This is a genomic window from Xenorhabdus indica, from assembly GCF_014467235.1.
Classification (GTDB): Bacteria; Pseudomonadota; Gammaproteobacteria; order Enterobacterales; family Enterobacteriaceae; genus Xenorhabdus; species Xenorhabdus indica.
Genome location: NZ_NKHP01000016.1, coordinates 57672 through 104884, shown reverse-complemented (window position 1 = coordinate 104884; position 47213 = coordinate 57672). Strand labels below are relative to the sequence as shown.

The window sequence follows — 47213 nt, the reverse complement described above, 5'->3', positions numbered from 1 at the left end:
TTTGCTGACAAAATCGACATTTTACTTCAACAGTCGCCATGTGACTTCTCCGAAAAAATGACGATTATACACAACCATCAACAGGTTGAATACGTGACCGACTCTTGTCTTTTTATTACCTTCGCTTTGTTCCAGATATCGTGGTTACAAACATAGCACTAACAGGTTTCTGAAGAGCCATTCACTTGCCGTCTAAATACAATTCGAAGCCTGTCGGGTATACCCCAAAATCGCAAGAATGCGGTTTTCTCACGTCTTACCGAAAAATGGCGAGCAACATAGTTAGCGGCTAATTCCAGTGACAAACACATCACAAAATAAACTAACGCAACAAATAAAAAGACTTCCATCGGATAAACCATACTACGATTATTAACCTGTGTCGCCAAAAATGACAGTTCTGCTACGCCGACAATATAGGCCAATGAAGTGTCTTTGATTAACGCAATCCATTGGTTTATGAACGAAGGCACCATCATACGCAATGCCTGTGGCAGAACGATATGCCACAATACTTCCCAACGATTGAAACCCAGAGACAGTCCTGCACGCCATTGACCTTCACCAATCGCCAGAATGCCCGCTTTGACACCATGGGCCAGATAAGCAGACGTGATCAATGCCAGTGCACAAACTACAGTGGTGATTTCAGGTATTTCCATACCCAAAACCACTGGCAACAAGAAATAAGTCCAGAAAATCAGCATAATAACCGGAATAGCACGAAAGAATCCCAGTACCGCTGCCAGCAAATTTACCCAAAAACCCCGCAACATCGCCAATGCGATTCCTGCCACTGTCCCTAAGGCAATCGAGATCACTCCGGCCATAATACTTATCATCAGAGTCAAAGCTGCGCCTTCCAACGGCCCGTCGGGAAAGGTTCCCAACAGCAAATAGCGCCAGTTTTCTGCTATAACAGTAAAGTCCATATCAGTACCCTCTTGCCAGTATTCTCTGCTGACGCCATTGCCCCCACCCTTCCATCACAGCAATAATGGCGATGTAGAGCACTGTCGCCACGCCAAACGCTTCAAATGTTTGCAGAGACTGTGTTTCTACCTGACGGGAAGCATAGGAAAGTTCGGCGACACCAATCGCCATTGTTAATGATGAATTCTTGACGATAGTCATGTACTGCCCCAAAAGTGGTGGCATAGCAATCTTCAATGCCTGTGGCAGTACGACATGGCGCATGGCCTGCCAACCAGTTAAACCCAATGCATGAGCAGCATATTTTTGCCCATGTCCAACACCCTGCATTCCAGCTCTTAACTCTTCTGCCACAAAAGGGGCGGAATAGAGTGTCAGGCCAATAAATCCAGCCAGAAACTCAAATGAAGGCCATTCCAGAGTAAAACCTGCAATCGCAGTCTCATGGGGAGTGTTCAGCCAGATCATGGCATCTTGAGGCAAAATCTGGCCGGAAGCGAAATACCAGAAAAACAGTTGTACCAGCAACGGGGTATTGCGGAATACCGAGGTGTACAGCGTAATCAACCAACGCAATGGCTTGATCTGGCTGTCCCGCGCTGCCGCAATGACAAAACCCAGTAAGGTGGAAGAAACAATGGTACAGGCAGAGATCCATAATGTAATCAAGAACCCTTGCCAGAGCCATTGCAGATATTCAGGAGCCAATAAGTGCTCGTCAATAAATTGCTCAAACATATTATTCACCACATCAACAAATGGCAAAGCCCCGCACAAAGACGGGGCTGGTTTCCGATATCATTTTCCCAGACGTATGTTAGTTCGCTGCCTGACTATTTAATGGAGCAAACTTAAAATTACCACGTGGCTGAGCAGATTTTGTATCAGGACCAAACCAGCGGTTATAAATTTTCTCTGCTTCACCTTCTTTCTCCAGTTTCAACAATGTCTGGTTCACCGCTTCAACCAACCGGGCTTCTCCTTTGGAAGCCGCTACAGCCTGATATTCCCGGGTAATACTGAAAGGTGATATTTCGAAATCTGCTTTTTGCGCTTCAGGAACATTCGCCAATAAGCCGACCAGCTTTGCATCATCCTGAGTGATCGCCTGAACATTACCATTTCTCAACGCCGCAAATGCCAGCGGAGTATCGTCATAAGAGATAACTTTCGCAGTTGGGTAACGCTCACGCAGTGTAATTTCTTGTACCGTTCCCTTATCCGCACCGATACGCAATTTAGCGATATCATCCGGATTAGTCAGGACACCTTTACGGGCAATGAATTTTTGCCCCGTAGCAAAATAAGGAATGGAAAAATCGACCTGTTTTGCCCGTTCATCGGTGATCGTGAAGTTAGCAGCAATTAAATCAATTTTCTTGGAAGAGAGTAGTGGAATACGATTTGCAGGATTGGTTGGGCGCAATTGCAGTTTCACGCCCAGATCACTGGCGATTGCATTGGCGATGTCCACATCATAACCAGCAAGTTTTTTCGTTTTAGGATCGATAAAACCAAAAGGGGGATTACTGTCGAATACCGCAATACGAACCGTACCCGCTTTTTTTATATCATCAAGTTTGTCTGCTTTTGCTACGCCAGAAACTAATACCAGACTGGTTAGTAACACAGTCACTGCTATCCGAGATTGATTGCGGAATTTCATTGGACACCCCTGTTGTTAATTTGTTAATAATTATTTATTGTCCAATAAAAACTATCAATTTCATCATAGTACTTGAAATAATATAAAATACTATATTTATACCCTTTTGGAATAAATCTTTAAAGTGAACCCCTAACCGCACTTAAGAGAATACCCATGTTTCATCGTCATAAAAATTATTCATCTTTAGTAAGCAATTCTTCCAGTTTATCGCCCCCAACATGGCGAAAATCCTGTCCTTTGACGTAATAGAAGATAAATTCACAAATGTTCTGACAACGATCGCCGATACGTTCGATAGAGCGGGCACATAAAAGTGCGGTCATGATGCTTGGAATAGTACGTGGATCTTCCATCATGTAAGTCATTAACTGGCGCACAATGCCTTCATATTCCTGATCTACTTTTTTATCTTCACGATAGATACGAATGGCTTCTTGCAAATCCATACGGGCAAAAGCATCCAATACATCATGCAGCATCCGGATGGTATGCCAGCCCAAAGATTCCAGACTGACCAATAGTGGTTGCTGTTGATGAGAAAATTTCTCCAGCGCCGTCTGACAAATTTTATTCGCAACATCACCAATACGCTCCAGCTCGGCAATGGTCTTTGAGATAACCATTATCAGGCGCAGATCACTTGCGGCGGGCTGACGTTTGGCAATGATACGAACACAGGCTTCATCTATCGCCACTTCCATCATGTTGACCTTCTGGTCGTCTTCAATGACTTGTTGGGCTAACTGTTTATCCTGATTGTGCATTGCCAGAATCGCCTTACTGAGCTGCTCTTCTACCAATCCACCCATCGCCATTAATTCAGTACGGATATGTTCCAGCTCAGCATTGAACTGACCAGAAATGTGCTTACCGAAATTCAGATTGTCCATCTTTACGCTACCTCTTATCTGCCCATATCAACCATACCGACCAGTAATATAATCTTCGGTCTGCTTCATTTTCGGTGTGGTGAACAAAATGTCAGTGTCACTGAATTCAATCAACTCACCGAGGTACATAAAAGCCGTATAATCAGAACAACGTGCCGCCTGCTGCATATTGTGTGTAACGATCACTACGGTATATTCCGATTTCAGTTCACTGATCAGTTCCTCAATACGCCCTGTAGAAATCGGGTCGAGAGCAGAGCAAGGTTCATCCAGCAACAAAACTTCCGGTCGGATAGCGATAGCACGGGCAATACACAAACGCTGTTGCTGACCTCCAGACAGGCTGTAACCACTCTGGTGTAACTTGTCTTTGGTTTCGTTCCACAATGCGGCTTTTGTCAGCGCCCAATGGACTCGCTCATCCATCTCAGCCCTTGAAAGTTTTTCAAACAAACGCACGCCAAAAGCGATATTGTCGTAAATCGACATCGGAAAGGGCGTCGGCTTTTGAAAAACCATGCCTACTTTGGCTCGTAACAAGGCAATATCCTGTTTATCGGTCAGAATATTTGTTTCATCCAGCAAGATCTCGCCTTCTGCTTTCTGTTCTCCATACAGTTCATACATTTTGTTAAAAGTACGCAGTAATGTTGATTTGCCACATCCCGATGGGCCAATGAAAGCAGTCACTTTATTCTGTGCAATATCCAACGTGATATTTTTCAGTGCATGAAATTTGCCGTAATAGAAATTCAGATTTCGTACCTGAATCTTATTTCCTGCAACATCATTGGCTTTACTCATCAACGCTTCTCTCTTCAATATCAGTTCCTCTAATATCAGAATTTTTTCTTGGCAAATAACAACCGCGCCAAGATATTAATCAACAGTACACACAAGGTAATCAGTAAAACCCCGGCCCATGCCAGTTGTTGCCAGTCAGAGAATGGACTCATAGCAAACTTGAATATGGTGACAGGCAAATTGGCAATTGGCTGACTGAGGTTAGTGCTCCAGAACTGGTTGGAAAGCGAAGTGAATAACAATGGGGCGGTTTCCCCTGCAATACGGGCAATCGCCAGTAACACACCCGTGATAATACCTGATATTGAGGCTTTCAACGTAATAGCAGAGATCATTTTCCATTTCGGTGTTCCCAGTGCATAAGCTGCTTCACGCAGGTTATCCGGCACCAGTTTCAACATGTTTTCCGTTGTGCGGATAACAATCGGGATTTGTAACAGAGCCAGTGCAATTACCCCTGCCCAACCAGAGAAATGCTGCATTTTCGTCACAACTATCGTGTAAACAAACAGCCCTACAACAATGGAAGGGGCAGAAAGCAGGATATCATTGATAAAGCGGATCACCTCAGCCAGCGGAGAACGACGTCCATACTCAGCAAGATAAATACCCGCCATAATTCCCAATGGCGTACCGCATACCGTTGCCCAGAAGATCAGGAGTCCACTGCCAACAATGGCGTTTGCCAGCCCGCCTCCTGCTGTGTTGGGTGGTGGTGTCATTTCGGTAAATAACGCCAGAGACATCCCATCAATGCCTTTAGTGATTGTGGAGATTAAAATCCAAATCAGCCAGAACAAACCGAACGCCATTGTTGCCATAGATAGAAACAGGGCGAGATGATTTTTCCGACGCCGCCAGGCTTGTAACTTATGGCGTTTATCAATTCTTACCATTTCAACGTCCCTCGTTCCTGGACAGACGCATGATCATCAATTTTGATAACGCGAGAACAATAAAAGTGATCACAAATAAAATCAGCCCCAGTTCCATCAATGCAGAGGTATGCAGACCAGATGCCGCTTCGGCAAATTCATTTGCCAATGCCGAAGTAATGCTGTTTCCGGGCATATAGAGGGAGAAACTGTCCAGTTGATAGGTATTGCCGATAATAAAAGTCACTGCCATGGTTTCTCCCAGTGCACGCCCCAGGCCCAACATCACACCGCCGATTACCCCATTTTTGGTGTAAGGCAGGACGATATGCCAAATCACTTCCCATGTTGTACAGCCAATTCCATAAGCCGATTCTTTCATCATAACGGGAGTTTGTTCAAAAACATCGCGCATCACAGAAGCAATATAGGGAATAATCATAATGGCAAGAATAATACCCGCGGCCAGAATACCGATGCCGAAAGCCGGGCCGGAAAACAGTTCTCCTACGACAGGAATACTCGACAACACATTTCCGACAGGTTGCTGGAAATAGGTGGCAAAAAGCGGGGCAAAGACAAACAGCCCCCACATGCCATAAACGATACTGGGGATTGCCGCCAATAATTCGATTGCTACACCAAGCGGCCGTTTCAGCCAGTTTGGTGCCAGCTCTGTCAAAAACAGAGCGATGCCAAAACTGACCGGAACGGCAATAATCAGAGCAATCAATGAAGTCACTAATGTGCCATAAATCGGAACTAGTGCGCCGAAAATCCCCGCAGGTGCATCCCAATCTTTATTCCATAGAAAAGCAAAACCAAACGCCTGCATACTCGGCCAGGCAGCAATCAGCAGCGAGATGATAATGCCTCCCAGTAGAAATAACGTCATCAGAGCCGCCAGCCTGACTAGCGTACTGAAAATAATATCACCGTGCTTACCAGGTGCTTTCTGTACTGTTTTATGCATGGTTTTTCTATGTATAGTCTTATGTTTGGCCATGCGCTCAATTCCCATTTGGGTTATTTCCCTTCAATAACATCGGCTAATACAACGAATGGTTAATACAAGGCATTGCCGTGCTTATCTTTTATGTCATTTTTCCAGGCTGCACGTACCTGTTCAATGACGGCTTTTGGCAACACAGCATAATCCAGCGCTTTCGCTTGCTCGCCGCCTTTTTCATAGGCCCAGTCAAAGAATTTCAGGATTTCTGTTCCATGTATGACATTTTTCTGCTGTTTATGGATTAGGATGAATGTCGTTGACGTGATGGGCCAGGCATTTTCGCCGGGCTGATTAGTCAAATCCTGTGCAAAACTTTTGTTCCAGTCCGCCCCTTTTGCTGCCGCACTGAAATTAGTTTCGGTAGGAGCGATAACGTTTCCATCAGCGGCTACCAACTTGGTATAAGCGAGGTTATTTTGCTTCGCATAAGCATATTCAACATAACCAATGGAGCCGGGCAAACGCTGGACGAACGCAGCAATGCCATCATTTCCTTTGCCACCCAGTCCGATTGGCCATTTCACTGTAGAACCTGCCCCGACTTTTGCTTTCCAGTCACTGTTTACTTTGGACAGGTAGCTAGTGAAAACAAAAGAAGTACCAGAACCATCCGCACGGCGTACCACCGCAATATTTTGATCAGGGAGTTGGAGATTCGGATTCAATTTCGCAATGATAGGATCATTCCATTTTTTGATGGTTCCCAAATAGATGTCACCGAGAGTTTTACCATCTAACACCAATTGGCCGGATTTGATACCTGGAAGGTTCACCGCCAGTACAATGCCACCAATCACGGTCGGAAACTGGAACAAACCTTCAGAAGCCAGTTTGTCATCAGTAAGTGGGGCATCTGATGCACCAAAATCAACTGTATTGGCAATAATCTGTTTTACACCACCAGAAGAACCAATCCCCTGATAATTGATTTTATTACCCGTTTCTTTTTGATAAGAATCAGCCCACTTGGTATATACCGGTGCCGGGAATGTCGCACCAGCTCCTGTCAAGCTGGTAGTTGCAACAAATGTAGTTGCAGCAAATGAAGACAAAGACGTCATAACAAATACTGTTGCCATGATACCTGCCACAGTGATACGTATTGATTTCATACACCCTCCTGCTGAGATACACATCATTCATTAAAAACAATTTTCAACAACATCAACAGTCTAGTTTTAGGTAAAAATTGGTTCAGGAGGGAAAAATAAGTCAACTTAATGACAGTAAAATGTATAAATTATGACATTTTTATGACAGTCATTCATAAATTCCCGCTATTATCGTACTCACACACATATCTCATAGCCTGAATTTCATCAATTCAATGTCATGACTCGTCATCTACGGGTCTGTTCATAATATATGTAAGATGCTGGCATGGCGTGTTTTCAAACGCTGACGGGAACTGGCTCCGTGTTTAATCCTGTTTTGAATATTTTTTTCAATTAAAAATATAGTGTTCAGGAGTTATATCAAAGTAAGCGGGTTCTGTTAATGAACATTCTTCCGCTGATATGATCGATGACATAATGAAAGTGACGGTTATGTATTAAGTAGTTAGAACTCTTATTAAAAATAGTTTTCACGCTCAGTGAAAGTACCAATCACTTTATCGTGTATTTCCTCCGATTTAGAATACCCTATCGTATTCGTTTCAAACGGGGTTCCCAAGCATACCAAAGCCAGCGTTGATTTTTCCTGTTCCACACAAACGGCCATGGCGCATCTATACCTGCATGACTTTTCTCTATTGCCATATTTATAGAAATTTTTACAAGAAAACGCCATTAATTAGTAATGTAAATTATATTGATAATCATTTCTATTTAAAATATTGTAATGGCGTTTTCCTTCTCAGGATCTCATACCTCTCCCTGATGAACATTTTGTCAACAAATTGGATTTTCGGCGCCGCCTGTAAGCAGCATAAATTAATTGTTATTAAATATTTTTATAAGGCAAATCAGACGGTGTTTGATTATGTTTAAAATAAGAAGAAAAAAACTTGTGGTGAAAATCATCACCAGACGCACAGGGTTTGGGTTTCAGGCGGCACTGTTTTCAACACCTAGGTTATCTGACGGGGCATATGCAGCTAGCGATGGGGAAGAGAACATGAGGGATGCAGCCGTGGAGCTGAAAAGCGTAACGCTACCAATGAAAGGGATTGTAGCGAAAGGTCACGTATCAGTCACCAAAACGGCGATTCTACTTGTCAAAATACAGCAGATAATCTCCATGGTTACTCGTGACCAGATGGATCACCAAAGAACGACTTTCGTATCCAACGCACTAAATTACACCAAAAGTGCCTTCACCCATTATCCAGGTTCATCTAACCGCAACGATGAAGTCGTAATCCGCCGCTTTTGCTACATAACACGCAATGATCTAAGAGAAAATACTTCCAACCTGAAAGGCGCATCCGTGCAGTTTAACGTCAACAACCTCACTATGTCGCCTCCTGCTGCGGAAAAGAAGCGTGTTTCTACAGCTAGGGCCACAGTATGTTCTCCACGGTCAGTTATAACTGATAACACCTGGTATCCGGCACCACTGGCGGCTCACTCTCACGTTACCGTCGGTATTTTCCCCTCCGGAAGGGGGGAAAAGCTAGCCCCTACACCAACAAGAGGAACCTGATTTTGTCTGGTATCGCCAACAATCTTCTTTCACTAACATTGCAAGAGGATGATTTTATCTTTCTGTCGCCCCACAAAAGCCTGCTCGCCCGGGGATGCCTCGCCACCTTGACACATCCCGCCGCATCCGGACATCACGTCGAGGGCGAGTTCCAGCAGAAGGTACAACAGTTGCTTCGTCAAACTCAACAGACCGGAGTAGAAAATCCCATTGTCGTGGGGGCTATTCCGTTTGATAAGCGCCAACCCTGTTCACTGTTTATTCCACAGACCTGCTACTGGTTCGATCGTTACGCCTTTAACCTCTCCGACTCTCCGGTGCAGGTGGAGGGCCAAGCTCACTACATTCCAAATCATGATGCATTTTGCGCCATGGTGGAGAACGCCCTGAATCCGCTACGTATCGGTGCACTGAATAAAGTGGTGCTGTCGCGTCTGCTACAGATTGAAAGCATCCCCCCGCTTAGCGCTCTAAGCCTATGGCTGCAACTCAACAAACAGAATCCGGAGAGCTACAACTTTCACTTACCGCTGGCGGATGGCATTCTGATTGGCGCCAGCCCTGAACTACTGCTACGTAAGGAGGGCAAGATCCTGCGCTCCTGTCCTCTTGCCGGCTCAGCACGGCGAGGCGACGATGACGCCAGTGACAGAAATGCCAAGGAAAAGCTGTTGTCCTCCGGAAAGGATCTCCACGAGCATCTGGTGGTCACGGAGGCTATCCGTCGCCAGTTGACAGATCTCTGTTGGTCTCTGACGATCCCAGAACCCTCGCTGCTCAGCACGCCTACGCTCTGGCATCTCGCTACTGAGATTCAGGGTATAGTGAACAATGATCGCGATAACGCGCTGTCTCTTGCCTGCCTACTTCATCCCACGCCCGCATTATGCGGCGCTCCTTATACCTTATCCCGCAGCCTGATCGGCGAGCTGGAGCCATTCGACCGCGGCTGGTTTGGCGGTATTGTCGGCTGGTGTGACGCCCGCGGAGACGGGGAATGGGTTGTGGCGATCCGCTGCGGCAAAGTTCAGCCTCATCAGATTGAGCTATTCGCCGGCGCCGGCATCGTTCCGGACTCTGTTCCGGAAAACGAATGGCTGGAAACCTGCACCAAATTTAACACCATGCTGAGTGCACTTGGTTTTGCAACGCAACAGGAGCAGACATTATGATTGAATTCAACCGCTGGCCTCAGGATCTGGCTGAACGTTATCGCCTGAAAGGGTACTGGATTGATCGCCCGTTGAGCGATATTCTCGATATTCACCGCGAGAACGATGCCGTGGCACTATTCTGCGGGGAGCGGTGCTGGAGCTATCGAGAGCTTAATGAAGCAGTAAACCGGCTCGCCGCCGCCTTGCATCGACGTGGCGTGCGTCAGAGACAAACCGCGCTGGTGCAGCTTGGCAACGAAGCTGAGTTTTATATCGTCTTTTTTGCCTTACTGCGCCTGGGGGTCACGCCGGTTAACGCGCTTTATAGCCACCAGAGCAGCGAATTAACTGCGTATGCGCTCCAGATTACGCCAGAGATACTCATTGCCGATCGCCAGCATCGCCAGTTTCATGATGATGCTCTTATTGATCTTCTGGTCGCCAAGTGCCCGAAACTGAATATAGTGGTGCTTCACCATGAGGATTCAGATTCGAACCGTTCGCTTTCACGCCTGATATCGGAAGAGCCGGGAGACTTCACGCCCACACCAACGCCTGCGGATGAGGTCGCATTTTTCCAGCTTTCCGGCGGCAGCACTGGCACCCCCAAGCTGATTCCTCGCACCCACAACGACTACTATTACAGTATCCGCGCCAGCAATCCGATCTGCGACATCAGCAGTAAAACCCGGTATCTCTGCGCACTGCCAGCCGCACACAACTATCCTATGAGTTCACCGGGCGCGCTGGGCGTATTTTATGCAGGTGGTCAGGTCATTCTCGTCCCCGATCCAAGCCCGGACGGATGTTTTCCGGTCATAGCCCGTCATCAGATCAATATTACCGCTCTGGTGCCACCTGCGGTCAGCATCTGGCTGGAATATGCCAATATCAGAGGTCACGTTAACGAACTCTCCAGTCTGAAAGTGATGCAGGTCGGTGGTGCTCCTTTGGGAGAAACGCTGGCCAGACGCATTCCAGAGGAGCTGGGCTGCCAGCTCCAACAGGTATTTGGTATGGCAGAAGGTCTGGTGAACTACACCCGACTAGACGATGACGACGCGCATACCTTCACAACTCAGGGCTGCCCCATCAGTGAGGATGATGAGGTATGGGTCGCAAACCGAGAAGGTCTCCCGGTGCCACACGGAGAGCCTGGATTGCTGATGACCCGAGGCCCATACACCTTTCGAGGCTATTACCGAAGCCCAGAACATAACCAGATGGTGTTCGACAGTAACGGGTTTTATTGTTCTGGCGACGTAGTCATTCAGCTTCCCGACGGATATCTGAAAGTAGTTGGACGTGAGAAGGATCAAATAAATCGTGGTGGCGAAAAAATTGCCGCTGAAGAGGTTGAGCACCTGTTGCTGCGCCACCCAACGGTGGTGCACGCCGCATTGGTCGCTATTCCTGACTGTCTAATGGGCGAGAAAACCTGCGCCTATGTGGTAACGCGCGAACGCGAATCCGTGAAACCAGCCGTGCTACGCCGCTGGCTACGCGAGCAGGGTATAGCCGACTATAAGATCCCTGATCGTTTTGAAAGTCTACCTGAGCTGCCGCTCACTCCAGTAGGAAAAATCAACAAACAGGCGTTACGTGCACTTGCCAGCGCCACCTTAGAAAATTGAGGAAAAACGCCATGAGCATTCCTAAACTTCAGGACTATACCCTGCCCGATGAAACTGCCTTACCTGCCAATAAAGTCAAGTGGAGGTTGGAGCCGCAACGCGCCGCTCTGCTGATTCACGATATGCAGGAATATTTCCTCAACTTCTGGGGAGAGGAGAGCAAGATGATTCAGCAGGTTATCGACAACATAGTTACTCTGCGCGCACGTTGCCATGAGCTCGGCATCCCCGTGTTTTACACAGCCCAGTCGAACCAACAAAACGACGTCGATCGAGCACTACTGAATGATATGTGGGGACCTGGCCTAAGCCGCTATCCAGAACAACAAAAAATCGCGGCAGCACTGTCCCCCGAACTGGAGGACACTGTATTGGTGAAGTGGCGCTACAGCGCGTTTCAGCGTTCTGACTTGGAAAATCATCTGCAAGAACGCCAGCGTGACCAGCTTATGATCTGCGGCGTGTACGCCCATATCGGCTGCCTAACCACTGCCACTGATGCCTTTATGCGCGATATACAGGCTTTTATGATTAGCGATGCGCTGGCAGACTTCAGCCGGGAGGAGCATATGATGGCGCTCCGCTATACTGCGGGTCGCTCCGGACGGGTATTGAGTACCTCTATGGCGCTGTCGGCACTCGCCCCGCCCGCAACAGAAAATAGATGGGATCGCGAACGTCTGCTTGCCATACTGCAACCCGCACTGGACGAAGATGCACACGACATTGATGATGACGAAAACCTGCTTGATTACGGCTTAGACTCGCTACGTACAATGTCTTTCGTCTCAAAGTGCCGCCATGAAGGGTACGAAATTGATTTTATCACGCTGATGAAACAACCAACGTTACGAAACTGGCTCGCACTGCTGAACAACGATCTGGAAGAGAAATGAACGAATTCAAGGGAAAAACCGTCTGGGTGACGGGAGCAGGGAGCGGTATCGGCTCCCGAACAGCCGTCCGTTTTCACGAGGCAGGAGCCAGGGTTTTTGGATTCGATCTAAAGTTTCCTGATTCAATGCCGTTCGAGACGCTCATTCTGGATGTCAGCGATGCTCATGCGGTGCAAAAAACCTGCCCTCCATTGCTGAAAGCAAATGGGCTGGATGTGCTGGTTAACGGTGCGGGAATTCTGCGCCTCGGCTCCGCAGAAACGTTAAGCCGTGAAGACTGGGAAAGCTCAATCAACGTTAATGCAGGCTCAGCATTCAATCTGTTTAAAATCCTCATTCCACACTTCCAGCATCAGCGCAGCGGCAATATCGTCTCGATAGCCTCCAATGCAGCCCACGTGCCACGCGTTAATATGGCAGTTTACTGCGCTTCTAAGGCTGCGATGCGTAGCTTGTGCCTGAGTGTGGGGCTGGAACTGGCACCTTTTGGGGTACGATGTAACATTGTTTCACCCGGTTCCACATTGACTCCAATGCTGGAGGGAATGCTTAACGATGATATGGCACATCAACGTCTGATTAATGGTCTTACCGAACAATTTAAGCTCGGCATTCCACTCGGAAAAATTGCCCAGCCCGACGAAATAGCCAACGTCATTTTGTTTTTGGCCTCCGACAAAGCAAGCCACATAACATTACAGGATATTGTCATTGATGGAGGCGCTACGCTCGGTGCCTGATAAACCGAATGTTTAAATCTGTTTACCTGTATGCCACTATAAAAAACGGAAAGACTATAATTCCATGGAATGGGTAACTATTAAAAATTTAAACTAAACACTAGTTAAAGGAAAGGAATATAACATGAGCCATATTGCAGCATTGAGAAAAGTCAACAATTTAAAACAAGAATTTGATTTAATAGAAGAAATCTGGTCACCAAAGGTGATAGCTCAAACAAACGAATATAAGATAATCATATTGCTCGCTAAGGGTGACTTTATATGGCACACACATGAAGATGAAGACAAGGTGTTTATGGTTATTGAAGGTGAACTCCGTATAGATTTTAAAAATGATCACGTAATAATAAAGCAAGGTGAGTTTTTTGTGGTGCCTAAAGGGCAAGAAAGTAAGCCTTCGTCTAAAGAATTAACCAAGCTGCTATTAATAGAACCCTATGTAGTCACAAATTCAGGCCAATAAATTTTTAATAAAAATTGTCAGGTTGTGAATTCAGATAATAAATACCACATGTGATTTGAGATAATGCAGGGGGAGCTGAATAGCTCCCCCTGTTTCTACCACCGACGAACCGGCGTAGCCGATGCTAATTTTTTAGAAGCGTACTTTCATACCGATACCCACTTCACGCGGCTCCAGCATGTATCCTGAAATTCCACCTGCACGAGTATTTTGTTTGTATGTTGGCACCCGTTTGTCAAAGATGTTATTGCCGTAAACAAAGAGTTCCAGATAGTTGGTCGGATTATAGGATAAACGGAGATTGGACACTAAATAGGCACTGACTCGCAACTTGGGATCGTTCTGATCATTGGAGAAGTAATGATCCATGTAACGAAAATCGTTACTCAAACGAACTTTTTCGGTGATATTCCAGTCAACACCAACGTTAAACATATAGCCAGGCGCTTTAGCGAATTGTTTTCCTTCAAACGAGTTGCCGCGATAATCAGCGAATTTTTTGATTTCGGTATGAAGTAATCCAAGCCCACCACGTAAGCGAAGGTTGTCCAGCGCCTGATAATCGGCTCCCAGCTCAAGTCCATAGGTTACCGCTTTGTCGGCGTTGACAAGGATAGAACCGTTCGGTCTGTCTTTCGTATAATCCGTTACAGCACTCTGGAACCCCTTATAATCTGTATAAAAGATATTACCGGTTACCAGTAATCGGTTATTGAACGCGCTACCACGCGCAAACAACTCGTAATTCCAAGCCTTCTCCGGAGCGAAGGTGTAATAGGAATGCCCAGAGAAATTCACACCTGTACCGCCCGGCCCATAGCCTTTGCTTACCAGTGTACCGACGGTTATATCGTTAGTAATATCATAGGCGAGAGAAACTTTTGGCAGAACAGCATGGAACCCTTTACTATATGCATGATAGACGCCAGGCACATAGCTGGTGACCCCTTCATGCTTGACTTGGTCATACTGATAACGCAAACCGCCAGTCAGAGACCATTTTTCCGCAAAACGCCTCGTCGCTTCTGAGAAAAGACCAACACTAGTATTAGTCAGATCGGCGTCAGCCTTGCCCAGCGAATTATCAAGCACATTCGTGGCCTTATCACGCGAGTAATAGAGACCTGTCACTCCACTCCAGGTTGAATATTCATCACCGAAGTTCAAACGCATTTCATTGGAAACATTATTCGAATCGCGATTGGCAATACCTGGAAACTGATTTGTGAAAGTGTAGCGGTACTTCGATACAGAATATTGGAGCTGGTTGGAGAGCACCATATCGTTTTCGAACGTATATTGAAGATCTAAGATACCGACATCACTGTTAGTTTTGGCTCTGTCAAGGTTTAGCGTCTCGTTTTTCAAATCACGGTAGGGCAATGACGCCAACTCACTGTCAGGATTTTTTGCTGCCATATGGGAGTAAGTCAGTTTGGCCAACCACGGGCTATCCAGCGGTTGCCAAAGTGCCTTCACACGGACATCCAGATTTTCGAAATCTTTGTTCTTATCAGAATCGAAGAAACCGGGATTGGTATATTTAATGAACGTATTTCTGCCGCTGTAATCCATGGCGAGACGTACTGCGAGATCGTCTGTCAATGGGCTATTGACAGTAAAGGAAGCACGTTTGTTTTGGCGGCTTCCGTACAAAATCTGCCCATCGAATTCGGGGGTAAAGGTGGGATCGTTAGTTTTGACAATCACCGCACCGGCGATGCTATTTGCCCCCTGTGTCGTCGTTTGTGGGCCACGGAATACTTCTACTGAATTGACGTCCCAAACAGGCCCTCTCCCCAAACTAAACTCTGCGGAGCTGATATAGCGCCCATCAACACTGATAGTCGCTCGCGGTATAGGTTTGGAAAGAAAAGTATTCCCTCCTACGAGAGGCCCGTTTGTCTCAATACCGCGAATACTCGGCGCACTTGTATTGCTGGTATAAAGCACATTGGGTTTACCCTGCAAAATATCAACGAGGGTTGTCGCCTCAGGCTTACTCTGTATCTCCTGCCCGGAGATAACCGTGACTGAGCTTGACGTTCTCTGCAGAGATCTTTCTGTTTTTTCACCCGTTACCGTGATGACATCGGCCTCATCGCTCCCCGTTTTGTTTTTCTCTGCTTGAGTCAAAGCGGTAGCTTGGCCCCCTAAGGATGATAAGGAAAACAAAATCGCACTGCTAAGTAACACTTTTCTGCGTGAAAAAAGCAGATTCCCCATCTTTATACCAATAGGCGTGACTGTCTTTATGGACATGATTATCATTATCATTATCACTATCATTAATATTCACAGGATGCCAAATATTATGTTAATCTCCCTATTTGTCAATTGCATATTTGTCAGTTCGCTCCAAATACAGCAGCCACTGCAACGCACGTCCTGCGGGCAGCATTAGTCCCCCTATGTGGCATTTAATGGATATTGGCTCGTATTAATGCATTGTAAAAAAAGACTGTTCAGTTTGATAAAACGAGAAAATCCATGTTGAATATTGATTCAGGAAAATCATCGCACATATCCGTATCCCGTTATGAAGAACATATCTGGCTGCTACAGCAACAGAATCCTGGCCGAATTCTCAAGCAGCTCTCAGCCTGGCGGCTTCATGACAATGTTAATATTTCAATGATGGTACATGCTATTCAGACTGTTATTGAGGCAATACCGGATCTGAACGTACGCTATGAGTTAAATGATGACGGTGAGTTGCATAAAACCCGAATCGTGGGCTGGCAAGCCTGCCTTGAGTTTTTCCATGCTAGCTCACATACAGACATGATCAATCAGATGCTAGCTGTGCAAGCAGATGCTTGGGTTCCTGAACAACATCCACCCTTTAAGATTTTAATAATACAAAAAAATAATGAAGTTGTTTTATCTCTTATTTTGCACGAGATATTGGCACAAACTTGTCATGAAAACGAGATACTCGAAATACTGATCCGCGCCTATGCCGGTCACTGGGTAGAACCCCCATCCCTAAAACGTGTCTCCTTACTACCTTTCGACGGAAAGCCGACTTCTCTCATCTCCTGGCTGCGCTGTTGCAACAGTGAGAACAGCATCATTCATTCCTCTTTTGGTGTAACAGCCGGCTTGAGTAAAGATCGGCTTGCACTGCGTTGGAAAACAGGACTTAAAATTAGTGAACTGAAAACATCTCTTTCTCGCGACAAACTGATTCACTGTGTGTCGGCTGTGATTTCAGCCAGATTCGCCCAATTCATTGGCCTGCTCGGCGGTCAAGAAAAGATTGCACTTTGTCTGTTACAGTCGGACGGTTTCCGCCGCATGATTATCGAGTGTGGCATGGCGGAAGCACAGATCATCAAATCCGTCATGGATAAGCTTCAGGCGCAACCAGACGAAGACAATCTTCTCTCCGGTGCGCCCGTAACAGGGAGTGATGAGTCCTGGGTATATGTTCGGTTGCTATCTCGTCCGAATGGCCTGGTTGGACAACAGAGCTTACTGAGTCAGCCTATCCTGTTGCCAACCTATGAAATGCGGCCCGATTTTGAACTAGCAACAGAGTGTGAAGGTACAGAGGACATTAGCCTTATATTAACAACCGGCCAGGCGATTTCTGGTCATACCGGCGAGTTTCTGCTAAGTCGTTTTGTGTCATGTCTTAAAGGTGATGAAGATGCCATTGCGGGTTTAGTCGCGAACTCTGTGTCTGGCACTGCTGTGTATTCCCCTCACAACGCCCCCGGAAAGGAGATCTCCGCTGGCACAGATGAAATAGCAGCAATCATATTGTCAGAGTTCCGTGAAACTTTAGCCGTTACAGATATGACGATAGATGATGATTTTTTTGACTGTGGCGGCCATTCTCTGCTGGCAACGCGCATTATCGGTAAACTGCTTGGCACGCACGGGCTGGAAGTGCACTTCGGTGATTTCTTCAGCCATCCTTCTGCCGCCGCCTTGGCATCACGCGCAGTGATAACAAATCAGAACAAGGACGTGGAGCCTCTGGCGCAGACACAAAACGATCGTTTGATGGCTCCCTTGGCACTCGCACAAGCCTCTCTTTGGAATGCCTATAACGCTTATGAATTCGGCACCATCTTCAACCTGCCATTCGCGCTGGATTTTCTTGATGAGGTTGACGAAACGCTCCTTGAGCAGGCTTTTTCTGATCTTATCGAGCGTCATCCTAGCTTGCGCACCCGATTCCATGTTCAAAATGGTGAGGCTTGTCAGCAGATTGTCGCCATGTCGGACGTGACCAATGATAAGTGGTTCTGGCGCAGTCACGAAAGCAACGGTGTACATCTTGATGACGAAGCTGCTTATAAGTTCGATCTTTCCCGCGAATTGCCGATCAGAATACGGCTGATCCGCAATCCAGAAACCGGACGTCAAATATTGTCATTCCTCGTTCATCATATGGTTATTGATGAATGGTCATTGAATGTCCTGATGGAGGAACTTGCCCAGGCTTATTTAGCGCGCTCTGTAAGTATGGCTCCTGTGTGGAAAAAAACCGCATTGTCATTTCATGAGTTTGCTCAGCAACAGCGGGCAGACGGCTTTAATCAAAAGCATCTCGATTACTGGACTAACATGTTACGTGATGCAACGCGCGGGTTAGAACTCGCCTTATCTGACAACCGGAAGACTATCGCTGCGCATGAAAGTTCGTCAGAAGCCGGCTGGATTGAGTACAAACCTAAACCTGAAATCACGCATCGTCTTTATTCCTTTGCCCGGCAAAATAATGCATCCCTATTCAGTGTCGTCTACGCTGCCATTGCGCTTTCGCTGCACAAACTTGGCAATCTGAAGGATATCGTGATAGGTACCTCTGCGTCGGGTCGTACCGATCCCAATACCTATGAAACAGTAGGCTATTTTACCACTATGGTTGCTCATCGGTTGCAGTTCTATCCAGAAAAACCCGTCGTCACACTGATCGAAGACACCAGAGATACTATCAATAATTCAATGCCGTATGCAGATGTACCGCTCGATCTTATTCAACAATCGCTGGGAATGACACCTGAGGATGGTCTAATCTTCGACGTTTATATTCAAATTCATGCCAATAATGCGCTGAATGGCGCTCTTAAAACCCCGTCTGGCAACGATATACGCTATCGGCAAATCGATCCCGATAAAAAAGAATCCATGTTCGGTCTTCAATTCGAGATCATGGAAGATGTCATTGATGGAGAAAGAATAATGCGACTGGTGATAACTTACCGTGCGGATCGTTATCCTGAAGAACATGTCCAACGCATCCGTGAAACAATAGATAAAGTTTTCGCATTCTTCACAACACCTGAGGTCTCAAGCCTTCCCCTTGCTCAAGTTCCTGTGTGATGCCTATAGGGGTGATGAACCAACCGTGATGGGTTCGGTCAGGGGCGGTTTGTGCCTGACCGAACCATATAATCCTACTCCGATTTAAAAGAGAAAACGTTATGCGATCTGCTATTACTGTCATATTACTGTGCTTGATAGGGGCATCGGCCTTTGCCGCAACGCGGCAGGTCACGGATACCATGGGACGAGAAGTCGTTATTCCTGAGGAGCCACAACGTATTGTGGTGATGAGCGAGCCAGCTATCGGTCTGCCCCTAATGGAGCTGGGCGTTCAACCAGTCGGCAGTTATGGTCGTTCGGAAGATGGCACCTATCAGTTTGGTACAGATTTTGTCGATACTGTGCTCGGTGAAGGGTACACAAAACCACAAGGTATCAGTGCTGGCCAGGAAATCGACCTGGAAAAACTTTACGCGCTTAAACCCGACCTCATTATTGGAACAGAATTCGATATCGGCAAGGTAAAACAGCTTTCAACGGTCGCTCCTGTCTATCTGCAAAATTTCCTTTCTGGAAAATTCCATAATTTCAATATTGAAGAAAATCTGGCCAAACTGACCGGACGTGAACAGAATTTTCAAAAACGACGGGATATGTATTTACAACACATAGCGGCAACACGTGCCCTTTTGCCGGAAAATCCGGCGAATAAGACCTATCTACCGATCCTTGTAACCGATCAAATCAATGTCGTCGGCGAAGCAACTGGTTTCACTCAAGCGTTGGAAGATCTTGGTTTCACTCGCCTGAATCTCTCGGCACAAGGCGGTCTTTCTGTCACCTCATCTCAACTGCTTTTACAGTTGAGTGCCGACAAATTAGGCGAACTCAATCCGGACGTTCTGGTCGTACTCAACAGTTGGGGCAGCAAGGAGCACGATGAAAACGCTATTCGCTCCGCACTTGATCGTATCGTGCCTGGGTGGGCTCACTATATGAAACCCGCTCGTGAAAAACGGATTATTTTTCTTAACGCAGGCAAAGTTTTTACCCCCACGTTTGCCAGCGCGGAACATACTCTCAAAGCCGTGGGAGAATGGGCTAAGACAAAGCAATAAAATGATCTCGTCCTCCAGAAGCTGTGTGAATTCAACATATTTTTATACTAGCTCCATTAATCAAGATTTTTCAACCACGTGAATAAACTATGAGAGAATTAACGTCAATGCAGGCGGCCTGCTGGGTCGGACGTAACGTTCAGACCGATTTGGGAGGCGTTGCCGCGCATCTTTATGCTGAATTCGACGGCTATGACATTGAGATAGAAAAATTTAAACAGGCTTTGGAACGCGTTTGTTCTCTGCACCCCATGCTAAGACTCTGTGTCAACGCTGAAGGGCTTCAGTCTGTTATTCCATCCGATGAGTCGTTGTTGCTGGAGATTGAGGATTTTAGGGGATTACCAGAACAGGAGGAGGCAAGGTTATTTCTTGTTAAACGCATGGAGTGGACTCACCAGAAGCTTGATCTTTCTTCTGGTCAGGCGTCCCGTTTTTCGCTCAGTCTGCGAGATGGCGGGAAATTTCGCCTGCATGTCGATACAGATATGATAGCTATCGATCCTTCGAGTTTCAGGGTATTAATGGAGGATCTGGCGATATTTTATGATAACCCGGATCAGCCGGCTCCGGTCATCGCGTCCTATTTCGACTGGTGCGACCAAGTGCGCACCGATCCCTATTTAAAAGCTGCCCGTGAAAGGGACAGAATCTGGTGGCGCTCACGTATTCCACACATTCCGCCTGCCCCCGTGTTGCCTATTAACAAAACTTTGACCAATCAAGCTCGCAGCCATCGTCTGGCAGCCTGGCTCCAGCCAGACGAGCGTCAGGCGTTGAAAAGGCTTGCCCGAACACACAGTATAACCATGTCGAGCTTGATGCTGGGACTTTTCTCTATTGTTCTTGGAAGGCATACCGGAGATAAATGCTTTCGGCTCAATGTGCCGATGTTCTGGCGTTCCCCCCTTGTGGATAACGTGGAGAGGATTGTCGGCGATTTCTCTAATGTGCTCATTCTCGGCGTGGGTATCAATGAAACAGAAAGCCCTGCTGATCTTTGTAAACGGCTTGGCGGGCAACTGACAGATTTGCTCGCCCATTCGACTTATCCGGGTGTGAATCTGATGCGCGATCTTTCCCGACATCATGGTGCGACGCAATTGACTCCTGTCGTCTTCACCGCAGCACTGGATATACCAAGGGGCGAGCTCCTCTCAGATCGCGTCAGGCACGCATTTGGTCCCATGAACTGGGTTATCTCACAAGGTCCTCAAGTTGCGCTCGATGCACAAGTTGCTTCCGCCGACGGTGGTATTCTCATCAACTGGGACATTCGTCTGGATATGCTGCCAGAAGAATGGATAACCCCAATGTTCGACAGTTTTGTCAATTTCGTCCGTGAAATCGCCACATATCCGCAACGCTTCGATGAGGCAATACATTCACCCGATGAAATATATTCACCCGATGAAGTAGCAGCCCCATCACCGACAGCCAGAATCAGCGCCACTGGCTCTACTGTAAAAATCGACCAGAAGAACAGCATGGAAAAACCATTAACCTCCCTGCAACTGGCATATCTGCTTGGGCGGCGAGCAGAATTACCGCTTAGTGGCGTTGCGATGCAAGAATTTCGCGAATATCGCGGACGCATGGAATTGGCACGTCTGCGAAATCACCTAACGGATATGGTTCAGCGACATGAAAGTTTGCGCACCCGTATAGATGCAAAACGACTCGTCCAATATGTTAGCGCAGAAGCGGATATCCATTTACAGCAAATCGACCTGAGCACCATGTTAAGGGAAGAGGCACTCCGTCATGTGGAAAACTACCGTGAAGAATTTGCGCATGCGCTTTTCGATTTGGATCGCTCTCCGTGGGGCATCACGCTGTTCCGTTTGCCGGAAAATAAACCGGAAGAGGATAATCTGATCGCGTTTGTTCGTTTCGACGCACTGATCCTTGATGGACGGTCTATAGCTGCCCTGATGGTAGAGCTTTTCGAGGGTAAGGTATCAATCGTGGCGGATACTGATGCCCCCTTGGATGGTGAAGATATCTCTGAAAGACGCAAGATGGATGAAGCATATTGGAAAACAAAGCTTGAGGCAGTCAGCAGTCCACTACGGTTTCCGTGGATAAAACCACTGGCACAAATAGGCACTTCCCTCTATGCACGGCAAAGCCTGATTGTAGCACGGGAAGATTATATCGCAGTGTCGAAAGCCGGCGCCAAGCAAATGCTTTTCAAGAATTCTGCCATCATGACACTGGTACTTGAGGTTATGTCCCATTGGATCGAAGAGAAGAGTTTGTTCATCGGTGTTCCCGTCGCGCCGCAGGTATCCGGTGTTTTGTGTAATCGTTCAAGTTTTATTGTGGTCAACTGGAATGCTGAACAGGGCAACCTTTCTGAGCGAGCCAACACCTTACAGAACGATGTGCTGGAAGGGCTCGAACATCTTGCATTTTCAGGTATAGATATTACCCGGCTTCTGGTTGAAAAGCATGGTGCTGGCCCTGTTTTACCGGTAGTGATTACCAACGGACTTTCGTGGCCGGTATCAGGTCAGGACAGTTGTATGCGGTTGCACAGTGGGCTGACGCAGACACCACAAGTTGCGATGGATATTCGTTTTTCGATCAATGCAGACAAAGCGCTTGTCTTTGACATTGATTATGCTACTGCGGCGATTGAATCGGCTCTCGTTCGAGATATTTTAAGCGCTATAGACAAGGCAATACAGGCCATCGCAGCTTCAGGCGTATTCGCAATTTCGGCGCAGGATATTATCGATACAAACCACTATCGATTGAATGGCATTGAAGCTGATTTTCACTGCGGGCGATTTCTCAGCCGGATAGCCACCAATATCTTCGACAGCAAAAACACCAAAACGGCACTTATCAGTGGCGACAGGCATGTCAGCTACGCCGAACTGGGGCGTAATGTGCGTCGAATAATGGGAGCTTTCATGGAGAAAGGGCTTGCCAAGGGCAGTGTCGTTGCGCTCTGTATGCACCGTGGGCCTGAGCACACGGCCGTGACCCTAGCCTGTGCGCTGACGGGGGTGATCTGGGTTCCGATAGACGCAGATTCTCCCTCAGAGCGACTACATTATCTCCTTGAAAACTGCCATCCAGATCTTGTGGTAACAACAAAAAGAGAAGAGATTAAACATCCAGCAGAAACACCTGAAAAACTCTTGTCTGCCGAGCCCTTGGCGGAACTGCCGCTTATGCTTGACGCTCTCTCATCAAGCGAAGCGCCCGCCTACTACCTCTACACATCCGGAACAACCGGAAGGCCGAAATGCGTTGTTTTATCCAATAAATCAACATCGAATGTCATCACCAGTACCCTTGACGAATGGTCTATAACGCATCGGGATGTCTTCATTTCTGTCACGCCTTTGCATCATGATATGTCGGTCTTCGACGTTTTTGGCTGCCTGACTGTAGGTGCGACCCTTGTTCTTCCCGCTATCGGTGAAGAAAAGGATGCACTACGCTGGAACCAGTTGGTTGCCGAGCACAAGGTGACATTATGGTGCTCTGTACCCGCTATTCTGGAAATGCTTCTCGCGTGCCGCCAGGGGAATGAATTGAAAAGCCTGCGGCTGATTGCTCAGGGTGGTGATTACATCAAACCGGCTGTTATTGGTAGCCTGCGTACACTCCTGCCGTCAGTTCGGTTGATTTCGTTGGGGGGACCAACAGAGACGACTATATGGAGTATATGGCATGAAATAGGGTTGGACGACGTTAGTCTGATCCCTTATGGAAGGCCCTTACCGGCTAACAGCTATTTTCTGCTAAACAGGCATGGCGATCATTGTCCGGTGGGTGTTACTGGCCTTATTCATACGACAGGCGTCAATGTCGCATTGGGTTATCTGGAAAACGGAATCCTCACCCAGATCAATTTTGTGACCATCAAGGATACAAACGGAGAAGAGATCCGCGCGTTCCGGACCGGTGATCATGGGCACTATCGTCGTGATGGCATCATTGTCTTCGATAGCCGTGTCAACGGTTACGTCAAAGTGCGTGGAGTACGTATTTCATTACCGGACATCGAGAATGAACTGGTTCGCCATCCATCGGTTAAGCATGTTCTTGTGGTGGACTATGGCGAGGAAATGCACGGTGAGACTTCCATCGGCGTACTTTATGTGCCGTTACAAGAGGATACTTTGTCAGGAGCAGAATTGCGCAAATATGCCTGCCAATGTCTGCCACCATCGCATATCCCAACAAGGATCCTGCCGGTCACCGAATTACCGCTCTCACCAAATGGCAAACCTGATCGCTCTAAAGCACGTAGCCTGCTGATGGAATCGGTGCATGAACAACCGCCTATTCGGCACGACTCTTTTCCTACGCGAGAAACAGCGATGAAAAAGAAGGTGCTGGAAATCTATCTGGACATACTCGGCCAATCGCACGCTAGCCACATCGATGGAGCCAGCGACTTCATCAGCATGGGGCTGCGTCCTCAGCATCTGAAAACAATTTCAGCACGGATCTGTGAGGAATTTGCGATCGTGCTTCCGCTCTCGCAACTGCTGCGTTGCCGTAACGTGGCAGAAGTCGAACAGCATCTTAATGAAAAAACTTTAGAAAACAGTCCGGATTATTAATATGAATGATATTGACCTGATCGGTATTGGTATTGGCCCCTTCAATCTGGGATTGGCGGCGCTGCTTTCGTCACACACTGATCTGACCAGCCTTTTCCTCGAACGTAAGCCTGAGTTTCGCTGGCATGAGGGTCTCCTGTTACCCGGTACAACGCTGCAGGTTCCATTCCTGGCGGATCTGGTAACAATGGCAGAGCCTACACACCCTCTGAGTTTTCTTAATTATCTTCATAAGCATGATCGTCTTTACAAATTCTACTATTATGAAAACTTTCAGATCCCACGCCAGGAATATGACCATTATTGCCGCTGGGTGACGCAACAGCTTCCCTCCTGCCAGTTCGGTGAAAATGTCATTGATGTGGCTTATGATCCGGTTTCCGATCATTTCATTATTGAAAGTAAGTCTCATACGGGATCGACGCATCAGTATTACAGTCGTAACCTTGCTATCGGTATAGGAACCGCTCCGTTTCTGCCTGAGTGGGCTAAAATCCAGACCAAAGCGCCTATCTTACATTCGGCAGAGTTCATAAACAGACGTGCACAGCTCTCAACGTGCCGGCGTGTCACGGTAATTGGTTCAGGGCAAAGTGCTGCCGAATGCGTGCTGGCGCTCTACAAGGCGTTGACGCCTGAAATGATAGAGGCCGGTGCTTCAATCCAGTGGATTACCCGATCTGCTGGTTTTCATCCTATGGAATCGTCGAAACTCGGTCAGGAATGTTTCACGCCAGCCTACATGAACCATTTTCACAGTATAACAAGAGAGAAACGCCGCAAGATCGTGGCGGGTCAGGGGGGACTTTATAAAGGTATCAGCTACTCAACTATCGCAGATATCTTCGACATTTTGTATGAAGGCTCCATCGGCGGTCGTGATCCAGGACTTTTACTTGTTTCAAACTGCGAAGTCGTGCAGGTGGAAAACACTGGAGACTCTGAGGCATTGCGGGTCGTTTTTCGTCATCGGCATCTCGATAAAGTCGGCGTCATTGAAACCGATGCTATTGTCGCTGCAACAGGTTATGAGCATACCCGCCCCGAATGGTTAGAAGGACTCAAAAATACAGTGCTTGCAACCGACGATTATGGTGATCTTATTGTAAAAGAGGACTTTAGTGCTCAGCGCCTTGACAAAGGAAAAGGCCTTATTTTCGTCCAGAATGCTGAGATTTTTCAGCATGGTATTGGCTCTCCCGATCTGGGGCTTGGCGCGTATCGCAATGGGATTATTGCCAACCAGCTTCTTGGACGAGAGTATTATCGCTTGCCTCAAAACTCGTCATTTCAGAGCTTTGGTCTGCCAGAGTGTCACGATACCGGAGATAAAGATGACATTGTCCGTTGCCGATAAGAACAGGCTAGATGCGTTTTGGCATTACTGTGTTAAAAACCAGTATTTTAATATCGGCTATCCTGAGTCCTCAGATTTTGATTATTCTTATTTACAGAGATTCATGCAGTTCTCTCTCAATAATTGTGGTGACTGGGGAGCGGAGTGCAACTATCTCTTAAACTCTTTTGAGTTCGAAAAAGAGGTCATGAAATACTTTGCTGAACTGTTCAAAATCCCTTTCGAAGACAGTTGGGGTTATGTTACCAACGGAGGAACGGAGGGTAATATGTTCGGCTGCTATCTTGGGCGAGAACTATTCCCGGAGGGAACACTTTATTATTCAAAAGATACGCATTATTCGGTGGCAAAAATCGTCAAGTTACTGCGTATCAAATCTTGTTTAGTAGAATCCTTACCCACTGGTGAGATAGATTATAACGACCTGATACAGAAGATCATCGCCCATAAAGAACCACACCCAATCATCTTTGCCAATATCGGCACGACATTGCGCGGTGCGGTGGATAACATAAAGATCATTCAACAAAGTATGCAGCAAGTCGGTATCACTCGCGAGAATTACTATCTGCACGCTGACGCAGCCTTAAGTGGGATGATCTTGCCATTCGTAGAGAACCCGCAGCCTTTTACCTTTGCAGATGGTATCGACTCCATCTGTGTCTCTGGGCACAAAATGATAGGTTCCCCCATTCCTTGCGGGATTGTTGTTGCAAAACGGAAAAATGTTGAGCGTATTACAGTCGATGTTGATTACATTTCGGCTCAAGACAAGACTATCTCAGGTTCACGTAATGGCCAGACACCACTAATGATGTGGGCGGCCATTCGCAGTCACTCGTTTGCCGATTGGCAACGCCGCACCAAACACTGCCTAGAGATGGCACAATATGCCGTCAAGTGTTTCCGTGCTGCCGGAATAAACGCTTGGCGTCATGACAACTCCATTACGGTGGTATTTCCATGCCCGTCGGCAGCCGTCTGGAAGAAGCATTGTCTGGCAACGTCGGGAAATGTTGCACACCTAATCACCACAGCACATCATCACGACAGTAGTAAAATCGATGTATTAATCAACGATGTCATTGCTGAATCGCGCCAGATAACTCAAGTGCAGGATACTGTCATAGATGCTGTTATGTAAGAGGTAAAAACAACTACATTGGGGCTTACCTTGTGATTTTGGTATGCTAGCCAAATGATAACTATTACACTGTAATTTATTTTATATAAGATAAATTGAAGGAGCCTTTGGTGCTTACAGCAAAAAATATCACCGCAACTTACGGCAAGAAAACCGTATTGCATGATTTGTCAGTAGACTTTGCCCAAGGGCGCATCACTGCACTCGTCGGGTCTAATGGCTGCGGTAAGTCGACACTTCTGAAGTCCATCATGGGTTTCATCCCCCTGAAAAGCGGAGAAATTCTGTTGGAAGGTAAGCAGATTACAGGAATAGGTCGCAAAGCGCTGGCTCGAAAAGTCTCTTATCTGCCGCAGGAATGCCACTGCCCGGATTACATGACACTGGGAGAGTTGATCGAGCTGGCAGCTAGTGGGCGCAATTCGCTTTTCGGCGGGCCATCCTCACGGGATCGCAAATTGTTTCATGATGTACTGGAAATCGTCGGCTTGGCCGATAAGGCAGGCTCTCAAGTCAACTCCCTTTCAGGAGGGCAACGCCAGCGCGCTTGGGTAGCGATGGTGCTCGCACAAGACACTGACATCATTCTTATGGACGAGCCAGTGAACCACCTAGATATCAAATATCAATACACAGTGCTTAAATTGGTTCGCGATCTCTCACTCCAGCACGGAAAAACCATCGTTGTGGTGTTACATGATTTAAATCTAACAACGACTTTCGCCGATGATGTAGTGATGCTGAATACTGGCAGCGTTATTGCAGCAGGTGCTGTTAATAAAACGATAACGGTAGATAATATCCAGCGCGTATTCGATATTCCGGCCGATATTTTCAGTTACAACGGCAGCCTTATTTGTCAGCCTTATCCGGGCATAAACCACCCTGGAAATCAGTCCGGAGTATGACGATGAAATCCAGTCTGTTCTTTATATTCGCATCTTTTGTATTGCTGCTGATCTTTCTTTCTAATCTCTCTTTTGGCGTGAATATTGCGTCAATTTCACAAATTTATGCAGCCTTAACACAGTCCGAACCGCAAGACTATGAGCAGGCAGTTATTTTATACCAGCGACTGCCACGGGCTTTGATTTCTGTTTATGTCGGTGCGGTGATGGCATGCAGTGGTCTCGTCTTCCAAGGGCTTATCCGCAATCCACTGGCCTCCTCATCAACATTGGGAATCAATGCCGGTGCGACAATGTTTGTCATAATAGGTGCAATCAGCTTTGGGTTCGATCTGACATTACAAGGCATAGCAGCCCTTGTCGGCGGGTTATTCGGCTTTCTGTCATCTCTTGCAGTATCTCGCCTGGCGGGCGTTAACGGCGTTTCTCGCAACTTGCTACTGATACTGTCAGGCACATTAATAGCGATGCTTTATCTTGGGATAAGCAATGCTGTTCTTCTTGCCTATCCTGCATTAAGAACCGAATATTTGAGTTGGTTAGCAGGAGCTATCAATCATGCCTATATCACAAGACTTAACCATTTCTGGTGGTTCGGTATACTGGCCTTGATGGTACTTTTATTACTGGCACGTCCACTGACACTTATTCTGCTCGGTTACGAAAAGGCGCTTTCGATTGGCGCGAATGCAACGCTTGTTTCACGCATTGCACTGATTTCAGCCATAGTTGCATCCAGTTCTGCCGTTGCCATATGCGGTCCGATTGGTTTCGTGGGGCTGGTTGTACCCCATATTGTCAAGCCTCTGATTGGTCAGAATTTTATGCTGTCGCTGCCAGCTTGTGCTCTGACGGGGGCAAGTATCTGCCTGATTGCCAATCTCTGTGCGCAGACACTCTTCCAGCCTTATGTCATACATACCGGTATTCTGATGGATTTTTTGGGAGGGCTGTTTTTTATCTGGCTCATCAGAAAACGCTATCTTTCAACAACATCGGAGAGATCGTTATGAACTTCGATCAGGCAACAGACGGACAAAGGGTATTACGTTTCGCCAATGGATTGCAGATGCGTACTCGTGATATAAAAGTCGGTTTATGCCTATTTACCATCACGATCATACTCGTGGCTATTTCTTTAAACGTCGGGGTTACGAACGTTGGTATACGTGAATTCATACATATGCTTTTCGGATATTCCCTTGATCACCAACAGTTTTATGCACTCTGGGTTGTACGGATACCTCATATTTTATTGGGTCTGATGGTGGGTTGGTGCGCAGCCCTTGCCGGTGCTATTTTGCAGCCGATTGCCCGCAATCCGCTGGCCGATCCCGGCCTTTTTGGCATAAGTCAGGGATCTATGACGATGATCATAGTCTTGCTGGCGTTTGTTCCTTCCGCTCCTAAGATGCTGATCGTCGTTGCTGCATTGGCTGGCGGACTGATTGTCGCGTTATTTTTGACTTTGCTCGTCGGCAATAATCGTGCAAGTGGCTTGGCAATTTTGCTGATGGGGATTGCCGTCTCATCCGTTCTTAGTTCTGTCAGCTCTTTTCTTATTCTCTATCTTCCGACAGAGTTATCCTTGAATCTTGCTGGATGGATGCAAGGATCGTTGTTTCAGGCCAGTTGGTCAATTATCGCCTCATTCATCCCATTATTCTTATTGAGTATTATCGGAATTCTGATCACTGGCCCCGCGTTAAACCGCTATGAGCTTGGAAACGAACTTGCTATGTCCCTTGGAGAGCCTATCAAATATTCCCGTCCGTTGTTGATGATGTTTTCTGTCCTGTTAAGCGCAGCGTCTGTCACCGCAGTAGGACCATTGAGCTTTTTGGGGATACTGGCACCACATCTGGCCAGCTTTATTTCATCGGCCACAGGCCGTGCCCGACTGTTTCTTTCCGCTCTGGTGGGCGGCAATCTGGTCGTCACCGCGGATATCATGACGAAAGCAGCACCCTCAGGAGTCTTTCTCCCTGTCGGTTTGAGCTTCACACTCATTGGTGTGCCCCTGTTCATCCTGACGATGCGGCTGAGCGCACTACGTAATCGCTGAATATCTGGGGTTCAGTAACCCGCCAAGTTCATCGCTGTCAAGGCAGAAGAACAACAGGCGATCCTGGCACTTCACCGAATGCGTCAGCAATTGGTGAAGTTCAGAACCGCCCAGATAAACGCGCTACAGGTATGTTGCAATGACGTTTGTATCTCTTTTCGGATTTACGTTAATGTTTTTCACAATATAATTGCGTTTAAGGTGCTACGATGAAGGTATTACAGAAATCTAATTGGTCCGAGTATTGGTGTAAAGTCACTATTATTTTTTTAAGCCTGAGTATCTGGCCGGGAATCTGCGATAGTAATCCTTATACTATATTCGAACTCAAACCATTAAATGTAACCGAGTCGGGTCAATCAGCAAATTTTGAGTTATCTCTTGGGCATTATTCTGCCACCATTACCAATCTAGATAGCATCATTGAATTTAAGGGTATTATGACTGTTGTTTGGTTCACCTCTCGTGATCCGAAAATTTAGGTTTTGTCGCATTACCGTAATATTTCAAGTAAGCTATAGTGCAGGAAGAGTATCCTTGCCAGCACGAGGCTGTTCATAATACATGTAAGATGTTGGCATAGCGTGTTTTCAAACGCTGACGGGAACTGACTTCGGATTTAATGCTGGTGAGAAAGTTGTCAAATCCACATCATATATACGAATATGATTCGTATATATATTATTAATTAATGGGTTAAGTAAGAAATGATATTTAATTCTTTTTGTTCTTCATGTGATTATTATCATCGGAACAATAACTAAATGCAAAAAATGCAATTATAGATGGAATTATTATCGTAAAAAATAACCAAATCATTTTGATGCCCCTTAAATAGATAGATTATTGCAAAGACTGTATTTTATGTTGCATCAAAAAGCAAAGACTATTTACTCAACAATTCATAATAGACAGACGTCAATTACAATGCATTTTGATTATGTATTGCATGGTGTTATAAAATCATAATATCTACGCTCCCATATATATTTTCATAATAGTGAGAGTATCAGCATGTGGTGTTTCCTTACCCCGCGCACCGCGCAAGGTAAGGAATACTCCTATTATTTTGAAAAAAATCCATATAGCAGAAATAGCGTTTTGCATGCTTTTTCCGCATTTTGTGCCTATCTAAATTATTATAGAAATTAGTGTTGATTATTAATTGTAATACACCGTACAGTCATACGTCGAAATATACGGCGGTTGATATAACCCGCCCGTGATATTTCCAACTTTCATTTGCAGGGTGATCCTACAGTCTGCTGGAACATTCGATCCTATAGCATTGACAGTAGTCGAGCTGCTGGCTACATCCAGAAATGCTTCCCATGCAGCAGAATTATTCGGAGTGGTAATAACAAGACGCAACGTGATTTGATTTTGCCAACCAGTCCAATTGAGTCGATTATAATTACACAGAATGGTGTTCACAACTCCCCCCGAAGGATTCTGTCCGCTTAAAGGAACCAGTGTCGCACCAGAAATAAACACTCTTCGCAAATAGCCCCCATGACGTTAAGACGGCCTTTAGCATGCCAGTCGTGTGTACCCAAACAGCGCCGCCCTTTTTCCGAATAGCCATATAGACGTGGCATCGATTGCGCAAAACCACTTTCATCTAAATAAATAATCGGTTTACCTGCCTGTTCATAGTCGCTGAGGCGCTCAATAAACGCCTGACGGAGCTGAGGGTTAGCGCGAGGGTGTTTTAACGTTTTTTTTACGGCTGAGTCGCAGTCGTTTCAACGCGTAATGAATAGCCGACTGCGAGACACCTAAACGTTTTGCCCTTTCCCACTGATAGTCATCGGGAAAATGTTGAACATCTGCGATGAGATCTTCATCAGGAATTTTCGTGGCGGGTTTAGCGCGGGTCATGCAAGGTTCTATTTTATTGCACCACCGAAACAAAGTCCGTATGGGAACCTCAAAATGCGTACTCGTTTGTTCGAAAGTCAACGAATGCTTGTCTTTGTATGCCAGGACTCGCTTTCGAAAATCCAGACTGTAACCCATCTCATCTTATGCCTTATTATCTTGGAGCTGAATATTATGTCATATAAATATGATTTTGCTATAGGGTCTTCTTATAAGCGCCTGTTAGTCCAGTGTATGCCAGAATTTCCAGCCATCTACACATATACGCATACATGAAATCTGAGATTAGACTTGATACATTGATGGTCGAGGTGTAGAATTTCCAGTATGACTAGATCAACGACTCCCTCTCAAGCTGTGAAACGTGTACCGGTGGATTATACCGACCGTTTGTATTGGAACGGCATTATTAAGATGAGTTTGTCCAAGTTCTTCATCTTAAGTGTATTACGACACCGCCCAATGCACGGTTACGAAATCGCACGCGAAGTGGAATGTTCTACCAAAGGTTGCTGTGCGCCGACCGAAGGGACAATCTATCCAGTCTTGCGTGAATTCGAACAAGGTAATTATGTCACAGTACATACTGAAACGGTTGCGGGTCGTGGGCGTAAGGTCTATACACTGACGGAAAAAGGCAACGAGGCCTTTGCTGTAGCAGTCGAGGCATGGCTGGAAGTGACTGCACATATCACTCGACAGCAGTGATTTTTTTTAAGTACATACATAGATCATCTATGCATTGATCAGGAATGCTTATGAACCTCAACACCTTCACTGAGACTATGAAGTTCTTTGCCATCATTAGCGGAGAGCTGATCGTGTTATTTTTAATCGTCAGCTTTATAGTAGCGATGATGCAGGAATATGTTCCAGCCAGTACTGTCCAGCGTTTGTTAACTGGCCGTAGTTTACGCGGCAACATCGTTGGTGCGGGGCTAGGAGCCGTAACACCATTTTGTTCCTGCTCGACCATTCCGGTCACAGTCGGTTTGCTTAACGCAGGGGCCCCATTTGGCGCTACCATGTCATTTTTGATTTCATCGCCGATTCTGAATCCTGTCATTCTGGGCTTGCTGGTCACATTATTTGGATGGAAATTCACGTTATTCTATGCTGTATCGACTTTTATTCTAGCTGTTGTGGTCGGTGTGATTTGGCAGTTTTTCGGACTGGAAAAAGACATTAAAAAAGTGAGATTGGTCGGTGAGGTCGACATATTGAAGTCGACAGACTTCAAATCACGTTTGTTCCGTGCTGGTCACTCAGCATTCAGTTTGTTCAAGACATCTTTGCCATATTTGCTGATTGGTGCCGGTATCGGCTCGTTAATTTACGGCGTGGTACCGGGCGAGTGGATTGCCAACGTAGCTGGTGCCGACAATCCATTTGCCGTCCCAGTCGCGGCAGCCATTGGTGTACCACTGTACATCCGTGCCGAGACCCTGATTCCTATAGGTATGGCTTTGCAGGCTCAGGGAATGAGCATAGGTGCGGTCGCAGCGCTGATTATTGCCGGCGCAGGTGCCAGCATCCCTGAGGTAACCTTGCTTAACACCATTTTTCGCCCCCGCCTAGTCAGTATTTTTGTGGTCACTATTTTCACTGTTGCTATCGGTGTGGGTTATATCGCTAACCTGTTGTTTATGTAAGGAGAATGAAAAATGTCTGAGAAAAAAAGCTTCTGGGCTAGTTTGTTCGGCAAACAAAAAATGTCCACCTGCTGTGCGGTACGTATCGAGGAAGTGTCTGAAGAATCCACCAAAGATTCAGGAGTAAAACCGACATCCTGCTGCGATACACGGATAGAACCGGTAAGAGAAAGCAACCTCGGTTCTTCCAATTCTGAACAGAAGAAAGATAGAACAAAGAAAAGGGAGTAGGTATAAGCATGAAACAATATGAATTTGACCAGAGAATAGAGGAAGTGCAGAATTATTACGGTGATACGCTAGTAGATAAGGAGGATTTAGCTACTAAGGTTTGTACTGTGGAAGAGCAACCTACTAATACTATCAAATCCATTTTGGCGAAAATTCATCCCAAGGTACAAATGCGTTTCTACGGGTGTGGCATACCATTCCCTCCGTTACTGGAAGGGGCAACGGTACTTGACTTAGGTTGTGGCGGAGGGAGAGATTGCTTCGTGTTATCCAGCCTAGTCGGCGAGCAGGGTAGTGTTATTGGTATAGATGCCACTCCTGAACAAATTGCCTTCGCTCAGAGTCATATCGATCATCACCGTGAAGTTTTTGGTTATGCCAAAAGCAATGTCAGTTTTTTGCAAGGCCATATTGAGGCACTGGATAAGCTAAACCTTCCACCTGAAAGTGTCGATGTCATTGTCTCGAACTGCGTAATCAACTTATCAATGGCTAAAGCGGATGTATTGACTGGTATGGCAAAGTTACTCAAGCCTGGGGGGGAAATTTACTTTGCCGATATTTTTTCAGATCGCAGGCTAGCACCAGAATTGAAACAAGATCCACTCATCGTGGGTGAGTGCATAGGCGATGCATTGTATTTCGAGGATTTTATTCATTTGGCGCGACAGGCCGGATTTCTTGATGTGAGAGTCACTGCCAAAACATTGAAAACCATATCTAATCCTATAATTGCGGCTAAACTTGGGGGAGCAAGATTATATTCTATTACTCTGCGATTGTTTAAGATGGATCTGGAGGAGGGCTGCGAGGACTACGGTCAAGTTGCTATCTATAAAGGAAAGTTGCCGGAAGCACCTGACCGTTTTATGTTGGACATTGGTCATTCTTTTGAGACTGGGCGTGCTGTACCCGTATGTCGTAATACGGCTGATATGATAAAAAACAGTCGATATAGTGTGCTATTTGATGTTATCGGCGAAGGGCTTCAACATTATGGTTCTTTCCAGTGTGGAACTTATCAGCAGCCCGTGTTCTCTATTGAATCTAACGCTTCCGATAGGGCTAGTTGTGGGTGTTAACAATATTTCAATGTTATCAACTACAGTGCATAGTTCTGCACACTGGGAACTATAGGGGAATGTTTTGAAAATAGAAAAATAACGCGATGCTCGACTTCAACATCCTATAACGTTGGCTTGTTGAAGCCAGTCGCGTTGACTTTTACCTTGTTGAAAATTGGCAAAAATACCCAAGGTGTGAGAAAGCAGTTTTCTGGCAATTCGATTACTCAAATGCCACAAATCCCGTGCCCAGCACTTCTCGATAGCAAATTGTCCGGCGAGTTGACCAATCACGGTTTCAATTAAACGGCGTTTGGCGTTAATGACCCTTCTCGTTTTTCTGGGGATGGGATCATCCATATTGGCACGCACGGGGGTAATCATTTCAATATCCTCTGCTTTCATTTCCTGTTTAAATAGCCTTTATCACCCAGCAAACAGCCTTTTATCGAGCTGATCACATCTCAGGTTGCTTCACGCTCACTGACATTGGCGGGCGTCAGTGTAAACCCGTTTACCACGCCGATTTCGTCTATCATGAGATGTCCTTTGAAGCCGTAGTAAGTTTCGTTTTTGGCAGCGCAGTACCCATAATCGGCTTGTCCTCTGAAGTTGGCACTGCCTTTTGCTCTTTTAAATCCACAGACGGGCAGCGGAAATCCGTCGATAATATGTACCGGCCTGTCGAGCGCGCCCAATAACTTCGCCAGCTTTTCTTGCAGTTGTTGTTTAACAACCCAAAGATTCGAAATCTGTTTAGCGAACCCAAATGCTGTGACATAGCCTTTTGTTCCTTTATTTCTCTATTTTTGACGACTTAAAGTTATAAAGGAGCGGCTATGTCATTTCAACTCATCATAAAAGTCGAGTATCGCGTTAACTTAAATAAAAAATATAAAGCAGAATATCTTAATGTAAATCAATATCGCTCTCTAAGAATTGATTTTTAGAATTGCTGGTCACGACTCCAAAGCATTATGTTGCAGTTATTTCACTATGCCAACATCTTACGTATTATGAACAGACTCGATCTATGACTGATGGTTCTACAGCGGATGGTTCAGTCGCCAATGGAATATAGGCGCGAATGGATAACCCACCTTTCTCACTTCTGCCTATGTCAAGATAACCGTCATGTTTGTCGATGATGCGGCGGATAATCGCAAGCCCCAAGCCGACGCCACTATTATGATGATGGAGTTTATTACTGTAACTCTGTTTTCCCTGCCTGAAAGGCTGAAACAAAATTGTTGCTTCTTCTTGTGTTATACCTGTCCCATTATCTTCTATTTGAAACCAGCCAAATTGTTCAGTAGCCCCACTACTGATGCGAATCCAACCATTGCCATAGCGATGGGCATTAGTGAACATATTCGCCAGAACACGTTTAACTGAAAGCGGATTAGCCATAATGAAAACAGGAGCTGCGGACAGGTTATCTTCGATACTTTTTTCGGCACTATTATTTTCCGTGTTCGTCTTCTCTGCCATGACCGCTTTTTCTGCACCAATGACGTCCTCAATAAGTTGATTTAATTCACAGCGGCCTATTATGGCGTCCAGCCCGGACCGCTGGTAATTGATAAATTGATTAATGATTGTGTTGCACTCTTCAATATCACGATTAATCGACTCATACAGGAAATCATCTTCTCCACCAACCATTTCGATCGCTAACCGTATACGAGTCAGGGGAGTGCGTAAGTCATGGCTTATGCCTGCCATAAAAATGACACGCTCATCCTCCAATGAGTTAACCCTTACCGACATTTGATTAAATGCCCGAATAACTGACTGGATGGCAGGTGCTCCCGATTCAGGTAATGCTGTAACGACTTTCCCTTTTCCCATCTTTATTATTGCTTGCAGTATGGTAGTTAGGTGCTGTTTTTGGGCACGCAGATAAAACCAGAATGCCGTAGAAACTGATAATACTGTCGTTAACACACTGATGAAGATATACGGTAATACACTGATAAATGATATTTTTTCTAGCGATGATGATTTTTCCAGTACTAATAATAGTAGATAAGCGGCCAAAGAACTGACCATCAGGCTGCCCAACAGCATCGCCAATATCCAATACAAGGCACAGAGGAATACACCATGCCCTGGGAGCCTGAATTTTTTCATGCGTTCTTCCAGTTATGCTTGACTACAATTGATATATGCCTTGCTAATTATTAATCTAACCTCGACCACTCATGCCTTACTACCATCAGGAACAAAAACATATCCTAGTCCCCAAACAGTCTGGATATAACGAGGATGGGCAGGATCTTCTTCAATCAAACGACGTAAACGGGAAACCTGAACATCAATGGAACGCTCCATCGCACCATACTCCCTGCCTCGTGCCAGACTCATCAGCTTATCCCGTGATAAAGGTTCGCGGGGATGAGATACCAATGCTTTCAGTACAGAGAATTCACCACTGGTCAGGGACAGTTGTTCATCTTTATGAAACATTTCACGAGTCCCAAGATCCAGCTTAAACTTACCAAAAGTGACTATTGCGTTATCCGGTGTCGGGGCGCCAGACAATTCATTAGAGTGACGGCGCAGGACAGCACGGATACGGGCCAATAGTTCTCGCGGGTTAAAAGGTTTTGCAAGGTAATCATCTGCACCAATTTCCAGACCAACAATCCGGTCAACCTCTTCTCCTTTCGCGGAGATCATAATGATGGGGAGCGGGTTATGCTGACTTCTCAATCTTCGACAGATAGACAACCCATCTTCGCCCGGCAGCATTAAATCCAGTACAATCAATTGAATAGATTCTCTGGTCAACAATCGATCCATCTGCTCTGCATTTGCAACACAACGAACTTGAAAACCCTGCTCTGATAAATAGCGCTCCAGCAATACGCGTAAACGCATATCATCATCAACAACAAGGATTTTATAACTCTCTTGCATGTTTCAGCTCCCAAGATGTTCCATGCTCGCAATATCCATTATTCTCACAGAAAATCTAAGCTCTAAAAGACACTAAGATCATGTATTCTATGAATATTTATAATATTGGCAATGATTGCTTATGTTTCTGTTTTTCATCCTTGTTGTCCTGTTTCCATTTACACCTGATTTTTATGCTTCCAATGGCTGGTAACTAATTTCCAATATCCAGTAAACCACCTTACCATTAGGTGTCATGACGGTAATTTCATCATCGACCTGCTTACCAAGCAGCGCCCTTGCCACAGGTGAATCAATTGAAATCCATTTTTGGGCAGGGTCAAATTCATCCGGCCCCACTAAGCGAAAAATATATTCTTCGGCGTTTTCGTTTTCGACTTTAACCCAGGCCCCAAAAAAAACTTTGCCTTCCTGCCGCGGATCAGCATCCACAATTTGCAGAACATCCAATCTCTTGGATAAAAAACGCACACGGCGGTCAATTTCCCTTAACCTTTTTTTACCATAAATATATTCTGCATTCTCTGAACGATCCCCCAACGCGGCTGCATCAGACACAGCCTGAGTGACTTTTGGGCGCTCAATTTTCCAGAGATACTTCAGTTCCTGATCAAGCGCCAACCAGCCTTCTCGGGTAATGTAGTTACTTTTGCCCATGAAAACCCCACTTGAGAAAATATGATTAATGGCGCAGTACTATATCCTAACCGTACAGATATTCGATGAATTCTGTCGCAACCTGACAGAAATATTGTGCTATACCTGATAGATTTCGAGTTGCATCACAACAACAAGTAACAGCCCAAAAACAGGTAACCTGAAAGATAAAAAGCATAAACTGGAAATTATTGCGCTCTGTACGTATATAATGGAGTCAAGTTTGAACCCTGTCAGCATCTGTACTTAATGGATTTCAAGTTGCTGTCATCAAAAAGCCATTTGAATGAAGGGTAGATCAGATAAATTTAGCCCTGTCTGCTGATATTTACAGGCGCTGAGAAAGTTAAAGAAAACAGACCATGAATGAATCTTTAAGTCGAATCATTGCTGGTGAGCTACAGGCTCAACCACAACAAGTCCTAGCAGCTATTACCTTACTTGATGAAGGCAATACTGTTCCCTTTGTTGCCCGTTACCGTAAAGAGGCCACCGGTGGTCTGGACGATACACAGCTTCGCCAGCTTGAAAACCGCCTTGGTTATCTACGCGAACTGTCAGATCGTCGCCAGACTATCCTGAAATCCATTGAAGAACAGGGAAAATTAACGACTGAACTGGCTGAAGCCATTAATACCACTCTGAGCAAAACCGAACTGGAAGACCTCTATCTGCCCTATAAACCTAAGCGCCGTACCCGTGGGCAGATTGCCATTGAGGCCGGGCTGGAACCATTGGCAGACCTGCTGTGGCAAGACCCACAGCAAGAGCCAGAATCGGCTGCAACTGCTTATATTCATGCTGACAAAGGCGTTGCAGATACCAAAGCCGCATTGGATGGTGCCCGCTATATCCTGATGGAACGTTTTTCTGAAGATGCCTCTTTGTTGGTGAAAATACGTGAATATTTGTGGAAAAATGCTCATTTGGTTGCCAAAGTTGTTGAGGGTAAAGAGGAAGAAGGTGCCAAATTCAGCGATTACTTTGATCACCATGAAGCCATCACCTCTGTACCATCCCACCGCGCCCTTGCCATGTTCCGCGGACGCAATGAAGGTATCCTGCAACTGTCCCTGAATGCCGATCCTCAATTTGAAGAAGCACCTAAGGAAAGTTACTGCGAACAGATCATCACAGAGCATTTGAACCTGCGCCTGAATAACGCGCCGGCTGATAATTGGCGCAAGGCTGTCGTGAACTGGACATGGCGCATTAAAGTGCTGTTACATATGGAAACCGAACTGATGGGGACGCTACGCGAAAAAGCTGAAAATGAAGCGATCAACGTTTTCGCCCGTAACCTGAACGATCTGTTGATGGCAGCACCTGCGGGAATGCGTTCCACAATGGGATTAGATCCGGGTCTCCGCACAGGAGTAAAAATTGCGGTTGTAGATGCGACAGGCAAACTGCTCGCTACGGATACCATTTACCCGCATACTGGTCAGGAAAACAAAGCAGCAGCCGTCGTTGCAGCCTTGTGTACCAAATACAATGTTGACCTGGTTGCCATCGGTAATGGTACTGCATCTCGTGAAACAGAACGTTTCTTTGCCAATGTTCAGAAACAGTATCCTGACGTTACTGCGCAGAAAGTCGTGGTCAGCGAAGCTGGCGCATCTGTTTACTCCGCTTCAGAGCTAGCCGCACAAGAATTCCCTGATTTGGATGTTTCTCTGCGTGGAGCTGTCTCCATCGCCCGCCGTCTACAAGATCCGCTGGCAGAACTGGTGAAAATCGATCCTAAATCCATTGGTGTCGGCCAGTATCAGCACGATGTCAGCCAAACCCTGCTTGCCAAAAAACTGGATACCGTCGTTGAGGATTGTGTAAACAGTGTTGGTGTCGATCTGAATACGGCATCAGTTTCCTTGCTGACCCGCGTAGCCGGTCTGACTCGCTCTGTCGCCCAGAATATCGTAAATTGGCGTGACGAGAATGGTCGTTTCAATAACCGTGCAGAACTATTGAAAGTTCAACGCCTTGGGCCAAAAGCCTTTCTGCAATGTGCGGGCTTCCTGCGCATTAATCAGGGCAATAACCCGCTGGATGCTTCCACCGTTCATCCAGAAGCCTATCCGGTCGTTGAAAAAATTCTGACAATAACAGAACAGACTTTGCCGGAACTGATGGGTAATCCAGCCGCTCTGCGCAATTTGAAGGCTCAGGATTTCACAACTGAAAAATTCGGTATTCCGACAGTCACCGATATCCTGAAAGAGTTGGAGAAACCCGGTCGTGACCCACGTCCTGAGTTCAAAACAGCCACTTTCGCCGACGGTATTGAAACAATGAATGATCTGCAAACAGGTATGATTCTGGAAGGCACTGTCACCAATGTCACCAACTTTGGTGCTTTCGTTGACATTGGCGTGCATCAGGATGGATTAGTGCATATCTCTTCCCTATCCAATCACTTTGTGGAAGATCCACACTCCGTCGTGAAAACAGGTGATATCGTGAAAGTCAAGGTGATGGATGTTGACCTGAACCGTAAACGTATTGCCCTGACGATGCGCCTTGATGAACAGCCGGGTGAAGCACCCGCTCGCCGTGGCAGCATTCAGGGGGGGAATCGCCATGAACGTAATAGCAATGAGCACAGCAAAAATGGCAAAGGTCGCTATAATCTCCGTTCATCAAACTCTGCACCATTGGCCAACAGTATCATGAGTGATGCGTTGGCTGCCGCTCTTGATAAAAAACGTTAATCTCTTTCAATAAATTATTTCCTGAGCTGGCCCGACTGGGCCAGTTTATTCTGGTAAATAAAACGAATTTTAATTAATGTAATCTTATTTCTATTTCTGAAAATATTTCTCAATTATATACATAAAAAAACCATACTCTTCATTGTGATGACTTTATTTTATTGGCGATATAATAAATTTAAATAGGTGATAATGGCTGACGTTCCTCATTAATAACCCGTATAATTCATCACGCAATATATTTAACAATAAATATATTTCATAATAACACTTACCATAATAATGGTAATTTATTTAATAAAATTAAAAACATAGAAAAATTCAAATTGTTAAGGAATAATTTATGAATAAATATGTCCAAAGCAGTTTTGACTTACTCAGCAATATAAGATTTTTTAATCTTGCCACTAATGATCCAGACGCAGAATCAGTTTGGTCATCAACGCTCTTTTATATTCCTAAATATAATCCATTAAGTTTAATTTGGTATTCAAAACAAGATACCCGACACAGTCAGGAGCTGTGTATGAACCCTTGTGTCAGCGGTACAATATACAGTAGCATCGCTATGCCTGACTCATCATTGATACTCGCAGGTTCTCAATTCATTGGCCATGCCTATCAAGTCCCCGACGATGAATTACAAGAAACATATGATTACTTCTTCCTGAAAACTTATCCGGATGAGAATATCAGAAAGAAAAAATCCCGTCCTATCTCTGATTATTATGGTAATGCGATACGCCGTTTCTACGAATTGAAAATTGAAGCATGGTGGGTGTATGACTCAACACTTTGGAGTGAGCACCAGGATGATGCCCGTGTTCCGGTGCCATTAAGTGACCTGCTCCATCCACCCCAAAATTAATGAATAAAACAAAATACATTTGAAAAATTCATAGAAAAAATAAATAGCAACAAGCTCCATTTCTTATTGGAGCTTGTTATTAGCTTCCCCATACATTCTTTACATAACTTTAATTTCAATAAAATCACCATTAATCTGATTAATATCAACTTACTCCATCATCATTCGTGATAGATACATAGCATTGGTATTGCATATTATTCTCATTAGTACTTTAATTCAAAATAATTAATGCACTTTTTTCTTGTGAATTTTGCTTTATTGAGGATAATAATTCTCATAATCACTAACTTTCTAATTTTGACGGAATGTTATATGTTATTGACTCCAAATCAAAGCTATAAAATTCTGGGATTCTTTCCACAGATAAATCCAGCATACAGACAGAAGTTATTATCTCTGGGAATGCTGCCCGGCTCCACATTTCAGGTCATCCGGGTAGCACCCTTGGGCGATCCCATTCAAATAGAAACACGCAGAGTCAATCTTATCCTCCGTAAAAAAGACTTAGCACTCCTCACATTAGCAGTAAATTCAGCAGAATGAAGTCCAAGTTCATTACAGTCTAAACTGAATGTAATGACATGCAATATTCCTAATCAGTAAAAAGTATGATGAAGCAATTAACTATAGGTTTGATCGGTAATCCCAACTCTGGGAAAACCACTTTATTTAACCAACTTACAGGCTCCCGACAACGAGTCGGTAACTGGTCTGGGGTGACAGTTGAACGTAAAACCGGGCATTTTTCTACCCAAAATCATCACATAGATCTTGTAGACCTTCCCGGTACTTATTCTCTTACTACCATTTCTGAACAAACTTCGATTGACGAGCAAATTGCCTGTCACTACATACTGAGTAGTGAAGCTGATATGTTTATCAACGTCGTTGATGCTTCGAATCTGGAACGTAATCTCTATCTTTCGTTGCAACTTATCGAGCTTGGCATTCCCTGTATTCTTGCCCTGAACATGTTGGACATCGCCAAAAGCCAACATATCAACATTGATATCGCGGCACTGGAACAACGCCTTGGTTGTCCAGTGATCCCACTCATTTCTACCCGTTCTACAGGGATAGACGCGCTGAAAGATGCCATTGACCAATATCAACAAACTCTTCGGCCTGTGTTGGTTGATTACCCCAAAACCTTATTGCAGGAAGTCGCTCTTCTCGCCGGCCAGATCTCAGAGAAATTCAATCCACAACAACGTCGTTGGCTCAGCTTACAGGTACTGGAAGGAGATATTTACAGCTTTACACGTTCGGGCCTGACTCAGGAGCAACTGACTGAAAGTAAAACCCGCCTGCAACAGCAGCAAATTGAGGAGCCGGAACTTATTATTGCTGACGCCCGCTACCAAACGATTAACGCACTGTGTCTGGCAGTCACTGATATCCACTCCGCAATCCCTAATAAACTGACTCAGACGATGGACAGAGTTATCCTCAATCGCTGGCTAGGTGTACCTATCTTTCTGTTTGTCATGTACCTCATGTTCGTACTGGCGATTAATATTGGTGGTGCCTTACAACCTATCTTTGATGGTGCTTCTGCTGCTATTTTCATTGATGGTATGCAGTGGCTCGGCTATACACTCCACTTCCCCGACTGGCTGACGATTTTCCTTGCGCAGGGTATCGGAGGTGGTATCAATACCATGCTGCCATTGGTTCCACAGATCGGCATGATGTACCTGTTTCTTTCTTTCCTTGAAGACTCTGGCTATATGGCCCGGGCAGCATTTGTGATGGACAGGTTGATGCAATCTTTGGGATTGCCGGGTAAATCCTTCGTCCCACTGATTGTTGGCTTCGGTTGTAACGTCCCTGCCGTGATGGGTTCCAGAACGCTGGATGCTCCACGTGAGAGACTGATTACTATCATGATGGCACCATTTATGTCCTGTGGTGCACGGCTGGCTATTTTCGCCGTCTTTGCCGCAGCCTTCTTTAATAAACAGGGCGCAAGTATTGTCTTTTCTCTGTATATCCTCGGCATTGTCGTTGCTATCCTGACAGGCTTGCTGCTCAAATTCACCATAATGCGGGGAGAAGCATCACCTTTTGTTATGGAGCTGCCGGTATACCATATTCCCCATGCCAAAACCCTGCTAATCCAAACCTGGCAGCGTCTGAAAGGATTTGTGATCCGTGCGGGTAAAGTGATTGTCGCCGCTAGTATGTTTATCGGCGCTCTCAATAGTTTTTCTTTCTCTGGCAAGACCGTGGACAATATCAACGAATCTGCTCTGGCGTCTGTCAGTAAAGTCATCACTCCGATCCTTCAGCCTATCGGTGTACATGCTGAGAACTGGCAGGCAACTGTCGGCCTGATCACGGGAGCAATGGCAAAAGAGGTCGTTGTCGGTACACTGAATACGCTTTATACCGCTGAAAATATCACTAAACAACCCTTCAATCCGGATGAATTTAATTTGCTGGATGAGCTGAAAGGTTCAGTGACAGAAACATGGGATAGTTTGAAAGAAGCATTGACTCTCAGTGCTTTGTCTAACCCGATTGAAGCCAGCAAAGGCGATGGCGATATGGACAGTAGTTCTATGGGAGTGATGAGCGTTAAATTTGGTTCAACTATCGCAGCCTATAGCTACCTGATTTTCGTGCTGTTATACGTTCCCTGTGTTTCTGTAATGGGAGCTATTGCCCGTGAGACCAGCCGTGGCTGGATGACTTTTTCCATTCTATGGGGATTAAACGTCGCCTATTCTCTGTCTGCGCTGTTCTATCAGGTCGCGACGTTTTCTGCACATCCGCAAAGCAGTTTGCTCACTATTCTAGCTGTCATTCTGTTTAATATATTTGTCTTTATTGGCTTACGTCGCGCACGCAGTAAAGTCACAATTGCACTTAATAGTACCAAAGATCACAGCACCAAAGACCGAAACTGCGAATGTTCCGGCGGTAGCTGTCACTAGGAGCCATTATGATTAGCCTGTTGCAAGTCCGGGATACCGTTGCCCTTAATGGACGTACCGATGTTAGATCGTTGAGCCATCAGCTTTCAGCGCCACAGTCCATAGTAGAAGCCATGCTCAAGCAACTGGTGATAATGGGTAAATTGGAGGAAGTGGATATTTCCTCCTGCCTGAGTGGTGGCTGTAAGCAGTGCCCGGAAACACAAAAATGCGAGATTAAGGCGTATCAATTAGTGATAAAAGATAAGGGGCTATAAAACCAGGGCAAACGGATCTAAATTATACTGACGTAAAACCCACCGTGAGGACTTTCAGCATATAACTATTATCCCATCCTGCTTTCTGACGCTTGGTTTTTACACCCACCTTAACTGTTTTCTCATTTTTCAATAGGTTAAGGGCTATTTTATTCATTAATGCTGTGTTTTCAGCGGCATAGCCACTTCTCAGACGTTGGCTGTCTTCACCAAAACTGACGTCCAACTGCCAGTGCAGCTTCGTTTCAATATGCCAATGACTGCGTATCGCACACGCGATAAAGTCGGCCGACTTATCACGGTGACTGGTGATATAATAACGTCTTTCATAACTCGCTGGTTTTCCCTGCTCTTCACACCAGGACTCCACAACCGCGATGCCGCCCAGCGTATGCCACTGAGGGTGCTGTTCCCGCAACCAATGGTATCGTTAACCAGCCACAACTGACGCTGTTCGATACGGCCATGATCACCTATATGAACGCATCCCGTTTGCAAGACAAAAATCATGTTGACATCGACGGTAGGTTGCAGCTCTATATCCATACATGAACTCCCGCTTATGTGCAAGATAGGTTCGTTGAATGGCGGTCATAACTGCGTTCGTACATTCGGCTTCTGTGTTTGCAGGTTATTTTCTGCTGAGCCATGATGGATATATGCACACCTGCTCCTTATCGGCCTTCAGACCTTTATTCATTCTTGGTCGTCGGATATATCAGGTTTTGCAGGTGTCGGTTTGACCGATCTCCCCTCTCACTTTTCCTGCGCAATTAGCAAGATCAATACAGCTAAAATAAATTTCATTCCCCTGTGATTACGATGTCACTCTGAACTTTTCTTCACCCATTAGTATCACCCATGATATTCTGGCGATCTTATTTGCCAGCGCGATAGCCACAATATTTACCGGACGGCGCTGCATCAGTTTTTTTATCCAATCGCCATAGTTATCATGCCTTCGGTTTATGTGGTAAATCACGGCTCTGGCGCCCTGAACCAGCAACTTTCGTATATAACTATCACCCCGTTTCGTTATTCCGGCGAGTCGGGTTTTTCCACCACTGGAATATTGCCTGGGAGTTAACCCTAGCCAGGCAGCAAAGTGTCGGCCATTTTTGAACAGACCAGGATCCCCAACGCGACTGACAATGGCCGTGGCGATCACCGGCCCAATACCGGGAATGGTGGCTAACCGTTGACAGGCATCGTTCTCTTTGAAATATCTGTCAATCATTTCGTTAAGCTCACCGATCCACGCCTGTAAACAGGATAATTGTTCAAGATACATCTTGCCCAGCTTTCTCAGGATAGGGGTTATCACGGACTCACCGTCCTCTATAAGCTCAAGGAGACCTTTTTTTAGCGAAGACAGCCCGGTCGGAAATATGATGCCTTCTTCTGAAAACAGACTCCGGATCTGATTTGATTTAGCTGTTCTTTCCTGAATAGCTCCTTCCCGTATTCGGTGCAATGACTGTAATGATTGCTGCTCAGCACTTTTTATGGGCACACAGTGAATATCCCGTCTTGTTACTGCCATACAGATCGCAGCAGCATCATTAGCATCATTTTTTCCACCAACAACAAAAGGTTTAACGTATTGGGTTGGCAACAAATGAACCGTATGCCCCAGTTTTCTCAATTCCCGAGCCCAATAATGTGCACTATGGCAGGCTTCAATCCCAATGAGTGCAGGCTCCAGAGTCGCAAAAAACTTCAACACACTATTTCGACGTAACTTTCGTTTAATAGTGGCTATGCTACGGTGGTTGGTCCCATAAACTTGAAAAATATTTTTAGCAATTTAGCAATATCAAGACCGATGATGAGATTAGGCATAAT

41 protein-coding genes and 2 pseudogenes are annotated in these 47213 nt (G+C 45.8%); 24 read left to right on the top strand and 19 right to left on the bottom strand.

Annotation, left to right across the window (positions count from 1 at the left end):
* Positions 1-158 precede the first annotated feature (158 nt).
* The 9 genes from Xind_RS13430 to Xind_RS13390 all read right to left on the bottom strand — a co-directional run bounded on the left by Xind_RS13430 (position 159) and on the right by Xind_RS13390 (position 7905).
* Complete coding sequence (locus tag Xind_RS13430) at positions 159-932, bottom strand: amino acid ABC transporter permease (RefSeq protein WP_047681592.1); 774 nt, start codon at positions 930-932, stop codon at positions 159-161.
* A 1-nt stretch (position 933) separates the two neighbouring features.
* Positions 934-1671 carry an amino acid ABC transporter permease gene (locus Xind_RS13425; protein ID WP_187650236.1) on the bottom strand — a complete coding sequence of 246 codons (738 nt, stop codon included), beginning with the start codon at positions 1669-1671 and terminating at the stop codon, positions 934-936.
* 79 nt (positions 1672-1750) lie between these two features.
* Positions 1751-2599 carry an ABC transporter substrate-binding protein gene (locus Xind_RS13420; protein ID WP_187650235.1) on the bottom strand — a complete coding sequence of 283 codons (849 nt, stop codon included), beginning with the start codon at positions 2597-2599 and terminating at the stop codon, positions 1751-1753.
* A gap of 176 nt (positions 2600-2775) precedes the next feature.
* A complete protein-coding gene (gene phoU / locus Xind_RS13415; protein WP_047681600.1) occupies positions 2776-3492 on the bottom strand; it encodes a phosphate signaling complex protein PhoU in 717 nt (238 codons plus the stop codon).
* Positions 3493-3519: 27 nt separating this feature from the next.
* Positions 3520-4296: a phosphate ABC transporter ATP-binding protein PstB gene (gene pstB, locus Xind_RS13410; protein ID WP_047681602.1), complete on the bottom strand. Its 777-nt coding sequence runs from the start codon at positions 4294-4296 to the stop codon at positions 3520-3522.
* Between the two features lie 35 nt (positions 4297-4331).
* Positions 4332-5192, bottom strand: coding sequence for a phosphate ABC transporter permease PstA (gene pstA / locus Xind_RS13405; protein WP_047681605.1), 861 nt, complete (start codon positions 5190-5192; stop codon positions 4332-4334).
* A gap of 1 nt (position 5193) precedes the next feature.
* Entirely contained in the window at positions 5194-6144 is a 951-nt protein-coding gene (gene pstC / locus Xind_RS13400; protein ID WP_187650247.1) for a phosphate ABC transporter permease PstC, read from the bottom strand.
* Between the two features lie 92 nt (positions 6145-6236).
* A complete protein-coding gene (gene pstS, locus Xind_RS13395) occupies positions 6237-7295 on the bottom strand; it encodes a phosphate ABC transporter substrate-binding protein PstS (protein ID WP_187650234.1) in 1059 nt (352 codons plus the stop codon).
* Between the two features lie 460 nt (positions 7296-7755).
* The gene (locus Xind_RS13390; RefSeq protein WP_187650233.1) at positions 7756-7905 is read right to left on the bottom strand and encodes an IS1 family transposase; all 150 of its coding nucleotides are present in this window, start codon (positions 7903-7905) and stop codon (positions 7756-7758) included.
* A 261-nt stretch (positions 7906-8166) separates the two neighbouring features.
* On the opposite strand from Xind_RS13390, the gene Xind_RS13385 reads away from it, so the two are divergent.
* From Xind_RS13385 to Xind_RS13360, 6 genes are all read left to right on the top strand, one after another.
* Positions 8167-8829 (top strand): hypothetical protein, encoded by a 663-nt coding sequence (locus Xind_RS13385; protein ID WP_187650232.1) that lies wholly within the window; start codon positions 8167-8169, stop codon positions 8827-8829.
* A 2-nt stretch (positions 8830-8831) separates the two neighbouring features.
* Positions 8832-10001, top strand: a complete 1170-nt coding sequence (locus Xind_RS13380) for an isochorismate synthase (protein WP_246432542.1) — start codon at positions 8832-8834, stop codon at positions 9999-10001.
* Positions 9995-11617, top strand: a complete 1623-nt coding sequence (locus Xind_RS13375) for a (2,3-dihydroxybenzoyl)adenylate synthase (RefSeq protein ID WP_187650245.1) — start codon at positions 9995-9997, stop codon at positions 11615-11617. Before Xind_RS13380 ends, Xind_RS13375 begins: the two co-directional genes overlap by 7 nt.
* 11 nt (positions 11618-11628) lie before the next feature.
* Positions 11629-12513 (top strand): isochorismatase family protein, encoded by an 885-nt coding sequence (locus Xind_RS13370; protein WP_047681618.1) that lies wholly within the window; start codon positions 11629-11631, stop codon positions 12511-12513.
* Positions 12510-13253 carry a 2,3-dihydro-2,3-dihydroxybenzoate dehydrogenase gene (gene dhbA, locus Xind_RS13365; protein ID WP_047681621.1) on the top strand — a complete coding sequence of 248 codons (744 nt, stop codon included), beginning with the start codon at positions 12510-12512 and terminating at the stop codon, positions 13251-13253. Before Xind_RS13370 ends, dhbA begins: the two co-directional genes overlap by 4 nt.
* 124 nt (positions 13254-13377) lie before the next feature.
* On the top strand, positions 13378-13719 hold the full coding sequence (locus Xind_RS13360; RefSeq protein WP_187650231.1) for a cupin domain-containing protein: 342 nt from the start codon (positions 13378-13380) through the stop codon (positions 13717-13719).
* A gap of 132 nt (positions 13720-13851) precedes the next feature.
* Here the strand turns inward: Xind_RS13360 and Xind_RS13355 are convergent, their stop codons facing one another.
* Positions 13852-15981 carry a TonB-dependent receptor gene (locus tag Xind_RS13355; RefSeq protein WP_222941807.1) on the bottom strand — a complete coding sequence of 710 codons (2130 nt, stop codon included), beginning with the start codon at positions 15979-15981 and terminating at the stop codon, positions 13852-13854.
* 228 nt (positions 15982-16209) lie between these two features.
* Between Xind_RS13355 and Xind_RS13350 the strand changes: the two genes are divergently transcribed.
* The 9 genes and pseudogenes from Xind_RS13350 to Xind_RS13310 form a co-directional block, all read left to right on the top strand.
* The gene (locus Xind_RS13350; RefSeq protein WP_222941806.1) at positions 16210-19059 is read left to right on the top strand and encodes a condensation domain-containing protein; all 2850 of its coding nucleotides are present in this window, start codon (positions 16210-16212) and stop codon (positions 19057-19059) included.
* Between the two features lie 101 nt (positions 19060-19160).
* Complete coding sequence (locus Xind_RS13345; RefSeq protein ID WP_187650230.1) at positions 19161-20120, top strand: ABC transporter substrate-binding protein; 960 nt, start codon at positions 19161-19163, stop codon at positions 20118-20120.
* Positions 20121-20209: 89 nt separating this feature from the next.
* Entirely contained in the window at positions 20210-24709 is a 4500-nt protein-coding gene (locus Xind_RS13340) for an amino acid adenylation domain-containing protein (protein ID WP_187650229.1), read from the top strand.
* Between the two features lies 1 nt (position 24710).
* On the top strand, positions 24711-26066 hold the full coding sequence (basC, locus tag Xind_RS13335; RefSeq protein WP_187650228.1) for a putative histamine N-monooxygenase: 1356 nt from the start codon (positions 24711-24713) through the stop codon (positions 26064-26066).
* Positions 26044-27210: a histidine decarboxylase gene (locus tag Xind_RS13330; protein ID WP_047681633.1), complete on the top strand. Its 1167-nt coding sequence runs from the start codon at positions 26044-26046 to the stop codon at positions 27208-27210. The genes basC and Xind_RS13330 overlap by 23 nt, the downstream gene beginning before the upstream one ends.
* A 110-nt stretch (positions 27211-27320) precedes the next feature.
* Complete coding sequence (locus tag Xind_RS13325; RefSeq protein WP_047681636.1) at positions 27321-28118, top strand: ABC transporter ATP-binding protein; 798 nt, start codon at positions 27321-27323, stop codon at positions 28116-28118.
* Between the two features lie 2 nt (positions 28119-28120).
* Positions 28121-29131: a FecCD family ABC transporter permease gene (locus tag Xind_RS13320; protein ID WP_197056380.1), complete on the top strand. Its 1011-nt coding sequence runs from the start codon at positions 28121-28123 to the stop codon at positions 29129-29131.
* On the top strand, positions 29128-30183 hold the full coding sequence (locus Xind_RS13315) for a FecCD family ABC transporter permease (RefSeq protein ID WP_047681642.1): 1056 nt from the start codon (positions 29128-29130) through the stop codon (positions 30181-30183). The genes Xind_RS13320 and Xind_RS13315 overlap by 4 nt, the downstream gene beginning before the upstream one ends.
* 24 nt (positions 30184-30207) lie before the next feature.
* A pseudogene (locus tag Xind_RS13310) lies at positions 30208-30312 on the top strand (IS110 family transposase); the annotation flags it as partial.
* A 1032-nt stretch (positions 30313-31344) separates the two neighbouring features.
* Here the strand turns inward: Xind_RS13310 and Xind_RS13305 are convergent.
* The 3 genes from Xind_RS13305 to Xind_RS13295 form a co-directional block, all read right to left on the bottom strand.
* Entirely contained in the window at positions 31345-31686 is a 342-nt protein-coding gene (locus Xind_RS13305) for a hypothetical protein (protein WP_187650249.1), read from the bottom strand.
* Positions 31644-31781 carry a transposase gene (locus Xind_RS13300; RefSeq protein WP_231571412.1) on the bottom strand — a complete coding sequence of 46 codons (138 nt, stop codon included), beginning with the start codon at positions 31779-31781 and terminating at the stop codon, positions 31644-31646. Before Xind_RS13300 ends, Xind_RS13305 begins: the two co-directional genes overlap by 43 nt.
* A gap of 97 nt (positions 31782-31878) precedes the next feature.
* Positions 31879-32202, bottom strand: coding sequence for an IS630 transposase-related protein (locus Xind_RS13295; RefSeq protein WP_187650227.1), 324 nt, complete (start codon positions 32200-32202; stop codon positions 31879-31881).
* Positions 32203-32391: 189 nt separating this feature from the next.
* On the opposite strand from Xind_RS13295, the gene Xind_RS13290 reads away from it, so the two are divergent.
* From Xind_RS13290 to Xind_RS13275, 4 genes are read left to right on the top strand one after another with little or no spacing between them, the layout of a single operon-like run.
* Entirely contained in the window at positions 32392-32772 is a 381-nt protein-coding gene (locus tag Xind_RS13290; protein WP_047682583.1) for a PadR family transcriptional regulator, read from the top strand.
* Between the two features lie 50 nt (positions 32773-32822).
* The gene (locus Xind_RS13285) at positions 32823-33716 is read left to right on the top strand and encodes a permease (RefSeq protein ID WP_047682585.1); all 894 of its coding nucleotides are present in this window, start codon (positions 32823-32825) and stop codon (positions 33714-33716) included.
* A gap of 12 nt (positions 33717-33728) precedes the next feature.
* Positions 33729-33947, top strand: coding sequence for a hypothetical protein (locus tag Xind_RS13280; RefSeq protein WP_187650248.1), 219 nt, complete (start codon positions 33729-33731; stop codon positions 33945-33947).
* A gap of 8 nt (positions 33948-33955) precedes the next feature.
* A complete protein-coding gene (locus Xind_RS13275) occupies positions 33956-35029 on the top strand; it encodes a methyltransferase domain-containing protein (protein ID WP_222941805.1) in 1074 nt (357 codons plus the stop codon).
* A 96-nt stretch (positions 35030-35125) separates the two neighbouring features.
* Here the strand turns inward: Xind_RS13275 and Xind_RS24605 are convergent.
* From Xind_RS24605 to greB, 4 genes and pseudogenes are all read right to left on the bottom strand, one after another.
* A pseudogene (locus Xind_RS24605) lies at positions 35126-35775 on the bottom strand (IS982 family transposase); the annotation flags it as partial.
* A 250-nt stretch (positions 35776-36025) separates the two neighbouring features.
* Positions 36026-37144 (bottom strand): ATP-binding protein, encoded by a 1119-nt coding sequence (locus tag Xind_RS13265; protein WP_187650226.1) that lies wholly within the window; start codon positions 37142-37144, stop codon positions 36026-36028.
* 69 nt (positions 37145-37213) lie between these two features.
* Entirely contained in the window at positions 37214-37933 is a 720-nt protein-coding gene (ompR, locus tag Xind_RS13260; protein ID WP_047685160.1) for an osmolarity response regulator transcription factor OmpR, read from the bottom strand.
* Positions 37934-38104: 171 nt separating this feature from the next.
* Positions 38105-38590 (bottom strand): transcription elongation factor GreB, encoded by a 486-nt coding sequence (gene greB / locus Xind_RS13255; RefSeq protein ID WP_047685155.1) that lies wholly within the window; start codon positions 38588-38590, stop codon positions 38105-38107.
* A 362-nt stretch (positions 38591-38952) separates the two neighbouring features.
* On the opposite strand from greB, the gene Xind_RS13250 reads away from it, so the two are divergent.
* The 5 genes from Xind_RS13250 to Xind_RS13230 all read left to right on the top strand — a co-directional run bounded on the left by Xind_RS13250 (position 38953) and on the right by Xind_RS13230 (position 45368).
* Positions 38953-41301, top strand: a complete 2349-nt coding sequence (locus Xind_RS13250; protein ID WP_187650225.1) for a Tex family protein — start codon at positions 38953-38955, stop codon at positions 41299-41301.
* A gap of 343 nt (positions 41302-41644) precedes the next feature.
* Positions 41645-42169: a hypothetical protein gene (locus tag Xind_RS13245; protein WP_047685150.1), complete on the top strand. Its 525-nt coding sequence runs from the start codon at positions 41645-41647 to the stop codon at positions 42167-42169.
* A gap of 315 nt (positions 42170-42484) precedes the next feature.
* Complete coding sequence (gene feoA / locus Xind_RS13240) at positions 42485-42715, top strand: ferrous iron transporter A (RefSeq protein WP_047685144.1); 231 nt, start codon at positions 42485-42487, stop codon at positions 42713-42715.
* A 68-nt stretch (positions 42716-42783) separates the two neighbouring features.
* The gene (feoB, locus tag Xind_RS13235; RefSeq protein WP_187650241.1) at positions 42784-45111 is read left to right on the top strand and encodes a Fe(2+) transporter permease subunit FeoB; all 2328 of its coding nucleotides are present in this window, start codon (positions 42784-42786) and stop codon (positions 45109-45111) included.
* A gap of 8 nt (positions 45112-45119) precedes the next feature.
* On the top strand, positions 45120-45368 hold the full coding sequence (locus Xind_RS13230; RefSeq protein WP_187650224.1) for a FeoC-like transcriptional regulator: 249 nt from the start codon (positions 45120-45122) through the stop codon (positions 45366-45368).
* A gap of 22 nt (positions 45369-45390) precedes the next feature.
* On the opposite strand, the gene Xind_RS13225 is transcribed toward Xind_RS13230, so the two are convergent.
* Positions 45391-45786 carry an ISAs1 family transposase gene (locus Xind_RS13225; protein WP_246432541.1) on the bottom strand — a complete coding sequence of 132 codons (396 nt, stop codon included), beginning with the start codon at positions 45784-45786 and terminating at the stop codon, positions 45391-45393.
* A 399-nt stretch (positions 45787-46185) separates the two neighbouring features.
* Positions 46186-47163 carry an IS110 family RNA-guided transposase gene (locus Xind_RS13220; RefSeq protein WP_338114355.1) on the bottom strand — a complete coding sequence of 326 codons (978 nt, stop codon included), beginning with the start codon at positions 47161-47163 and terminating at the stop codon, positions 46186-46188.
* Positions 47164-47213 lie beyond the last annotated feature (50 nt).

Coding starts and splice junctions, on each gene's coding strand:
- pstS (WP_187650234.1), bottom strand. CDS start 7,295: ATGAAATCAATACGTATCACTGTGGCAGGTATCATGGCAACAGTATTT.
- Xind_RS13315 (WP_047681642.1), top strand. CDS start 29,128: ATGAACTTCGATCAGGCAACAGACGGACAAAGGGTATTACGTTTCGCC.
- Xind_RS13265 (WP_187650226.1), bottom strand. CDS start 37,144: ATGAAAAAATTCAGGCTCCCAGGGCATGGTGTATTCCTCTGTGCCTTG.
- Xind_RS13300 (WP_231571412.1), bottom strand. CDS start 31,781: ATGCCACGTCTATATGGCTATTCGGAAAAAGGGCGGCGCTGTTTGGGT.
- feoB (WP_187650241.1), top strand. CDS start 42,784: ATGAAGCAATTAACTATAGGTTTGATCGGTAATCCCAACTCTGGGAAA.
- feoA (WP_047685144.1), top strand. CDS start 42,485: ATGTTATTGACTCCAAATCAAAGCTATAAAATTCTGGGATTCTTTCCA.
- pstA (WP_047681605.1), bottom strand. CDS start 5,192: ATGGTAAGAATTGATAAACGCCATAAGTTACAAGCCTGGCGGCGTCGG.
- Xind_RS13390 (WP_187650233.1), bottom strand. CDS start 7,905: ATGGCCGTTTGTGTGGAACAGGAAAAATCAACGCTGGCTTTGGTATGC.
- Xind_RS13330 (WP_047681633.1), top strand. CDS start 26,044: ATGACATTGTCCGTTGCCGATAAGAACAGGCTAGATGCGTTTTGGCAT.
- Xind_RS13290 (WP_047682583.1), top strand. CDS start 32,392: ATGACTAGATCAACGACTCCCTCTCAAGCTGTGAAACGTGTACCGGTG.
- Xind_RS13320 (WP_197056380.1), top strand. CDS start 28,121: ATGAAATCCAGTCTGTTCTTTATATTCGCATCTTTTGTATTGCTGCTG.
- Xind_RS13285 (WP_047682585.1), top strand. CDS start 32,823: ATGAACCTCAACACCTTCACTGAGACTATGAAGTTCTTTGCCATCATT.
- dhbA (WP_047681621.1), top strand. CDS start 12,510: ATGAACGAATTCAAGGGAAAAACCGTCTGGGTGACGGGAGCAGGGAGC.
- Xind_RS13245 (WP_047685150.1), top strand. CDS start 41,645: ATGAATAAATATGTCCAAAGCAGTTTTGACTTACTCAGCAATATAAGA.
- pstB (WP_047681602.1), bottom strand. CDS start 4,296: ATGAGTAAAGCCAATGATGTTGCAGGAAATAAGATTCAGGTACGAAAT.
- Xind_RS13420 (WP_187650235.1), bottom strand. CDS start 2,599: ATGAAATTCCGCAATCAATCTCGGATAGCAGTGACTGTGTTACTAACC.
- Xind_RS13360 (WP_187650231.1), top strand. CDS start 13,378: ATGAGCCATATTGCAGCATTGAGAAAAGTCAACAATTTAAAACAAGAA.
- Xind_RS13230 (WP_187650224.1), top strand. CDS start 45,120: ATGATTAGCCTGTTGCAAGTCCGGGATACCGTTGCCCTTAATGGACGT.
- phoU (WP_047681600.1), bottom strand. CDS start 3,492: ATGGACAATCTGAATTTCGGTAAGCACATTTCTGGTCAGTTCAATGCT.
- Xind_RS13425 (WP_187650236.1), bottom strand. CDS start 1,671: ATGTTTGAGCAATTTATTGACGAGCACTTATTGGCTCCTGAATATCTG.
- Xind_RS13355 (WP_222941807.1), bottom strand. CDS start 15,981: ATGTCCATAAAGACAGTCACGCCTATTGGTATAAAGATGGGGAATCTG.
- ompR (WP_047685160.1), bottom strand. CDS start 37,933: ATGCAAGAGAGTTATAAAATCCTTGTTGTTGATGATGATATGCGTTTA.
- Xind_RS13350 (WP_222941806.1), top strand. CDS start 16,210: ATGTTGAATATTGATTCAGGAAAATCATCGCACATATCCGTATCCCGT.
- Xind_RS13250 (WP_187650225.1), top strand. CDS start 38,953: ATGAATGAATCTTTAAGTCGAATCATTGCTGGTGAGCTACAGGCTCAA.
- Xind_RS13385 (WP_187650232.1), top strand. CDS start 8,167: ATGTTTAAAATAAGAAGAAAAAAACTTGTGGTGAAAATCATCACCAGA.
- pstC (WP_187650247.1), bottom strand. CDS start 6,144: ATGCATAAAACAGTACAGAAAGCACCTGGTAAGCACGGTGATATTATT.
- Xind_RS13295 (WP_187650227.1), bottom strand. CDS start 32,202: ATGGGTTACAGTCTGGATTTTCGAAAGCGAGTCCTGGCATACAAAGAC.
- basC (WP_187650228.1), top strand. CDS start 24,711: ATGAATGATATTGACCTGATCGGTATTGGTATTGGCCCCTTCAATCTG.
- Xind_RS13275 (WP_222941805.1), top strand. CDS start 33,956: ATGAAACAATATGAATTTGACCAGAGAATAGAGGAAGTGCAGAATTAT.
- Xind_RS13430 (WP_047681592.1), bottom strand. CDS start 932: ATGGACTTTACTGTTATAGCAGAAAACTGGCGCTATTTGCTGTTGGGA.
- Xind_RS13345 (WP_187650230.1), top strand. CDS start 19,161: ATGCGATCTGCTATTACTGTCATATTACTGTGCTTGATAGGGGCATCG.
- Xind_RS13340 (WP_187650229.1), top strand. CDS start 20,210: ATGAGAGAATTAACGTCAATGCAGGCGGCCTGCTGGGTCGGACGTAAC.
- greB (WP_047685155.1), bottom strand. CDS start 38,590: ATGGGCAAAAGTAACTACATTACCCGAGAAGGCTGGTTGGCGCTTGAT.
- Xind_RS13370 (WP_047681618.1), top strand. CDS start 11,629: ATGAGCATTCCTAAACTTCAGGACTATACCCTGCCCGATGAAACTGCC.
- Xind_RS13280 (WP_187650248.1), top strand. CDS start 33,729: ATGTCTGAGAAAAAAAGCTTCTGGGCTAGTTTGTTCGGCAAACAAAAA.